General features: G+C 69.9%; 58 protein-coding genes, 5 tRNA genes and 1 riboswitch (2 of these 64 cut by a window edge). Of the genes, 30 read left to right on the forward strand and 33 right to left on the reverse strand.

All coding sequences use genetic code 11. The features are described from left to right. Positions 1–112, forward strand: the 3' end of a protein-coding gene (locus ABD108_RS14190; protein WP_343930603.1) for a phosphotriesterase family protein. It extends 863 nt beyond the left edge of the window; the window shows 112 of its 975 coding nt (coding positions 864–975); its start codon lies off the left edge, out of view; its stop codon occupies positions 110–112. Positions 113–118: 6 nt separating this feature from the next. Here ABD108_RS14190 and ABD108_RS14195 read toward each other — a convergent pair whose 3' ends face one another. Continuing rightward, on the reverse strand, positions 119–928 hold the full coding sequence (locus tag ABD108_RS14195; RefSeq protein WP_343930604.1) for an alpha/beta hydrolase: 810 nt from the start codon (positions 926–928) through the stop codon (positions 119–121). Between the two features lie 169 nt (positions 929–1,097). Between ABD108_RS14195 and ABD108_RS14200 the strand changes: the two genes are divergently transcribed. Genes ABD108_RS14200 through ABD108_RS14215 form a run of 4 tightly spaced genes read left to right on the forward strand, consistent with a single transcriptional unit; the run spans position 1,098 to position 8,078 of the window. Then, the gene (locus tag ABD108_RS14200) at positions 1,098–2,489 is read left to right on the forward strand and encodes an MFS transporter (RefSeq protein ID WP_305110788.1); all 1,392 of its coding nucleotides are present in this window, start codon (positions 1,098–1,100) and stop codon (positions 2,487–2,489) included. A gap of 52 nt (positions 2,490–2,541) precedes the next feature. Beyond that, positions 2,542–3,159: a TetR/AcrR family transcriptional regulator gene (locus tag ABD108_RS14205; RefSeq protein WP_255585817.1), complete on the forward strand. Its 618-nt coding sequence runs from the start codon at positions 2,542–2,544 to the stop codon at positions 3,157–3,159. 27 nt (positions 3,160–3,186) lie between these two features. Continuing rightward, complete coding sequence (locus ABD108_RS14210; RefSeq protein ID WP_220659093.1) at positions 3,187–4,911, forward strand: AMP-binding protein; 1,725 nt, start codon at positions 3,187–3,189, stop codon at positions 4,909–4,911. Further along, positions 4,908–8,078, forward strand: coding sequence for an acetyl-CoA carboxylase family protein (locus ABD108_RS14215; protein ID WP_343930605.1), 3,171 nt, complete (start codon positions 4,908–4,910; stop codon positions 8,076–8,078). The genes ABD108_RS14210 and ABD108_RS14215 overlap by 4 nt, the downstream gene beginning before the upstream one ends. 24 nt (positions 8,079–8,102) lie before the next feature. Here the strand turns inward: ABD108_RS14215 and ABD108_RS14220 are convergent, their stop codons facing one another. The 3 genes from ABD108_RS14220 to ABD108_RS14230 form a co-directional block, all read right to left on the reverse strand. Then, on the reverse strand, positions 8,103–8,537 hold the full coding sequence (locus ABD108_RS14220; RefSeq protein ID WP_343930606.1) for a DUF6069 family protein: 435 nt from the start codon (positions 8,535–8,537) through the stop codon (positions 8,103–8,105). A 77-nt stretch (positions 8,538–8,614) separates the two neighbouring features. After that, on the reverse strand, positions 8,615–9,256 hold the full coding sequence (locus ABD108_RS14225) for a response regulator (protein WP_220659090.1): 642 nt from the start codon (positions 9,254–9,256) through the stop codon (positions 8,615–8,617). After that, positions 9,253–10,374 (reverse strand): sensor histidine kinase, encoded by a 1,122-nt coding sequence (locus ABD108_RS14230; protein WP_220659089.1) that lies wholly within the window; start codon positions 10,372–10,374, stop codon positions 9,253–9,255. The genes ABD108_RS14225 and ABD108_RS14230 overlap by 4 nt, the downstream gene beginning before the upstream one ends. Positions 10,375–10,481: 107 nt before the next feature. Between ABD108_RS14230 and ABD108_RS14235 the strand changes: the two genes are divergently transcribed. Then, entirely contained in the window at positions 10,482–11,039 is a 558-nt protein-coding gene (locus ABD108_RS14235; RefSeq protein WP_220659088.1) for a hypothetical protein, read from the forward strand. Between the two features lie 3 nt (positions 11,040–11,042). Here the strand turns inward: ABD108_RS14235 and ABD108_RS14240 are convergent, their stop codons facing one another. The 3 genes from ABD108_RS14240 to ppgK all read right to left on the reverse strand — a co-directional run bounded on the left by ABD108_RS14240 (position 11,043) and on the right by ppgK (position 14,014). Continuing rightward, on the reverse strand, positions 11,043–11,495 hold the full coding sequence (locus ABD108_RS14240) for a DUF6226 family protein (protein WP_220659087.1): 453 nt from the start codon (positions 11,493–11,495) through the stop codon (positions 11,043–11,045). A gap of 90 nt (positions 11,496–11,585) precedes the next feature. Next, positions 11,586–13,040 carry an RNA polymerase sigma factor gene (locus ABD108_RS14245; RefSeq protein WP_305110782.1) on the reverse strand — a complete coding sequence of 485 codons (1,455 nt, stop codon included), beginning with the start codon at positions 13,038–13,040 and terminating at the stop codon, positions 11,586–11,588. Between the two features lie 230 nt (positions 13,041–13,270). After that, positions 13,271–14,014, reverse strand: coding sequence for a polyphosphate--glucose phosphotransferase (ppgK, locus tag ABD108_RS14250; RefSeq protein WP_220659085.1), 744 nt, complete (start codon positions 14,012–14,014; stop codon positions 13,271–13,273). A gap of 89 nt (positions 14,015–14,103) precedes the next feature. On the opposite strand from ppgK, the gene ABD108_RS14255 reads away from it, so the two are divergent. Continuing rightward, complete coding sequence (locus ABD108_RS14255) at positions 14,104–14,967, forward strand: inositol monophosphatase family protein (RefSeq protein WP_343930607.1); 864 nt, start codon at positions 14,104–14,106, stop codon at positions 14,965–14,967. A gap of 24 nt (positions 14,968–14,991) precedes the next feature. Here ABD108_RS14255 and cei read toward each other — a convergent pair whose 3' ends face one another. Further along, positions 14,992–15,699: an envelope integrity protein Cei gene (gene cei, locus ABD108_RS14260; protein ID WP_343930608.1), complete on the reverse strand. Its 708-nt coding sequence runs from the start codon at positions 15,697–15,699 to the stop codon at positions 14,992–14,994. Positions 15,700–15,930: 231 nt separating this feature from the next. Between cei and ABD108_RS14265 the strand changes: the two genes are divergently transcribed. Next, on the forward strand, positions 15,931–16,230 hold the full coding sequence (locus tag ABD108_RS14265; protein ID WP_013126518.1) for a DUF4193 domain-containing protein: 300 nt from the start codon (positions 15,931–15,933) through the stop codon (positions 16,228–16,230). A 51-nt stretch (positions 16,231–16,281) separates the two neighbouring features. Here the strand turns inward: ABD108_RS14265 and ABD108_RS14270 are convergent, their stop codons facing one another. Beyond that, positions 16,282–16,755, reverse strand: coding sequence for a DUF3093 domain-containing protein (locus ABD108_RS14270; RefSeq protein ID WP_220659082.1), 474 nt, complete (start codon positions 16,753–16,755; stop codon positions 16,282–16,284). 42 nt (positions 16,756–16,797) lie between these two features. Between ABD108_RS14270 and dut the strand changes: the two genes are divergently transcribed. Together dut and ABD108_RS14280 are read left to right on the forward strand one after the other, a co-directional pair. After that, positions 16,798–17,253 (forward strand): dUTP diphosphatase, encoded by a 456-nt coding sequence (gene dut, locus ABD108_RS14275; RefSeq protein ID WP_220659081.1) that lies wholly within the window; start codon positions 16,798–16,800, stop codon positions 17,251–17,253. A 58-nt stretch (positions 17,254–17,311) separates the two neighbouring features. Further along, entirely contained in the window at positions 17,312–18,133 is an 822-nt protein-coding gene (locus ABD108_RS14280; RefSeq protein ID WP_220659080.1) for a DUF3710 domain-containing protein, read from the forward strand. Here ABD108_RS14280 and ABD108_RS14285 read toward each other — a convergent pair. Continuing rightward, on the reverse strand, positions 18,117–18,824 hold the full coding sequence (locus ABD108_RS14285; protein WP_220659079.1) for an alpha/beta fold hydrolase: 708 nt from the start codon (positions 18,822–18,824) through the stop codon (positions 18,117–18,119). The two genes, ABD108_RS14280 and ABD108_RS14285, sit on opposite strands and share 17 nt — an antisense overlap. 28 nt (positions 18,825–18,852) lie before the next feature. Between ABD108_RS14285 and ABD108_RS14290 the strand changes: the two genes are divergently transcribed. The 3 genes from ABD108_RS14290 (at position 18,853) to dxs (ending at position 22,813) form a co-directional block, all read left to right on the forward strand. Then, a complete protein-coding gene (locus ABD108_RS14290) occupies positions 18,853–19,569 on the forward strand; it encodes a DUF3159 domain-containing protein (protein WP_220659078.1) in 717 nt (238 codons plus the stop codon). Beyond that, a complete protein-coding gene (locus tag ABD108_RS14295; protein ID WP_343930609.1) occupies positions 19,553–20,734 on the forward strand; it encodes a class I SAM-dependent RNA methyltransferase in 1,182 nt (393 codons plus the stop codon). Before ABD108_RS14290 ends, ABD108_RS14295 begins: the two co-directional genes overlap by 17 nt. Before the next feature lie 63 nt (positions 20,735–20,797). Next, positions 20,798–22,813, forward strand: a complete 2,016-nt coding sequence (dxs, locus tag ABD108_RS14300; RefSeq protein WP_343930611.1) for a 1-deoxy-D-xylulose-5-phosphate synthase — start codon at positions 20,798–20,800, stop codon at positions 22,811–22,813. A 29-nt stretch (positions 22,814–22,842) separates the two neighbouring features. On the opposite strand, the gene ABD108_RS14305 is transcribed toward dxs, so the two are convergent. Then, a complete protein-coding gene (locus tag ABD108_RS14305; RefSeq protein ID WP_343930612.1) occupies positions 22,843–24,057 on the reverse strand; it encodes an HRDC domain-containing protein in 1,215 nt (404 codons plus the stop codon). Positions 24,058–24,066: 9 nt separating this feature from the next. After that, positions 24,067–24,687: a DUF3000 domain-containing protein gene (locus ABD108_RS14310; protein ID WP_220659075.1), complete on the reverse strand. Its 621-nt coding sequence runs from the start codon at positions 24,685–24,687 to the stop codon at positions 24,067–24,069. A gap of 96 nt (positions 24,688–24,783) precedes the next feature. Between ABD108_RS14310 and hemE the strand changes: the two genes are divergently transcribed. From hemE to hemQ, 3 genes are read left to right on the forward strand one after another with little or no spacing between them, the layout of a single operon-like run. After that, positions 24,784–25,857 (forward strand): uroporphyrinogen decarboxylase, encoded by a 1,074-nt coding sequence (gene hemE, locus ABD108_RS14315; RefSeq protein WP_305110775.1) that lies wholly within the window; start codon positions 24,784–24,786, stop codon positions 25,855–25,857. Further along, complete coding sequence (gene hemG / locus ABD108_RS14320; RefSeq protein ID WP_305110774.1) at positions 25,854–27,119, forward strand: protoporphyrinogen oxidase; 1,266 nt, start codon at positions 25,854–25,856, stop codon at positions 27,117–27,119. The genes hemE and hemG overlap by 4 nt, the downstream gene beginning before the upstream one ends. Positions 27,120–27,162: 43 nt before the next feature. Beyond that, complete coding sequence (gene hemQ, locus ABD108_RS14325; protein WP_220659072.1) at positions 27,163–27,864, forward strand: hydrogen peroxide-dependent heme synthase; 702 nt, start codon at positions 27,163–27,165, stop codon at positions 27,862–27,864. Between the two features lie 15 nt (positions 27,865–27,879). On the opposite strand, the gene msrB is transcribed toward hemQ, so the two are convergent. The 4 genes from msrB to ABD108_RS14345 are packed head-to-tail and all read right to left on the reverse strand — an operon-like array spanning position 27,880 to position 31,907. Further along, positions 27,880–28,338 carry a peptide-methionine (R)-S-oxide reductase MsrB gene (gene msrB, locus ABD108_RS14330; protein WP_220659071.1) on the reverse strand — a complete coding sequence of 153 codons (459 nt, stop codon included), beginning with the start codon at positions 28,336–28,338 and terminating at the stop codon, positions 27,880–27,882. A 9-nt stretch (positions 28,339–28,347) separates the two neighbouring features. Then, the gene (locus ABD108_RS14335) at positions 28,348–29,658 is read right to left on the reverse strand and encodes a glycosyltransferase family 87 protein (protein WP_343930613.1); all 1,311 of its coding nucleotides are present in this window, start codon (positions 29,656–29,658) and stop codon (positions 28,348–28,350) included. A 26-nt stretch (positions 29,659–29,684) separates the two neighbouring features. Further along, positions 29,685–31,247, reverse strand: coding sequence for an alpha/beta hydrolase (locus tag ABD108_RS14340; protein WP_343930614.1), 1,563 nt, complete (start codon positions 31,245–31,247; stop codon positions 29,685–29,687). Positions 31,248–31,283: 36 nt separating this feature from the next. After that, on the reverse strand, positions 31,284–31,907 hold the full coding sequence (locus ABD108_RS14345) for a dihydrofolate reductase family protein (RefSeq protein WP_343930615.1): 624 nt from the start codon (positions 31,905–31,907) through the stop codon (positions 31,284–31,286). Positions 31,908–31,963: 56 nt separating this feature from the next. Here ABD108_RS14345 and zapE point away from each other — a divergent pair, with 56 nt between their 5' ends. After that, positions 31,964–32,989 carry a cell division protein ZapE gene (gene zapE / locus ABD108_RS14350; protein WP_343930616.1) on the forward strand — a complete coding sequence of 342 codons (1,026 nt, stop codon included), beginning with the start codon at positions 31,964–31,966 and terminating at the stop codon, positions 32,987–32,989. Between the two features lie 155 nt (positions 32,990–33,144). On the opposite strand, the gene ABD108_RS14355 is transcribed toward zapE, so the two are convergent. From ABD108_RS14355 to ABD108_RS14365, 3 genes are read right to left on the reverse strand one after another with little or no spacing between them, the layout of a single operon-like run. Then, positions 33,145–33,459, reverse strand: coding sequence for a metal-sensitive transcriptional regulator (locus ABD108_RS14355; protein WP_304941254.1), 315 nt, complete (start codon positions 33,457–33,459; stop codon positions 33,145–33,147). Between the two features lie 11 nt (positions 33,460–33,470). After that, positions 33,471–35,720, reverse strand: coding sequence for a heavy metal translocating P-type ATPase (locus tag ABD108_RS14360; protein WP_343930617.1), 2,250 nt, complete (start codon positions 35,718–35,720; stop codon positions 33,471–33,473). Then, complete coding sequence (locus ABD108_RS14365; protein WP_220659066.1) at positions 35,710–35,868, reverse strand: hypothetical protein; 159 nt, start codon at positions 35,866–35,868, stop codon at positions 35,710–35,712. The genes ABD108_RS14360 and ABD108_RS14365 overlap by 11 nt, the downstream gene beginning before the upstream one ends. A gap of 207 nt (positions 35,869–36,075) precedes the next feature. Between ABD108_RS14365 and ABD108_RS14370 the strand changes: the two genes are divergently transcribed. The 3 genes from ABD108_RS14370 to ABD108_RS14380 are packed head-to-tail and all read left to right on the forward strand — an operon-like array spanning position 36,076 to position 37,350. Further along, positions 36,076–36,645: a hypothetical protein gene (locus ABD108_RS14370; protein WP_343930618.1), complete on the forward strand. Its 570-nt coding sequence runs from the start codon at positions 36,076–36,078 to the stop codon at positions 36,643–36,645. Positions 36,646–36,650: 5 nt separating this feature from the next. Beyond that, a complete protein-coding gene (locus ABD108_RS14375; RefSeq protein ID WP_343930619.1) occupies positions 36,651–36,824 on the forward strand; it encodes a hypothetical protein in 174 nt (57 codons plus the stop codon). A gap of 7 nt (positions 36,825–36,831) precedes the next feature. After that, positions 36,832–37,350 (forward strand): CGNR zinc finger domain-containing protein, encoded by a 519-nt coding sequence (locus ABD108_RS14380; RefSeq protein WP_343930620.1) that lies wholly within the window; start codon positions 36,832–36,834, stop codon positions 37,348–37,350. On the opposite strand, the gene ABD108_RS14385 is transcribed toward ABD108_RS14380, so the two are convergent. Both ABD108_RS14385 and ABD108_RS14390 read right to left on the reverse strand, forming a co-directional pair. Beyond that, on the reverse strand, positions 37,347–38,930 hold the full coding sequence (locus ABD108_RS14385; protein WP_343930621.1) for an acyl-CoA carboxylase subunit beta: 1,584 nt from the start codon (positions 38,928–38,930) through the stop codon (positions 37,347–37,349). The two genes, ABD108_RS14380 and ABD108_RS14385, sit on opposite strands and share 4 nt — an antisense overlap. A gap of 52 nt (positions 38,931–38,982) precedes the next feature. Then, a complete protein-coding gene (locus ABD108_RS14390; protein ID WP_343930622.1) occupies positions 38,983–40,497 on the reverse strand; it encodes an MFS transporter in 1,515 nt (504 codons plus the stop codon). A 30-nt stretch (positions 40,498–40,527) separates the two neighbouring features. Here ABD108_RS14390 and ABD108_RS14395 point away from each other — a divergent pair, with 30 nt between their 5' ends. Further along, on the forward strand, positions 40,528–40,830 hold the full coding sequence (locus ABD108_RS14395; protein ID WP_255585885.1) for a winged helix-turn-helix transcriptional regulator: 303 nt from the start codon (positions 40,528–40,530) through the stop codon (positions 40,828–40,830). On the opposite strand, the gene ABD108_RS14400 is transcribed toward ABD108_RS14395, so the two are convergent. The 9 genes from ABD108_RS14400 to ABD108_RS14440 all read right to left on the reverse strand — a co-directional run bounded on the left by ABD108_RS14400 (position 40,827) and on the right by ABD108_RS14440 (position 45,080). After that, positions 40,827–41,693, reverse strand: a complete 867-nt coding sequence (locus tag ABD108_RS14400; protein ID WP_343930623.1) for a PHP domain-containing protein — start codon at positions 41,691–41,693, stop codon at positions 40,827–40,829. The two genes, ABD108_RS14395 and ABD108_RS14400, sit on opposite strands and share 4 nt — an antisense overlap. A 9-nt stretch (positions 41,694–41,702) precedes the next feature. Next, positions 41,703–42,536, reverse strand: coding sequence for a bifunctional 5,10-methylenetetrahydrofolate dehydrogenase/5,10-methenyltetrahydrofolate cyclohydrolase (locus tag ABD108_RS14405; protein ID WP_425579790.1), 834 nt, complete (start codon positions 42,534–42,536; stop codon positions 41,703–41,705). A 34-nt stretch (positions 42,537–42,570) separates the two neighbouring features. Next, positions 42,571–42,654: riboswitch (ZMP/ZTP riboswitch) on the reverse strand. 4 nt (positions 42,655–42,658) lie between these two features. Then, positions 42,659–43,150 carry a GNAT family N-acetyltransferase gene (locus ABD108_RS14410; RefSeq protein ID WP_220659059.1) on the reverse strand — a complete coding sequence of 164 codons (492 nt, stop codon included), beginning with the start codon at positions 43,148–43,150 and terminating at the stop codon, positions 42,659–42,661. A 36-nt stretch (positions 43,151–43,186) separates the two neighbouring features. Further along, positions 43,187–44,053 carry a membrane protein insertase YidC gene (gene yidC, locus ABD108_RS14415; protein WP_343930625.1) on the reverse strand — a complete coding sequence of 289 codons (867 nt, stop codon included), beginning with the start codon at positions 44,051–44,053 and terminating at the stop codon, positions 43,187–43,189. Between the two features lie 83 nt (positions 44,054–44,136). Continuing rightward, entirely contained in the window at positions 44,137–44,454 is a 318-nt protein-coding gene (locus ABD108_RS14420) for a hypothetical protein (RefSeq protein WP_343930626.1), read from the reverse strand. Between the two features lie 55 nt (positions 44,455–44,509). After that, positions 44,510–44,584, reverse strand: a tRNA-Gly gene (locus tag ABD108_RS14425). A 207-nt stretch (positions 44,585–44,791) separates the two neighbouring features. Continuing rightward, a tRNA-Val gene (locus tag ABD108_RS14430) sits at positions 44,792–44,866 on the reverse strand. 50 nt (positions 44,867–44,916) lie between these two features. Further along, a tRNA-Cys gene (locus tag ABD108_RS14435) sits at positions 44,917–44,990 on the reverse strand. Between the two features lie 17 nt (positions 44,991–45,007). Next, a tRNA-Gly gene (locus ABD108_RS14440) sits at positions 45,008–45,080 on the reverse strand. 259 nt (positions 45,081–45,339) lie between these two features. On the opposite strand from ABD108_RS14440, the gene ABD108_RS14445 reads away from it, so the two are divergent. Beyond that, a tRNA-Val gene (locus ABD108_RS14445) sits at positions 45,340–45,411 on the forward strand. A gap of 54 nt (positions 45,412–45,465) precedes the next feature. Here the strand turns inward: ABD108_RS14445 and ABD108_RS14450 are convergent. Further along, on the reverse strand, positions 45,466–46,467 hold the full coding sequence (locus ABD108_RS14450; RefSeq protein WP_343930627.1) for a DUF418 domain-containing protein: 1,002 nt from the start codon (positions 46,465–46,467) through the stop codon (positions 45,466–45,468). Positions 46,468–46,820: 353 nt separating this feature from the next. Between ABD108_RS14450 and ABD108_RS14455 the strand changes: the two genes are divergently transcribed. Together ABD108_RS14455 and ABD108_RS14460 are read left to right on the forward strand one after the other, a co-directional pair. After that, on the forward strand, positions 46,821–47,258 hold the full coding sequence (locus tag ABD108_RS14455; RefSeq protein WP_220659055.1) for a VOC family protein: 438 nt from the start codon (positions 46,821–46,823) through the stop codon (positions 47,256–47,258). A 118-nt stretch (positions 47,259–47,376) separates the two neighbouring features. Next, a complete protein-coding gene (locus tag ABD108_RS14460) occupies positions 47,377–48,129 on the forward strand; it encodes a transglutaminase-like domain-containing protein (RefSeq protein ID WP_343930628.1) in 753 nt (250 codons plus the stop codon). A gap of 20 nt (positions 48,130–48,149) precedes the next feature. On the opposite strand, the gene ABD108_RS14465 is transcribed toward ABD108_RS14460, so the two are convergent. Beyond that, entirely contained in the window at positions 48,150–49,067 is a 918-nt protein-coding gene (locus ABD108_RS14465; protein ID WP_343930629.1) for an alpha/beta fold hydrolase, read from the reverse strand. Between the two features lie 38 nt (positions 49,068–49,105). Beyond that, entirely contained in the window at positions 49,106–50,050 is a 945-nt protein-coding gene (locus ABD108_RS14470; RefSeq protein ID WP_343930630.1) for an MFS transporter, read from the reverse strand. Positions 50,051–50,472: 422 nt separating this feature from the next. Here ABD108_RS14470 and ABD108_RS14475 point away from each other — a divergent pair, with 422 nt between their 5' ends. The 6 genes from ABD108_RS14475 to pgsA form a co-directional block, all read left to right on the forward strand. Beyond that, the gene (locus ABD108_RS14475) at positions 50,473–51,180 is read left to right on the forward strand and encodes a hypothetical protein (RefSeq protein WP_343930631.1); all 708 of its coding nucleotides are present in this window, start codon (positions 50,473–50,475) and stop codon (positions 51,178–51,180) included. A 16-nt stretch (positions 51,181–51,196) separates the two neighbouring features. Further along, a complete protein-coding gene (locus ABD108_RS14480; protein ID WP_343930632.1) occupies positions 51,197–51,631 on the forward strand; it encodes a TIGR02611 family protein in 435 nt (144 codons plus the stop codon). Beyond that, positions 51,631–52,185: a (2Fe-2S)-binding protein gene (locus ABD108_RS14485; protein WP_343930633.1), complete on the forward strand. Its 555-nt coding sequence runs from the start codon at positions 51,631–51,633 to the stop codon at positions 52,183–52,185. The genes ABD108_RS14480 and ABD108_RS14485 overlap by 1 nt, the downstream gene beginning before the upstream one ends. Before the next feature lie 109 nt (positions 52,186–52,294). Beyond that, positions 52,295–54,283, forward strand: a complete 1,989-nt coding sequence (thrS, locus tag ABD108_RS14490; protein ID WP_343930652.1) for a threonine--tRNA ligase — start codon at positions 52,295–52,297, stop codon at positions 54,281–54,283. 29 nt (positions 54,284–54,312) lie between these two features. Then, complete coding sequence (locus tag ABD108_RS14495; protein ID WP_220659048.1) at positions 54,313–54,861, forward strand: HIT family protein; 549 nt, start codon at positions 54,313–54,315, stop codon at positions 54,859–54,861. Beyond that, positions 54,861–55,103, forward strand: the 5' end (the start) of a protein-coding gene (pgsA, locus tag ABD108_RS14500) for a phosphatidylinositol phosphate synthase (protein WP_343930634.1). It continues 417 nt past the right edge of the window; 243 of the gene's 660 nt are visible here — the first part of the coding sequence; it begins with the start codon at positions 54,861–54,863; the stop codon falls past the right edge of the window. The genes ABD108_RS14495 and pgsA overlap by 1 nt, the downstream gene beginning before the upstream one ends.

Genomic DNA, 55,103 nt, shown 5'->3' on the forward strand with positions numbered 1-55,103 from the left:
CACGCACATCTTCGACGATGTCTTCCCGTACGTCCTCGAGCGCGGCGTCACCCGGGAGCAGATCGACACCATGCTGGTGGACGTCCCGCGGCGCGTGCTGGCGGGGGAGTAGCCGGCTTCAGATCCGCTCGCGGAGGAAGGCGATCGCGTCGTCGATCGTGCGGTCCTTGTCGAGTTCGTTGAAGATCTCGTGGCGCGCACCGGGGTAGGTGCGCTCCGCGTGGTCGGTGGGACGGATCTCCGCCCAGCCCGCGGCCGAGTCCTCGTACCGCACGATCGGATCGTCGGTCCCATGCAGCCACAGCGCGGGCACGGGGAGGGGACCACCAGCAGAGATCGCGCGCAGAGCGCGGTCCATCGCCGCCACCGTGGGCTTCTTGAACGGACCGTGCCACACCAGCGGGTCCGCGGAGTACGCGCGGCCCACCTCCGGGTCGCGGGAGAGGGCTTCGGGATCGAGCGGGACATCGGGGATCTCGTCGAGCGCCAGCATCGACGAGACGAGAGCGGCCGGGCCGATCAGCGGACCCGACAGGACCACCGCGCGCAGGCCGCTGCCGAACCGCTGGGCGTACCGCGCCGCGATCAGGCCGCCCATGGAGTGCCCGATCAGCGTGACTGGGAGCGACGGATGTTCGTGGCGCGCCAGTTCTTCCGCCAGGTGCACGTCGTCGACCACGGCGTCGAAATCCTCGATGAGAACACGCTCGCCCGCGGAGCGACCGTGCCCGATGTGGTCGACGGCGTAGAGCACGGCACCGTCGGCCGTGAGCCGCGAGGCGAGGTGGTCGTAGCGGCGGGAGTGCTCGCCGTAGCCGTGCGTGAGCAGCACCACGTACCGCGGATCGCCGGGCGGTGACCAGCGGTGGCCGACGATCGGGCCGCCGTGCCCGGGCAGTGTGAAGTCGGCATCGGGTTCGGTCGTCATGCGGCGAGGGTAACGGCGCGTGCGCCGTCGCGGGGGCGATTTGGTCGTTTGCAAACCTTCTGACCTGCGTAAGCGTTTGCTTAGCAAATTCGCGGAATCGGTTGACACGAACGTCAACGTCAATCATTCTGTGTGTCGGGGGTCACATTCTCTTACATCCGGGAGTCTCATGTCAGACACGTCATCGACCGCGCTCGACGAGCGCGACCGTCGCCGATCGCATCGCAAGCTGCTGACCGCGGGCCTGGTGGGCAGTTCCATCGAGTGGTACGACTTCTTCGTCTACGGCACCGCCGCGGCGCTCGTCTTCCCGAAGGTCTTCTTCCCGAACGCCTCGCCCCTCGTCGCGACGCTCGCGGCGTTCAGTACGTTCTCGATCGGCTTCATCGCGCGCCCGCTCGGCGGCATCCTCGCCGGCCACTACGGGGACAAGCTGGGCCGCAAGCCCATGGTGCTGCTGTGCCTGATCGCGATGGGCGTGGCCACGTTCCTGATCGGCTGCCTGCCCTCGGCGAACGTGGCGGGCATGGCCACCGTGGCCCCGGTCCTGCTGATCACGCTCCGCTTCGTGCAGGGCCTCGCCTGCGGCGGTCAGTGGGGCGGAATCGTCCTGCTGCTCACCGAATCCGCGGGCCCCAAACGCCGTGGCTTCGCCGGGACCTTCGGGCAGATGGGCGTGCCGCTCGGTCTGGTGCTGGGCAACCTGATGATGATCGTGGTCAGCTACGCGATGCCCAACGACGCCTTCCTCAGCTGGGGCTGGCGAATCCCGTTCTGGGCCAGCGCCGCCCTCATCCCTGTGGTCCTGTACATCCACCTCAAGGTGGAGGACTCGCCCGAGTTCCGGCAGCTCAAGGCCGAGGTCGAGGCCAAGCGGGGCGATCAGGCCCAGGTGGCCGCCGCTCCGCTGTCCGAGGCCGTGCGCAAGCACTGGCGCAAGATCCTGCTGGGCGCGGGCCTGCTCGCCGGCACCAACTCCGCGTTCTACGTCTCCATCGCCGGATTTCTCAGCTACGGAACGCAGAAGCCGGCCGAAGGCGGCCTCGGCATGGACCGCAACACCGTACTCACCTCGATCCTGGTTACGTCCATCGTGATGCCCCTGGTGATCATGTGGGCCGGTGCCAACTCCGATCGGGTGGGGCGCCGGCCGCTGATCCTGCTGGGAGGTGGCGTGCTGATCCTCTGGGCCTTCCCGTTCTTCCTACTGGCCAATACCGCGTCCGGCACCATGCTGGTGATCGCCATGCTGATCTCCAGCGCCGGGCAGGCCCTCACGTACGGACCGCTCGCCGCGTTCATGGCCGAGCTCTTCGAGCCCCGGGTCCGGTACTCCGGCGCCTCGCTGGCGTACCAACTCGCCGCCGTCGCGGTCTCCGGTGTGGCGCCGCTCCTGATGACCTGGATCATCGCGGAGACGGGCTCCACCTGGGGAGTCTCGCTCTACCTCGCCGCGATGGGCCTGGTCACCCTCCTGAGCGCCTGGTTCCTCCCGGAGACCAATCCGGCCGCCGTGCGCGAAGACCCCACCGCGGTCCCCGGCGTACCGGCCACGGTATGACCGACCGCCGGCGTCCTTGAAGCCGAGCCCGGAGCCGAGCAGACTCGTGAGCGTGACGATCAGCGAATCGCAGGAGCGGGCCCGGGCCTCGCGCAAGGACGCCGGCGGAACCCGCCGCGCGGAACTGCTGCAGGCGGCGGCGGAGTGCTTCGACGATCTGGGCTACTCCGCCACCACCGTCGAACTCATCGCCGCACGCGCCCAGACCTCCCGGCCCACCTTCTACGCCTACTTCCGGTCCAAGGACGAGATCCTGCTCGCGGTCCTGGACCGGGTGGGCGCCGAACTGGAGGCCACCCAGTTCCTGGACGGCATGGACACCATGGAACCCCGCGAGGTGATCGCGGCCACGATGCGCGCCTACGCCGATGCCGTCTTCGCCAACGGCGGGCTCGTGGCACTCTTCGATGCGATGGCAGCGGTCCGCGAGGATGTCGCGGAGCTCTGGGACCGCCTCATGCGGCGGACGCACCGGCGGTACACCAATTACCTGGCCTCGCTGGACCCGGCCGCGGTCGATCTCTGCATCGAACCCGCGGCCCTGGTGCAGATCCTCAACGACACCATCCACCACGGCGCCAAACGCGTGGCCCGCGGCAACGCGGCCGAGCGCGAGCGCTTCATCGCGGACCAGATCCGCATCACCGAACGACTGGTCGGCTTCACGTAGGTCGACCCGACCGAACAGGAGTCCGCCATGACGGGTACCGCCGTCGACCTCGCCACCGCACTCGACGCCGCCGCGGAGGAGGTCCGCGCGCTGCGCGAGCGGAACTGGCCGCCGCAGGTGCCGCGCACCGTCGAGTATCCGGCCGGTACGCCCGCGGTGGTCGAACACCTCCGGCACTGGGCGCGGCATCGCCCCGACACCGTCGCCATCTCCTTCTACGGGCGCGACGTGACCTATGCCGAGTACGACGAACTCTCCGACCGCTTCGCCGGATTCCTTCTCGCGCAGGGTGTCCGACCCGCAGATGGTGTGGGCGTGTACCTCGGGAACTGTCCGCAGTTCGCGATCGCCATGCTCGGCATCCTCAAGATCGGGGCCGTGCACGTCCCCGTCAACCCGCTGCTCAAGGGGCACGAACTGCGCCACGAGCTCGAGGACGCCGGAGTCGCAGTGGTGCTGGCCCAGACCGACCTGCTCGACCTCGTCGAATCCGTCCGCGCGGATACGGGAGTGCGCACCGTGCTCGCCACCGCGCTGGGCGACATGATCGCCGATCCGGGGGAGCTGCCCGTGCCCTTCCCGACGGCGCCGGACTCCCGTAGCGATTGGCACCGCGTGCTCACCGCAGATCGGGCGCCCGAGCGTCCCTCCGACCCCGACGCGCTCGCCGCCCTCAACTACACCGGCGGCACCACCGGCCTCCCCAAGGGCTGTGAACACACCCAGCGGCACATGGCCTACACCGCGGCCACCGCCACCCTCGGCGGTGGCGCGAAGGTGGGCTCGGCGGAGTCGGTCGGGCTCAACTTCCTGCCCGTGTTCTGGATCGCTGGAGAGGATTTCGGCATTCTCAAGCCGCTCGTCAACGGCCAGACGGTGGTCCTCATGACCCGATGGGACCCGGCCTGTGCCGCGATGCTCATCGCACGACATGCGATCACCGACACCGTGGCCACCGTGGACAACTACGTCGAGCTGATGGACCTGCCCGGCATCGACGGGGCGGACCTGGCGAGCATCCGTCATCCGCTCGCGGTCTCCTTCGTGCTCAAGCTGACTCCCGAGGTCCGCCGCCGCTGGCGCGATCTCACCGGCGGTACGCTCCGCGAGGCCTCGTACGGGATGACCGAGACGCACACCGCCGACACCTTCACCCTCGGCTTCCAGGACGGCGACCGGGACCTCACCGCCGACCCGGTGTTCTGCGGGCTCCCGGTGCCCGGCACCGACATCCTCATCGTGGACGGCGCGGGCGCTCCGGTCCCGGTGGGCGAGACCGGCGAGATCGTGGTGCGGAGCGAGTCGATCCTGCTCGGATACCACCGGCGGCCCGATGCGACCGCCGAGACCATCCGCCACGGCTGGCTGCACACCGGCGACGTGGGCAAGCTGGACGAATGGGGCGCGGTGCACTACCTCGCCCGTACCAAGGAGATGATCAAGGTGAACGGCATGTCGGTGTTCCCCTCCGAGGTGGAGGCGCTGCTGAAGCGGCACCCCGCCGTATCGGCGGTCTCGGTGGTGCCGCGACCCGATCCGCGGCGCGGGCAGATCCCGCTCGCCTTCGTGGTGGCGGGCGGGCCGGTGGACACCGTCGAACTCGCCGACTGGTCGCGCGAGAACATGGCGGCGTACAAGGTGCCGGACTTCGTTCTCGTCGACGCCCTTCCGATGACCGCCACCGGGAAGGTGCGCAAGGGCGAACTGTTCGAACGCGCCGCGCGCTTCGCGGCCGAAGGGGAGTCGAAGTGAAACTGCTCATCGCCAACCGCGGCGAGATCGCGCTGCGCATCATCCGTACCGCGCGCGAACTGGGGATACCGACCGTCGCCGTGTACGCCGCGGACGACGCCGACACCCCGCACGTCGCGGCGGCCGACACCGCCGTCGCGCTCGCCGGCAACGGCCCCTCGGCCTACCTGGACCAGGCGGCGGTCCTCGCCGCCGCAGCGGAATCCGGCGCCGACACCGTGCACCCCGGCTACGGGTTCCTCGCCGAGAACGCCGACTTCGCCGCCGCCTGCGCCGCCGCCGGACTGGTCTTCGTCGGCCCGGAACCGGCGGTCTTGCGGACCTTCGGCGACAAGGCCGCCGCACGCGAGGCCGCCGTCGACGCCGGAGTCCCGGTGCCCGGAGCCACCACGGGAGGCGCCGACCTGGAGACGGTCCGGGCCTTCGCCGCCGCCCACCCCGGTGGCGTGATGATCAAGGCACTGGCCGGCGGTGGCGGACGGGGCATGCGCGCGGTTCCCGCGGGCGGCGACCTCGCCGCCGCCTATCGCGCCTGCGTGTCCGAGGCCGAACTCGGCTTCGGCGACGGTCGGGTGTTCGCCGAGGAACTCCGCACGGGCGCCCGGCACATCGAGGTTCAGGTGGTGGGGGACGGCACCGCAGCCATCGCCGTGGGCGACCGCGACTGCAGTGTGCAGCGCCGCAACCAGAAACTCATCGAGTTGGCTCCGGCACCCGCTCTCACGCAGGACCGGCGCGCCGAGATCCACGCGGCGGCGGCCCGCCTGTGCGCCGCCGTCGGATACCGCGGACTGGCCACCGTCGAATTCCTGGTGGACGACCACGGCGCGCTGTTCCTGGAGGTGAACCCGCGGATCCAGGTGGAGCACACCGTGACCGAGGAGGTGACCGGCATCGATCTGGTGGCCGTCCAGCTCCAGCTCGCCGAGGGCGCGCCGCTCGATGCGCTCGGGCTGCCCGACGGCGTGCGGTGCAGCGACGGTGCGCTGACCGGGACGCCCGCCGCCGCCACGGGCGCCGCCGTCCAGGTCCGGGTGAACCTGGAGACCCCGCTCGCCGACGGCACCGTGCTCCCCACCGCGGGCGTCCTCGACGGATACACCCCGCCGACCGGCCCGGGCGTCCGGGTCGACGGCTACGGCCGCCCCGGGCTCGCGATCTCGGCGCGGTACGACTCCCTGCTCGCGAAGGTCATCGTCCGCGCCGCCACCACCGCCCGCGCCCTCGCGAAGGCCGAAGCGGCGCTGGGGGAGTTCGTGATCGACGGCCCCGGCACCAACATCGCTCTGCTGCGCGCCGTCCTCACCGACCCCGAGTTCCGATCGGGTCCGGTGGACACCGGCTACCTCGGGCGCCGCCTCGGCGACCTCGTGCCCGAGGCCCCGTCGCCCGCGCCCACGCCGGCCGGAAACGATGCGCTCGGCGGCGACGTGCTGACCGCCACGCTGACCGGCACCGTCGTGGCCGTGCCCGAACCCGGTCGGACGGCGGAGCCCGGTACGCCACTGGTCGTGCTGGAGGCAATGAAGATGGAGCACGAGCAGGCCCTCGACGGACCGGTCGTCGTCGACGAGGTGCTGGTGCGCCCCGGCCAGACGGTGGCCGCGGGTACGCCGTTGCTCACCTACACCGCCGCCGGCGTGGACACCGGCGGCGGATCCGGCAGCGCGGCCGAAGATCTCGATCGCACCCGCACCGATCTGGACGAGGTCGCGGAACGGCACACCGTCACGCGGGACGCCGGCCGCCCCGGCGCAGTGGCCAAGCGGCACCGGATCGGCCGGCGGACGGCCCGGGAGAACATCGCCGACCTCGTGGACGAGGGCTCCTTCACCGAGTACGGCGCACTGGTCCTGCCCGCGCAGCGCGCCCGCAGGTCCGAGGAGGACCTGATCGCCACCGGTCCGGCGGACGGATTGGTCGGCGGGCTGGCCACCGTCGGCGGGCGGGAGACGATGGTCATCTCCTACGACTACACCGTGATGGCGGGGACGCAGGGCTGGCGTAACCACGCGAAGACCGATCGCCTGCTCGAGATCGCGCGGCGCCGAAGGGTGCCCGTGATCCTGTTCGCCGAGGGCGGCGGAGGGCGCCCCGGCGACACCGACTTCGACATCGTCGCCGGACTCGACGTCCCCACCTTCCGCTCCATGGGCGCGCTCCGCGGCGAGGTGCCGTTGATCGGCATCGTCTCCGGCCGGTGCTTCGCGGGCAATGCGGCGCTCGCGGGGATCTGCGATGTGCTGATCGCGACGCCGGACGCCAACATCGGCATGGGCGGGCCGGCGATGATCTCGGGCGGCGGGCTCGGTGACTTCCCGCCCGAGGCCATCGGTCCGATCGACGTGCAGCGGCGCACCGGGGTGGTCCACGTGGCCGCTGACGACGAACAACACGCCGTCGCGGTGGCCCGGCGGTGCCTCGGCTACTTCTCCGGGCCCGCCGACGACTGGACCGCCCCCGACCCGCGCCGCGCTCGGCACGCCGTGCCCGAGAACCGGCTTCGCGCCTACGACGTGCGCGAGGCGATCGCGGCGGTCGTGGACGAGGGCTCGATCACCGAGCTGCGCCGCGACTACGGGGTCGGTGTGGTCACGGCGCTGGTGCGGGTGGAGGGGAACCCCTTCGCGCTCATCGCCAACAGCACCCGGCATCTCGGCGGCGCGATCGACGCCGAGGCCGCCGACAAACTGGCCGACTTCCTGGAGTTGGCGCAGGCGCATGGCCTACCAGTGGTATCGCTGTGCGATACACCCGGTTTCATGGTGGGGCCCGAGGCGGAGGAGCAGGCCACGGTCCGGCGGTTCTCCCGGTTGTTCGTGGTGGGCGCGCGGCTCACCGTGCCCGTCGGGGCCGTCGTGCTGCGCAAGGGCTACGGCCTCGGCGCGATGGCGATGACCGGTGGGTCCTTCCACGCGCCCCAGTTCACGGTGGCGTGGCCCACCGGCGAGATCGGCGGGATGGGACTCGAGGGCGCAGTGCGGCTGGGATTCAGTAAGGAGCTCGCCGCCGCGCCCGACGAGGCCGCGCGCGCCGAGCTGTTCGATCAGCTGCTGTCCCTGGCGTACCAGCGCGGGCGGGCCCTGCACGCCGCCACCACCTTCGAACTCGACGACGTGATCGACCCCGCCGACACCCGGGCATGGATCCGCACCCTCGCCCGCTGAGCGAGGGCGCGGATCCGCGCACCGTCAACGGATGCGGCGGTACAGGCCCTCCAGTGCGGCAACCAGGACCACCGCGATCACCACGTGCATCAGCGAGAGGGTGACTGTGGACGGACCGTCGAAATCGGCGGACAGCGTCCCGGCGATGGTGCCGAGCGCCGCGGCGGCGCCGATCACCTCGGCCACCCGCAGGACTGGTGCCCACAGCAGGGACAACAGAACGGCGGCGGTCATGCCGACGGCGAGGGGCGCCACCGTCATCAGGATCACGCCGCCCGGTGCGACCGAGGCGCGCACGCCCTCGGGGTCGGTCATGGTGAAGTCGCCACCGGCGGCGAGACCGACGAGCCACAGCACCAGATTGGCGAGGAGGGATGCCGCGACCGCGCCGACGACGACCGTCGTGCGGGTGAGTCGAAGAGTGGGCGCGGCGGACGTGGTGGGGGAGTGAACGGTCATGAGGGGCTCCTCGGAGTCGAATTTCTGGAACGACTCCATTGCACAACCGTAACCATTGTTGAGGTCAAGGGGTGCGCTCAGAGCGCGTCGAGGCCCGCCTGCGAGGCGATCACGGCCGCCTGCACCCGCGACTGCACACCGAGCTTCATGAGCACCCGCGAGACATGGGTCTTCACCGTCGCCTCGCCGATCTCCAGGCGCCGCGCGATCTGATGATTCGACAGTCCCGCGCCGAGGCCGGCGAGCACATCGCGCTCGCGATCGGTGAGCACCGACAGGTCGGTCTGCGCCGGGGCGGACGCCGACGGCAGCGACGTGATCACGGTGCGCGTGACCTTCGGGTCCAGGACCGCGTCGCCCTCGGCCACCGCCTGCACCCCGCGGATCAATTCGTCGCCGCCCGCGGACTTGAGCAGGAATCCGCTCGCGCCCGCGGCGAGTGCACCCAGCACGTAATCGTCGAGGTCGAAGGTCGTGAGAACGAGGACCGCCGAATCCGTTTCCGCCACCACCTGCGCGGTCGCGGCGATCCCGTCGACCCGCGGCATCCGCACGTCCATGATCACCACGTCCGGGCGCAGCGCCTTCGCCTGCCGCAGGGCGGCGGCACCGTCGGCCGCCTCACCGATCACCTGGACCTCTCCGGAGGATTCGAGCAACAGCCGCAGGCCGGCCCGGATGGCGGCGTGATCGTCGGCCAGGACCACGGTGACCGTCACGGCGCCGACACCCGCATCGGAATCCGCGCCCGCACCACCCAATCCCGTCCTTGCGGACCGGCCGAGGCCACACCGCCGATCGACTCGGCGCGGAAGGCCATGTTCTGCAGGCCGTTCCCGGCACCGGTGGCCACACCGGCGGGCAGGGGATTACTGGCGGTCACGATGAGTTCGGCTCCGTCGATGGTCAGGGTGATGTCGAGCGGGGCGCCCGGCGCGTGCTTGGTGGCATTGGCGATGACCTCGCCCAGAATGCGGGTCGTGGTGGCCTCCACCGCGATCGGCAATTCCGCATCGCCCGGCCCGCGCAGCGTCACCGTGCCGCCGGCGGCCTCGGCGATGTCGATCAGCGGATCGAGCGAGGCGAGGGTGGTGCGCACCGCCGCATCGTCGGGCGAGGTGAGCAGGTTGATCGTGGACCGCATCTCCTCGAGCGCGGCCAGGCTCCCCGCCCGGATCGTCTGCAGCACAGCGGCATCACCGGGGGAGCGCTGCGCCGCATCGGCCAGGATCGCGACCGCCGACAGGTGACCGGCCACCGTGTCGTGCAGCTCGCGAGCCAGCCTCCGGCGTTCCTCGGCGAGCGCCGCGGCGCGCCGGGATTCGCTCTCGGCGCGTTCGAGATGGGCGAGCCTGCGATAAGCGCGGACGGCCCGGGCGTAGCCGATCGGCGACCACGTGACGGCCAGCATCACCAGGGTGGCGTACACCCCGCCCTTGACGCCCCCGTGCACCGTGGCGACGACGGCCGCCACCACCGTGAGCAGCAGCGACACCCAGGCCACCACATCGGCCAGCCGCCGGCTGCCCAGCGCGGTGGCCAGGTAGATGACATCGGAGAAGGCGATCCACAGCGCGACCGACGGTCCGAAGGGCAGGTCCCACGCGATCAGCGCGAGCATCAGACCGAAGCCGAGTGCGGGGCGATCGCGGGCCAGCACCTGGATGGCGAACGCGGCGCAGAGCAGCCCGAACTTCACCTGCCACGGGTACATGTCCTCGTTGGCCGAGTTCAGCGACCAGCCGCCCGCGATCCACAGCAGGACCCCGACCACCAGCACACCGAGGGCCGAGACGCCGGCGAACTCCGACGTCCGCGGGATCCTGTCGGCGGCCATGCCTTCATTGCAGCACATGTGCCGCTCCGCGGGGTCCCCCGAACGACGGATGCACGAATCCTCCATAGGTGGACGACATCGGCGCCCCGATGCGTCACCCTGGAATCATGAGCGAGTTGAACAATCCCGTCCTCTGGACGATCGCCGCGTGCGAGATCGGCTTCTGGGTGCTCGTACTCGGCGGCCTCGCGCTGCGCTACATCGCCCGGGCGAAGAAGGCCGGCGGCATCGTGCTCGCGCTGGTCCCGGTGCTCGACGTGGTCCTCATCATCGCCGTCGCCATCGACCTCTACCGCGGGGGCGAGGTGGGCCTGGGGCACCGGCTCGCCGGAATCTACCTGGGCTGCACCATCATGTTCGGGCACCGGATGATCGCCTGGGCCGATGCGAAGTTCGCGCACCGCTTCGCCGGCGGCCCCGAACCGTACAAGGTGCCCAAGTACGGACCCGAGCGCACCCGCAAGGAGTGGTCCGACTTCTACCGCTGGCTCGGAGCCGTGGCCATCGCCGCCGCCGTCACCGGACTGCTCAGCGTGACCGTGGCCGACGACACCCAGCGCGAGCAACTCTTCAGCGTCTTCGGCGGGCTCGGCGTGGTCACCGTGATCTGGCTGCTCACCGGGCCGCTCTGGGTGTCCGGCCGCAGCGAACCCGCCAACCGCTGAGCGCTACCGTCGCGGCCAGTGCGCGGCGACGCGAAGAATCTCGAACTCGAGCATCTCCGCGCCGTACTCCCAGGTCTCATCGCAGGCATCGCACGAACAGCGCGGGTAGTGCACCTCGTGGTCGGGGCCGAACCGGGCACCGGCCGAGGGGTAATCAGTGAGCAGCACCACGACCCGGTCGCCCACCACCGGGCCGATCGCCACGTGCCGGACCGTCGCGTTGCGGTAGTCACTCCCGGGGCCGAGATCGGTGACGGTCACATCGTAGGTCCGCACCAGGTGGTCGATCAGCGCGTTCGCGATCGTGTGCAACGGGGCGAAGCGGCCGAGGTTGCTCTCGCGCGAGTAGCTCTCGGGCGGCGGCCCGTCGTCGAAGTTCCACCGGTCGCCGTAGGGGATCGGCACACCGGCATCGTCGACGAACGACGGCGCGGTGATCTGCGGGCGGATGTACACCGGGGCGACCGTACGCGCGGTACGCCGCACCCGCCAACGAAAAACGCTCCCCTCCGCGCGGCGGAGGGGAGCGTTCGTTCTTCCGAAGAGCTAGTCCAGGTAGTCCCGGAGCACCTGCGAGCGCGACGGATGCCGCAGCTTGCTCATCGTCTTCGACTCGATCTGGCGGATGCGCTCGCGCGTGACGCCGTAGACCTGGCCGATCTCGTCGAGCGTGCGCGGCTGACCGTCGGTGAGGCCGAACCGCAGGCGGACCACGCCCGCCTCACGCTCGGACAGGGTGTCCAGCACCGACTGCAGCTGATCCTGCAGCAGGGTGAACGACACCGCGTCCACGGCCACCACGGCCTCGGAGTCCTCGATGAAGTCGCCGAGCTGGCTGTCGCCCTCGTCGCCGATGGTCTGGTCCAGCGAGATCGGCTCACGCGCGTACTGCTGGATCTCCAGCACCTTCTCCGGCGTGATGTCCATCTCCTTGGCCAGCTCCTCCGGCGTGGGCTCGCGGCCCAGGTCCTGGAGCAGCTCGCGCTGGATGCGGCCGAGCTTGTTGATGACCTCCACCATGTGCACCGGGATGCGGATGGTGCGGGCCTGATCGGCCATGGCGCGGGTGATCGCCTGACGGATCCACCAGGTGGCGTACGTGGAGAACTTGTAGCCCTTGGTGTAGTCGAACTTCTCGACCGCGCGGATCAGGCCGAGGTTGCCCTCCTGGATCAGGTCCAGGAAGGCCATGCCGCGGCCGGTGTAGCGCTTGGCCAGCGAGACCACGAGGCGGAGGTTGGCCTCCAGCAGGTGGTTCTTGGCGCGGTTGCCGTCGCGGGCGATCCAGTTCATATCGCGCCGGATGCCGATGGCGGGCTTCTCGCCGCGCTCCACCCAGCGGTTGATCATCTGCTCGGCGAACAGGCCGGCCTCGATCCGCTTGGCGAGCTCGACCTCCTCCTCCGCGTTGAGCAGCGCGACCTTGCCGATCTGCTTGAGGTAGGCGCGCACCGAGTCGGCCGAGGCGGTGAGCTCGGCGTCCTTGCGGGCCTGCCGCAGGGCCTCGGACTCCTCCTCGTCCCACACGAAGTCGCCGGAGGCCTTGTCCTGCTCGGACGGCTCCTCGTCCTCCGCGTCCGCCGGGGCGGGCTTGGTGACGGCGCTCTTCGCCTTGGAATCGGCCGACTCGTCCGGGGTGTCGTCCGCGTCGATCGCGACGTCCTCGTCGGAGAGCTCGGTGGGATCGGGATCGCCGTCGAGCTCGACCTCTTCTTCGTCGATCGCGCCGTCCTCGGGATTGGCCGCCGAAGCGTCCTTCTTGCCCGCGGCCTTCTTCGCCGTGCGCTTCGCCGGTGCCTTCTTGGCCGGTGCCTTCTTGGCCGCGGCCTTGGCGGGAGCCTTCTTGGCGGCGGCCTTCTTGGCCGGTGCCTTCTTCGCTGCCGCCTTCTTCGCGGGTGCCTTCTTGGCGGTGGTCTTCTTGGCGGGGGTCGCCGCCGAGGTGGCCGAACCGTCCGCGCCGTCTTCCGACTGCGCGCTGGAGCTGGTCTGCGTCGCTGCCACTTACGCCCTTTCCTGCTGTCCGTTCGTCCACCGGTGAACGCTCATCGGGCGCAGCGAAACCGCCGTTCCCGACGGTGCGGGCGAGGTGGCGGCTGAGGCGTCCGGGGAGCGACGAGGTCCGGCTTGTGGTCCGGCGTGTCGATGCCGGGAGCTCCATTGTAACGATTCAGTGGAGACGCCCGCGATCACCTGCGCCTCACGGCCCGAAATCACCGCAAACCGGGCACGCGCTACGACGGTTGCGCCGCCATCGCCGCACCGACGATGCCCGCGGTGTTCAGCAGCGCGGCGGGCACCACCGGCGATGCCACATCGAGCATCGGGATCCACTTCTCGGCCTTCCGGCTGATCCCGCCACCGACCACGATCAGATCGGGCCACAGCAACTTCTCGTACTCCCGGAAGACCCGCGAGACCTGCTCGGCCCACTTCTCGTACGACCAGCCCTTGGCGTCCTTCACGGAGCTCGCAGCGCGGTGCTCGGCCTCCTTGCCGTCCACCTCCAGGTGCCCGAACTCCGTGTTCGGCACCAGCGTCCCCTTGTGCAGCAGCGCCGAACCGATCCCGGTGCCCAGGGTGAGGAGCAGCACCACGCCCTCCACATCGCGCCCTGCGCCGTAGCGATCCTCGGCCAGACCGGCCGCGTCGGCGTCGTTAAGCACCGTCACATCGAGGCCCAGCTTCGCCGTGAACAGCGCATCGGCATCGGTCCCGATCCAGCCCGCATCGATGTTCGCGGCGGACCGCACCACGCCGCCCGTGACCACCGCGGGCACCGTGACGCCGACGGGGCCCTTCCACTCGAAGTTGTCGATCACCTGCTGCACGGCCTCCGCGCACGCCTCCGGAGTCGAGGGTTGCGGGGTGAGCACCTTGAAGCGCTCACCGACCAGTTCGCCGGTGTCGAGGTCGACGACGCCGCCCTTGATCCCGCTGCCGCCGATGTCGACGCCGAACCCGTGATTGACAGTCATGCTCTGCTCCCGCTGTGCCGGCCCGCGCCGGGTCGAATACCAGTCCGGGGTCGCCCCCGCGCTGTCAAACTACCGTGGATTGTGGTTCGGTGGAGGACGTGGAACACGACCGGCAGCAGTTGTCCGAGATCGCCGTCACCGTTGCCCGCGAGGCCGCCCAGCGGGTCGCCGCGCGCCGCGCGGAAGTATTCGGGGCCAACGCTTTCGATGCCAGTCCCGAGGACGCGGTCACCACCAAATCGACCCCCACCGACCCGGTCACCGTGGTGGACACCGAGACAGAGCGGTTCGTGCGGGAGCGGCTGGCGCAGCTGCGCCCCGACGATGCGGTGCTCGGCGAGGAGTTCGGCGGCGCGGCGGGAGAGCCCGGCGCCGTGCGGTGGATCGTGGACCCGATCGACGGCACCGTCAACTTCCTGTACGGGATACCGGCCTACGCCGTCTCGCTCGGTGCGCAGGTCGACGGAGTGTCCGTGGCAGGGGCCGTCGCCGACGTGGTGCACGGCACCGTCTACGCGGCGTCGCTCGGCGGGGGAGCCCGGGAGATCCTCGCCGGCGGGACGCAGCGCGTCCTGCGCGCGAACCCGATCACCGATCCCGCACTCGCGCTCGTCGCCACCGGCTTCGGCTACGCCCGTGAGCGGCGCGAGCGGCAGGGACAGGTGCTCGCCCGGCTGCTCCCGCAGGTCCGCGACGTGCGACGGATCGGATCGGCGGCACTGGATCTGTGCATGGTGGCCGCGGGCCGCGCCGACGCCCACTACGAACACGGACTGAGCCCCTGGGACTGGGCCGCGGGCTCCCTGATCGCCGCCGAGGCCGGTGCCACCGTGATCGTCCCCGCACCCGACTCGCGCAGCGAGGAGGGCGCTCTCACCGTGGCGGTGGCTCCCGGGATCGCCGACGAGTTCATCGAGATCCTGCGCGCCGCGGGCGGTCTCGACGCCCTCTGACGGGCCCGCTCAGTTGCAGGCGTTTCAGTTGCAGGCGTTGCGGTGCACCGCCGCCACCAGCGCCGGATTCGCGCCGCCGTCGGTGGCTCCCGCCGGTGCCGCGCGCAGGATGCGCAGCACCTCCTGCGCGTCGGTGCTGGGCTCCAGGTCGGTGAAGAACGTGCCGAGCGACAGGTCGACGGTGGCATCGCGCCGGCCGTCGTTGATCAGCTCGGCGCACGGCGCGATCACCCACGCCGCCGCGGCGGCGGCCCGTCCGGAATCGCCGAAGCGCAGCTGCGCCTGGCACTCCATCTGCGAGTACATCGTGTCGTTGCCGTAGGCGCCGGTGGGCGGCGCGCCGAAGCCGTAATCGGCCAGCTTGTTGAGCGTGGTCTCGGCCCGGCCCGACTGCCCCGAAGCGTTGAGCACCCGCACCACGCTCGCGGCCAGCGGTGCCGGCCGCACCGTGATCATGTCGTCCGGCGAGACCACGTCGAAGCGGGCCGGTGCGGCGGGCGCGGGGGACGAAGGACGGGGCTTCCCGGACGCGGCGGCCGACAGCGGCGTCGGCGCGGGGCACGACACCGGCGCGGCCGCGGTCTCCCCGGACGACATGGCGCGCGCCCAGGTCGCGATGGCCACCACGGCCAGGACCGCGATCACGATGAGGAGCGGCAGCGCGCTCCGACGCCGGAACGGCTCGCCCTTGCGGTCGAATCGGCGGCCGGCGCCGGTGAGCTGGGAAACCACGGCCCCGACTGTACGTGAGCGGGCCCGCCGGAGCCGGGAGGCGAGGCCGGGAATCAATCCACGGGGCGGCGCGTTACAGGGCGCGAGTGGTGAATATGGCGTTGCGGACGCAAAATACGTGACACGTGAATTTCGTTGCGCTATAGTCTGGGCCGCTCGGTGCGGGACAACGGGCCCGTCCACCCGGTAACCCCGAGGTGGCGGGCCGAGCAAGGATGGGGATTACAAGGTATGGCAACTGATTACGATGCGCCACGTCGCTCCGAGGCTGATGAGATCTCGGAGGATTCGCTCGAAGAACTGAAGGCGCGCCGCAACGAGGCACAGTCGGGCACCGTGGATGTGGACGAGGGCGAGACCGCCGAATCGTTCGAACTCCCCGGCGCAGACCTCTCGGGCGAGGAGCTCAGTGTTCGCGTCGTGCCGAAGCAGGCCGACGAGTTCACGTGTACGAGCTGTTTCCTCGTGTACCACCGCAGCCGCCTGGCCGATCCGAACGGCAGCGAGCTGATCTGCATCGACTGCGCCTGATCGCGCAGTCACCCGCGGCGACCCGCTCCAGAGGGCTCGGGGACGAGCCCCTCAGTCGAGCGTGGTCGCGGCGGGAATGCACGCGAGCAGCTGGTCCGGATGCCGCGTGGACACCAGCCAGTACGGTGTCGGATCGTCCGGATCGTCCAGCACCACGGCCACCAGCGTCTTGATCCAGCCCCGGTGATAGACGAACGCCGCAGGGTCGAGCTGCCGGCCCAACGCCTTGCTCTTCGCCTCCGGCGGCACCGCCGCCGCACGGGAGACCAGCTCCAGCGGTAGATGCGCATTGCCCGCCCACAGCTCACCGTCGCGCACCCCGACCGAGGCGCGGCCCATCGACCACAGCAGCGCGCCCGCGATGAGGAAGACCACCGGGAACAGTGCGTAGGCCCACGTGGCCCCCCGCGCCGCCAGGTCGATCTCGTAACAGATCAACGCCGAGATTCCGGCTCCGATCAGCCACCAGTACCACGGCACACTCAGCCGTTCGAAGTACCGGGTGCTCGTGTCTGGGGTGTTCACCGTTGGATCCTGCGCCACACCCGCCAGCGTAGTCTGCAAGCCATGGTGAGCCAGATACCCCTACTTCGGCTGGACGAGGGCCTACCCCTTCCCAAGCGCGCGCACCCCGGTGACGCGGGCGTCGACCTGTACTCCACGGTGTCCGTGCGGATCGAACCCGGCACCCGGGCGATGATCCCCACGGGCATCGCGCTCGCCCTGCCGTACGGCACCGTCGGACTGATCCACCCCCGATCCGGACTCGCCGCGAAACACGGCCTCACCGTGGTCAACACCCCGGGCACCGTGGACGCCGGATACCGCGGCGAGATCAAGGTGTGCCTGCTCAACACCGACCGCGAAACCGCGGTCGAGATCGCCCGCGGCGACCGCATCGCCCAGCTCCTGGTCCAGCAGGTCGAGCTCCCGGACTTCGTCGAGGTCTCCTTCCTCGACGAGACCGTCCGCGGTACCGGCGGCTACGGCTCCTCGGGCGGGCACTCCAGCCTCGACCGCTAGCTTCCCGCCTTCTACGCTGAAGGCATCGTCGTCCCTCGAAACCAAGGAGCACCGCCCCATGGCCCTCGGCCGCCGCAAGTCCGGCAAGCAGCGCAGCGACGCCAACGTCGACCCGTACGCCTCCATCGGGCAGCCGGAGCACCACGCGATCCCCGAGCCGGTGACCGACGAGACCCAGGTCCTCGGCTCCGGTGAGGGTCCCTACGATCTCGCGCAGCTCGAGAGCATCGAGGGTCTCGAGGACGGCCGCCTCGACCTGGGTTCGCTGGTGCTGGCCATGCCGCCCGAGGCGCAGCTGCAGGTGGAGATGAGCCCCGAGGGACAGCCCGTGGGCGTGCACCTCGACACCCCGGTCGGCCGCATCACCCCCGGCGTCTTCGCCGCCCCGAAGAAGGGCGGACAGTGGCGCGAGGTGGTCACCGAGCTGGGGGACTCGCTGCGCGAGAACGGCGCCCAGGTCACCATCGAGGACGGCCACTGGGGCCGTGAGGTGGTCGGAGTCCAGCCCGACGGCGTGCTCCGCTTCATCGGCATCGACGGTCCGCGGTGGATGATCCGATTCGTCGTGGCCGCGCCCGCGGAGGCCGCCGAACAGGCGGCGCAGCTCGCCCGCGCGATGCTGGCCGAGACCGTGGTGCGGCGCGGTACCGAGCCCCGTCCGGCGCGCGATCACCTCGAGATCGAGCTGCCCTCCGAGCTCGTCGCTCAGCTGCAGCAGGCGATGGCGCAGCAGGCCCAGCAGCAGCAGGACGCCGCGGCGTCGATCGCCGAGCAGGTGGCCCAGCGGGCCGCCGCCAACGGCCCCGCCGCGCTGCGTCAGGGCAACCAGGACCGCCTCACCCGCGGGTCGGCGCTCTCACGCCTCAAGCACCAGGACTGATACCGGTCAGCCGGCGGACACCGGCCCGGCCCAGCACGGCCGGGTCGGGTCCGAGTTCGGCCAGCTCCACCACCTCGACCGCGGCACCGTCGATGGCGGCGCCCCACGCCCGCGCCACCGCGACCGGATGGATCAGGTCGCCCTCGGCGCCCACCACCACGGTCGGCGCGCGCAGACCGCGCAGTTCCGCCTCCGTCGGCGCCCGGTAGCCGGCCGCTTCCCGGAGCGCGGGCGCCAGGAAATCTCCGTGCGCCGCCCACGACCGGGTGAGCTCGCGCGCCAGCCAGGCCGGGCTGCCGGACTGCATCCGCGCGATCGCCTCCGCGGCTCCGCGCTCGTCGACCGTCTCCGCGGTGACCCGCGCCGACACCGCGGCGGGGGTGTCGGCCCCGGCCGGGCCGGACCACGGTGGCAGCGTCAACACCAGCGTCACATCCGCGTCGGGACGGTCCAGGGCCCAGCGCGCGGCCGCCGCCGACCCGAGCGACACCCCGCACACCACGACCGGACCGTCGGCGGCAGCGGCGTCGAGCGCGGCCCGGTACCCGTCCACCACCGACGGTGGCTCCGCATCGACGGCGACCGTGCGCGCGCACAGCGCGGCGACCGGCGCGAACGCCCGCAGCACGAAATCGGCGTCGGACCCCGAGCCCGGCAACAACACGGCGGTGGCACGCGCGAAAGACGGCATGCGATGAGCATGCCAGTACGCTGGCCGGGTGACGGATGGTGCTGGACGGGACGGCGGAGAACCCGCGATCGAGGCGAACGCGACCCCCGATGGAGCGGCCGCCGCGCCCGAGGCCGCCGAGCCCTCGATTCGGGACCAGGTGCTCGATCAGATGGGCGGCTGGCAGGGCCTGGTGTACTCGGCGCTGCCCGTGGCCGCCTTCGTCCCCGCGAACGCCGTGTGGGGCCTCAAGGGCGGCGTGATCGCCGCGCTCGCCGTGGCCGCGGTCGTGATGGTGATCCGGCTCGCCACCCGCACCTCGATCCAGCCCGCGATCTCCGGTTTCTTCGGGGTGGCGGTGTGCGTGGCGATCGCCCTGCTGGTGGGCGGCAGCGGCAGGGGCTACTACCTGTACGGGATCGTGATGCAGGCCGTCTTCGCGGTGGTCTTCGCCGTCTCGATCGTGGTCCGCTGGCCCCTCGTGGGCGTGCTGTGGCACCTGTTCGACGAGCGTTCCAAGCAGGCGGTCGACGGCGGCCACGACTGGCGCGCCGATCGTCGCCAGTACCGCGGCTTCGTGTGGCTCACGGTGCTGTGGATCGCGATGTTCACCGTGCGCTTCGTGGTGCAGCTCGTCCTGTATCTCAACGACGACGTGAACTGGCTCGGCGTCGCCCGCATCGCCATGGGGTGGCCGATGTTCGCCCTCGGGCTGCTCGTGACCTTCGTCGTGGCGCGGAAACTCACCCATGCTGACTCCGAATGACGTCGTCGAGCTGAGCCCGCAGTCGCCCGGCCACGGCGGCATCGCGGTCGCCCGGCACGACGGGCAGGCGGTCTTCGTGCGCGGCGCGCTCCCCGGGGAGACCGTTCGCGCCCGGATCACCGAGGTGAAGAAGTCCTACGCCCGAGCGAGCACCGTCGAGGTCCTCACGGCGTCGGCGCACCGCGTGCCCGAGAGCTGTCCGGCGGCCGCCGCGGGTGCCGGCTGCTGCGACCTCACCATCGCCACACCGGAGTACCAGCGCACCTGGAAGACCGAGGTCCTCGCCGACCTCCTGGTCCGGTTCGGCCGGTTCGCCCCCGGTGAGCTCGCGCCCACCGTCGGCGAGATCACTCCCGGCCTCACCACCGGCTGGCGCCACCGCGCCCGGCTGCACGCCGCCGCCGACGGCACCCTCGGCTGGCGCGGCGCACGCAGCCACGACCTCGTCGACGCCTCCGGCTGCGCCCAGCTCCCCACCGGCCTCACCGAGGGGCTGCGCGCCACGCCCGACGACGAGGTGGCCGTCGTGCTCGACGACGACGGTGCGCGGCACGCGGTGGCGGGCGGCACCGTGCTCGACGGCACCGGCATGGCCGACTACCGGATCGGCGGGACGGCGTGGCGCCTGCCCGCCGGCTCCTTCTGGCAGGCGCACCGCGACGCCGCCGCCCACTACAGCGCGCTGGTCGACCGCTGGACCGCCGACCTGCTCGCCGACGGCACCGTCGACGCGGGCGCGCGTGCATGGGACCTGTACGGCGGCGCCGGTGTCTTCGCGGCCGTGCTCGCCGAGCGAGGACTCACGGTGGACGTGGTCGAGACCGCCCGCGAGGCGATCGCCGCCGGCCGCGACGCGCTCGACGGTTCCCGGGTCCGCTTCCATCGCGGCGACGTCGCGCGGACCGTCGGCCGGCTGCGGGCACCCGGGCTCGTGGTGCTCGATCCGCCGCGCTCGGGTGCGGGCAAGGCCGTGATCGCGGCCATCGCCACCGCCGCCCCGCGGGCCGTGATCCACGTGGGCTGCGACCCGGCCGCCTTCGCCCGTGACCTGGCGCTCTTCCGGGACGCCGGGTACGCGGTGCGCGAGGCCGTCGCCGTCGATGCCTTTCCCGGCACCCACCATCTGGAGTGCCTCGCGGTGCTCACCACCGGCAGTGCGCCGTAAACTGGCCGGAGCGTTCGTTTGCGGTGTAAACACGAGGGATATCGGAAGGAGCGGCACGGCGGTATGAATCTGCTCAGCACCATCGAGTCCCCGCAGGACCTGCGTCGGTTGGACCAGGCGCAGCTGTCCCAGTTGGCGTCGGAGATCCGTGCCTTCCTCGTTGAGAAGGTCGCCGCCACGGGCGGCCACCTCGGCCCCAACCTCGGCGTGGTCGAGCTCACGCTCGCGATCCATCGCGTCTTCTCCTCGCCGGTGGACCCGGTGATCTTCGACACGGGCCACCAGGCCTACGTGCACAAGATCGTGACCGGCCGCCGCGACGAATTCGACACGCTGCGCCAGGCCGGCGGACTGTCCGGCTACCCGTGCCGCAGCGAGTCCGAGCACGACTGGGTCGAGTCCTCGCACGCCTCGGCGTCGCTGAGCTACGCCGACGGTCTGGCGAAGGCCTTCGAGCTCAAGGGCGAGCAGCGCACCGTGGTCGCGGTGGTCGGCGACGGCGCCCTCACCGGCGGCATGTGCTGGGAGGCGCTCAACAACATCGCCGCATCCGACCGGCCCGTGGTGGTGGTGGTCAACGACAACGGCCGCTCGTACGCGCCCACCATCGGTGGTCTCGCGACCCACCTGTCGGGCCTGCGCACCCAGCCCGAGTACGAGAAGCTGCTGGGCGAAGCGCGCCAGCGGCTGCGCAGCACGCCCGTGGTCGGCGAGCCGCTGTACTCCGTGCTGCACGGCATGAAGGCCGGCATCAAGGACATGCTCAGCCCGCAGGCACTGTTCGCGGACCTCGGCCTGAAGTACCTCGGCCCGATCGACGGGCACGACGAGGCGGCCGTCGAGGAGGCGCTGCGCCGCGCCCGCGACTTCGGCGGTCCCGTGGTGGTGCACGTGATCACCCGCAAGGGCAACGGTTATGAGCACGCCGAGAACGACGAGGCCGATCAGATGCACGGCATCGGCGTGATCGACCCCGTCACCGGTCTGCCCGTGGGCGGTGGCGGCGGCGCTGACTGGACCTCGGTCTTCTCCGAGGAACTCATCAGCCAGGGGGAGCGCCGTCCCGACGTGGTCGCGATCACCGGCGCGATGGCCGAGCCGACGGGCGTGGCCGATTTCGGCCGCAAGTTCCCCGAGCGGATGTACGACGTTGGCATCGCCGAGCAGCACGCGCTCACCTCGGCCGCCGGTCTCGCACTCGGCGGCATCCACCCCGTGGTCGCGCTGTACTCGACCTTCCTCAATCGCGCCTTCGACCAGTTGCTGATGGACGTCGCGCTGCTCAAGCAGGGCGTCACGGTGGTCCTCGACCGCTCCGGGGTCACCGGCCCCGATGGCGCCAGCCACCACGGCATGTGGGACCTGTCGCTCGCGGCCATCGTTCCCGGCCTGCGCGCGGCGGTCCCGCGCGATGCCACCCGGCTCCGGGAGGAGTTCGCCGAGGCGCTCGACGTCGACGACGCACCCACGCTGATCCGGTACGGCAAGGGCGCGGTGCCCGCCGATCTCGACGCCGTGCGCCGCCTGGACGACGGGGTCGACGTGTTGGTCGGCGACGGCGCCGCCGACGTGCTGATCGTGGCCGTGGGCGCCTTCGCGCACACCGCGGTCGACGTGGCCGCCCGCCTGCGCGATCAGGGCATCGCGGCCACCGTCGTCGATCCCCGCTGGGTGCTGCCCGTCCCGGGTTCGATCGTGGACCTGGCCCGCGCCCACCAGCTGGTGGTGACCCTGGAGGACAGCGGCGTGGCCGGCGGTATCGGTGCCGCGGTGACCGCCGCGCTGCAGCGTGCCGAGGTCGATGTGCCCACCCGGGTGCTGGGCATCGAACAGCGCTTCCTCGACCACGGCTCGCGCGGTGAGCTCCTCAAGGAGCTGGGGCTGACCCCGTCGGAGATCGCGTTCCGCATCACCGGGTGGGTCACGGCGTGCACGCCCACGGCGGTCCCGCAGGCCAGCGCGTCGAAGAACACCGCGTCGAAGAACTCGGCTTCCGCGACTGCGGCGGACAGCGCGGCGTCGGAGAATGCGGCGTCGTCGAACGCCGAGGTGCCGGTGGCCGGGCGGGCCCGCGGCTAGCGGTCAGTCGAGCTGACCGCGGTTCGCGGTCAGTCGAGCGCAGCGGCGACCGCGGCCACGGTCAGCTCGCGCTGCCATGTGCGCGCGCCCGAGGCGGCCAGCGCCGTATCGATCTCGGCGGTGCCGTGCGCCTTGTCGTCCCAACACAGCTGACGCACAGCGTCGGTCGGGAGCAGATTCTCCACGGGCACCTCGACCTGCTCGGAGATCTCGGCGAGCGCGGCCCGCACGCGGGCCAGCCGCTCGGCGGCCTCCGGGTTCGACTTCGCCCAGCGGTTGTTCGCGGGCACCCCGGTGCGGGGACCGTGCAGCGGGGGGAGCTGCGCATCGGACAGCGCGTTGGCGCGGTTGATCGCCCCGACCCAGCGCTTGGCGGTGCGCCGCATCCGCGGGCCGCCGAACACCGGCAGCGCGGTGAGCTCGGATTCCGTGGTGGGGTTCTTGGAGGCCGCGTTGATGATCGCCGCATCCGGCAGGGTGCGTCCCGGCGCCACGTTGCGCTGTTCGGCCATCTCGTCGCGCGCCAGCCAGAGCTCGCGTGCCCGTCCGAGTTGGCGTCGGGTGCGCAGCGTGCTCAGACCGGACAGTCGCCGCCACGGGTCCGGCTTCGGTGCGGGATCGGGGCGGGTGCGGGCGTACTCGAACTCCTCGAGCGCCCATTCGAGCTTCCCCGCGGCGTCCAGGCGCTCGTACGCCTCATCGCGCAGGTCCACGAGCAGCTCCACGTCGAGGGCCGCGTAGTTGAGCCAATCGTGGGGGAGCGGGCGGGTGCTCCAGTCGGCGGCGCCGTGCCCCTTGGCCAAGGCGTAGCCCGTGAACTCGGAAGTCATCGCCGCCAGGTTCACCCGCGGTTCGCCCAGGAGCCGCCCGGCCAGCTCGGTATCGAACAGGGCATCGCAGAGGAAACCGTCGTCGCGCAGGCACGGGAGGTCCTGATCGGCGGCGTGCAGCACCCACTCGACGTTCCGCAGCGCGTCGATCACCGGTGCCAGCCCCTCGGGCTCGTGGATCGGATCGAGCAGGAAGAGCCCGGAGCCGGTGCGCTTGATCTGGATCAGGTAGGCGCGGGAGGAGTACGTGAACCCGGACGCCCGCTCGGTGTCGAGTGCCACGGGGCCGGTTCCACGGCGCAGCGCGGCGGCGCATTCCGCGAACTCCTCGACCGTGGTGAGCGGTTCGGGAACGCCCTCGGCGGGCTCGGTGAGCGGGATTCCGGGGACCGGTTCCTGAGCGGCCTTCGCCACGGGCGGACCCTAGACCGAGCCGAGCCTGGTGATGCCGGCCGGCGGGAGGCCGGCGGCCATCTCCAGGACCGAGCAGAAGGCCTCGACGTGGCCCGCGAGATCGGGTGCGAGCGGCGTCCAGGACGCACGGAGTTCCAGCTGGTGCGCGCGGGGCGGACCCGCGATGTCGCCGTACCGCACCGACGAGGTGGCGGTCACGGTGCCGCCGAGGGCGGTCACCTCCTGCCCGCGTTCGGCGAGTGCGTCGGTCAGCCAGCTCCACGCCACCTCGGGCAGCAGCGGATCGGAGGCGAGCGTCTCGTCGACATCGGACTGCACGTACGCGACGAGGCGCATCAGGCCGTTCCAGGCCTCGTGACCGTGGGGATCGTAGAGCAGGATCAGGCGGCCGAAGGTCTCGCCGTCGGAATGCTCGGGGACCACGTCGGACTCGGGGGAGCGCACCTCGGCGCCGAGCGCGTAGCTGTACGGCGCCAGCCGCTGCGGCGGACGGATACTGCCGATCTCGATCTCGGGCCGAACCGCGGCGGTGTGCATCGAATCGACGGCCTCCCGGAAGGGGGCCGGATCGGCACTGCGTTGTCCGGCGCCGATCTCGGCGCCGTTCTCTCCCGCTCCTGGTTGACTCACAAATCGTGACGGTAGCCGCTCACCCGCGACCCGGGCGGGAGGCGCGCCGCAGGCGCAGGGCACCGGCGGCGCGCGGGCGTGACATGATCGATGGCGATGAGTGAGAATCTCGCGCCGGCGGTGGACGCCGGCCCCTCGTATCCGCTGCTCGCCGCCGCGGCCGGAGAGCGCCCGTCGCGGCGTCCGGTGTGGTTCATGCGGCAGGCAGGCCGGTCTCTGCCCGAGTACCGGAAGGTGCGTGAGGGTGTCGGCATGTTGCAGTCGTGCTTCATGCCGGATCTGGTCACCGAGATCACGCTGCAACCGGTGCGCCGCCATCACACCGATGCCGCGATCCTTTTCTCGGACATCGTGGTTCCGCTCAAGGCGGCTGGAATCGACCTGGACATCGTGAGCGGCATCGGTCCAGTGATCGAACAGCCCGTCCGGGACGCCGCAGCAGTGGCCGCGATGCCCTCGCTCGGCGCGGAACAGGTCGAGCCCGTCGCGGAGGCGGTGCGCAGCCTGCGTGCCGAGCTGCCGGCCGGAGTGGCGCTGATCGGCTTCGCCGGGGCCCCGTTCACGTTGGCCTCGTACCTCGTGGAGGGCGGCCCGAGCCGCAACCACGAGCGCACCAAGGCGTTGATGTACACCGATCCCACCACCTGGCACGCGCTCCTGGGCGCGCTCGCCGATATCGCGATCACCTTCCTGCGGGTGCAGGCCGACGCCGGGGTGCAGGCCTTCCAGCTGTTCGACTCGTGGGCCGGCGCGCTGTCGCTGGCGGACTACCGCGAGTACGTGCTGCCGCATTCCGCCCGGGTCTTCGCCGCCCTGCGCGAGACGAACGCCGCGCTCCCCGGCTTCCACTTCGGGGTGGGAACGGGCGAGCTGCTGGGGGCGATGGGCGAAGCCGGCGCCGACGTCGTCGGCGTCGACTGGCGCGTCCCGCTCGACGAGGCCGCGCGCCGCGTCGGCCCCGGCAAGGCACTGCAGGGCAACCTGGATCCGGCCACGCTCGCCGCGTCCTGGGAGACCGTCGACGCCCAGGTGCGCAGGGTCTGCGCGGAGGCCGATGCGGCCCTCGCCGCGGGCGCCACCGGCCACGTCTTCAACCTCGGTCACGGCGTGCTGCCGTCGACCGATCCCGAGGTTCTCACGCGCGTCGTCGAATTGGTGCACTCCCTATGAGCAATGTGGCCGTCGTCGGGGCGGGAATCTCAGGACTGGTCGCAGCCCTCCGCCTGGAGCAGGCCGGGGCGCGCGTCACGGTGTTCGAATCCGGGAACCGGGTGGGCGGGAAGCTGCGCTCGGAGACGGTCGGCGATGTCCGTCTCGACGTGGGCGCGGAGGCCTTCGTCCAGCGCCGCCCCGAGGTGCTCGATCTGGCCGCGGAACTCGGCCTCGCCGGCGAGGTGGTCACGCCCGCCGGACGCCGTCCGGCCCTGTACTCCGACGGAGCGCTCCGCGGCCACTTCGGTCGCACCCTGATGGGCCTTCCGAGCGATGCCGACGAGGTGCGGCTGCCGATGAGCTGGCGGCGAGGTGTCGACGTCTCGATCGGCGACCTGGTGCGCTCGCGCCTGGGTGACGAGGTGGTCGAGCGCAGCGTCGACCCGATGGTCGCCGGCGTCTTCGCCGCGCACGCCGACGACGTCTCGGTGCGGGCCGCGCTGCCCGCCCTGGCGGAACGGCTCGACGCGGGCGCGGACTCCCTGGGCACCGCGGTCCGCGATGCGCTCGGCGAACCGAACGATGCACCGATCTTCGGCACTTTCCGCGGCGGCTACCAGCAACTGCTGGACGCGCTGTCCGAGCGCCTCGGCGACCGGATCATGCTGGGCGCACCGGTGCCCGAGGTGCGCCCGCAATGGAACCTGCGCGGGTCGATGTTCGATGCGGTGGTGCTCGCCGTTCCCGCGCCGCAGGTGGGTCGCCTGGTGTCCGGGTACTACCCGGAGCTCGGTGCCGCGGTCGCCCAGATCCCCGCCGCGAGTTCGGCACTGGTCACGCTGCGCCTACCCGACGACACTCCGCTGCCCGATCTGTCGGGCGTGCTGGTGGCCAGCCGCGAACAGGTGAGTGCGAAGGCGATCACGCTGTCGGGCCGCAAGTGGGACCACATCCCCGACGGTGCCGTGCGGCTGTCCTACGGCAGGCTCGGCGTGAGCCGGATCGTCGACGATCTCGACGGTGGGCTCATCGCCGCGGCGCGGGACGATCTGGCGACCGTGCTGGGCGTCACCGCGGAACCGACGGCGGTCCACGTGCAGCGGTGGTATGAGGGCATCCCGGTGTACCTGCCCGGGCACCGCGACATCCTGGCCGCGATCGAGGCGGCTACGCCCGCCGGAATGGTGCTCGCCGGCGCCTACTTCGACGGTGTCGGCGTGCCCGCCTGCATCGCCCGCGCCGAAGCGGCTGTCAAGCGCGTCCTCGAGCATCTGTCCTAGCCCACGCGGCGCTCGGAGCGAGCCGCGTGGCAGGATGGGTGACGTGGCCAAACTGGATTACGCAGAGCTGAATTCGACCGTCCGCTACCTGATGTTCTCGGTCTTCTCGATCAGTCCGGGCGAGCTGGGCGACGAGGCCGCGCGCGATGCGGCGGCCACCGAGGCGGAGGCCTTCTTCGAGCGCATCCAGCAGGGCGATCTCGTGGTGCGCGGCGTGTACAACGTGGCCGGCATGCGGGCCGATGCCGACTTCATGATCTGGTGGCACGCGGAGAAGCTCGAGGATCTGCAGGCCGCCTACAACGACTTCCGGCGCACCACCGCGCTCGGCCGCGCCAGCGACCCCGTGTGGTCCTCGACCGCGCTGCATCGCCCCGCGGAGTTCAACAAGAGCCATATCCCGGCGTTCCTCGCGGGTGAGGAGCCGGGCGCGAACATCTGCGTGTACCCGTTCGTGCGCAGCCTCGAGTGGTACCTGCTGCCCGACGAGGAGCGGCGCAAGATGCTGGCCGATCACGGCCGAGCGGCGCGGGGCTACCCCGATGTCCGCGCGAACACGGTCCCCGCGTTCGCGCTGGGCGACTACGAATGGTTGTTGGCCTTCGAGGCGCCGGAGATGTACCGCATCGTCGACCTCATGCGCGACCTGCGGGCCACCGACGCCCGCCGCCATACCCGCGAGGAGACGCCGTTCTTCTCCGGACCGCGCGTGCAGGTGCGCGATCTCATCAACGCCCTGCCCTGAGGGGCGGCGCCCGGCTCAGGCGTCGCTGTCGGCGGTCCCCGAGTCGGGTTCGAGTCGCATGCTGATCGAGTTGATGCAGTAGCGCAGGTCCGTGGGGGTGCCGTAACCCTCGCCCTCGAAGACGTGACCCAGGTGGCTGCCGCAGTTGGCGCACAGCACCTCGACCCGGCGCATCCCGAGCGAGGTGTCCTCCCGCTCGATGATCGCGTCTCCGGCGAGCGGGCTGAAGAACGACGGCCACCCGCAGTGCGAGTCGAACTTCGCGTCCGAGCGGAAGAGTTCCGCATTGCAGGCACGGCAGCGGTACACGCCCGTGGTCTTGGTGTCGGTGTACTCGCCCGTGAACGGTGCCTCGGTGCCGGCCTGGCGCAGCACCCGGTACTCGGGTGCGGTCAGGCGCTTGCGCCATTCGGAATCGGTGAGTTCCAGCTTGGGGCGGGGAGTCGAATCGGAAGTCTCCGAGGAGGTGCTCATCCCTCCACGCTAACCGCGTGCGCCGTCGGGTGCCACCGGTCCGTCACCGTCGGGCTCCGCCTGCGGCGCAACGGCTACGGGCTCGATGCGTTCGTGCCGGCCGGGCTCCTCGTCCGGCGGCAGCGGACGGTCGATGCCGTACTCCAGCCGGCCCTCGGCGCGGGCGTCGAGGTAGCGGTAGACCAGCACGCAGAACGTGACCACGATGAGCAGGGTCCAGCCGAGCGTGCACTTGAGATAGGCCAGGCTGCGGCCCAGCGCCAGCCATTTCCCGGACAGCCAGAAGTCGTAACTGAGGAAGCCGTAGACGGCGAGCCACGCCGGCCAGTTGGCCACCACCGAACTGCGGTAGACGATCGTCATCAGCATCGGGAACAGCAGCATCGAGTAGTAGCCCTGGCCGAGCGAGCCGACCAGCCACTGGGTGGTCATGAGCACACCGGCGGAGGTGGACCACCACAGCAACTCGTTGCTGGTGCGGTAGTAGCGGTACAGCAGGTAGAGCGAGACGATCGCCATGATCACCACGGCGGCCTTGAGCAGGAAAGTGAGCCACGGGGGCAATCCGAAGTACTGCGCATTGCCGCTGATCGAGCTGTTGTAGTAGTCGCGAGCGACATTGAGGTACGGCATCGTGCGGGTGACGAACTCCCACGGATCGGCGGACAGTGCCATGCCTGCGGCCATCAGCACGATCGGAACTCCGATAGCGGTGATCAGCGCCTTCCACTGCCGGTTCACGATGATCAGGAGCAGGAACACCCCGAGGAGGGGTTTCACCGCGAAGGACAGGCCCAGCGGGATGCCCGCCCACAGGTCCTTGCGCTTGAGCAGCAGTGCCATGGCGACGACCTCGGCCAGCAGCACGAACAGGTTGAAGTTCGTGAATACCAGGGTGTTCGTGACGGCCTCGGTCATGACGGCGAAGAACAGGACGGCGGGCGCGACGGCCGAGTTCAGGCCGTAGCCGAACATCCGCAGCATCACGTACAGCGCCACCAGCAGCGCGATCGTGCTCAGCGCCACGAAGATGTTCCGCGCGGTCTCCGGGTCGAAGTAGCCGAAGGGCGCCATCAGCAGCGTGCCCGACGGCGGGTAGAGGTAGTGCGGATCGACGGTGTCGTAGTTCTCCACGTACACCGGCTCGTGCCGCAGGAATCGCACGGCGGCCGTGTACACCGTGGTGAAGTCGTCGGTCTTGGCGCGGTTGGGCACCAGCACGATGAGTCGTTGCAGCAGCGTCAGGATGGCGAGCGGCCACAGGATCCACTTGATGACGAGGACGGGGTCGGACTTCATCCGGGCGAGAGCTACTGGCACGGGTAGACCGTACCGAACCGGCGGGCTCAGGCGGGGCAGGCCCGGGTGCTCGGCGCCTCGAGTCGGTCCAGGTAGGCGACGAGCGCGTTCTGGACGCAGGCCGACCGGACCACGGCACCGTCGCCGATACCGCCCCAGGTGACGGCGGCGGGTTGGGCGCCCGCCACCGTGAGCTGTCCGTTGAGCGTCTCCAGCGCGTCGCGGGAGGTGAGCGGGTCGGCGGCCGCGGTGGCCACCAGGGACCGCACCGACAGCGGCGTCAGGGCCGGCGGCTCCGGCATCGAGGGCCAGGACGTGCAGTCGGCGAGGGTCAGCGCGGACGCGGCGCCCAGCCGGTACTGCGGGCCCCACTTCTCGGCGTTGGCCTTGGCCTGGTCGGGTGAGGCCTTCTGCACGGCGTCGGAGCAGCGGCCCACGAACTGGCCGTCACTGCCGAGGGCCTCGTCCGCGGTGCGCAGGATGGCGCGCAGTGGTGCGGGGTCGCCGGTGCGGGCGGCCTGGAGAGCGGGTGCGAGGGCGGCGATGCGGGCGTCACGGTCGCCGGCGCCGATGCCGAGGGTGGTGATCACCGCGCGCCGGACATCGGTGTCGGTGAACGGCGCCAACCGGCCCGCGGCGGCGCGGTCGACGACATCGCGGATCGCCCCGGCGGGGTCCGGTCCCAGGGCGCATGCCGGCCCGCACTGGCTCGCCAGCGCCTGCAGCGTGGCGCTGGTGCCCTTCGCGGCGTCCTCGGCCCGCGCGGCCTCGGGCGCGGAGTACCGGACGGGGGAGTCGAGGGCCAAGCGCGCCACCTGCTTCGGATGCTTCGCGGCGTACGCCAGTGCCGTGGTCGAACCGTCGCCGACGGCGAGCAGCGCCAGCGCGGGGACCCGCCACGCGCTGCGCAAAGCCTCCAGATCGTCGGCGGCGCCCGCGGCCGTGTACTCGGTGAGCGTCGCGGGGTAGGCGTCGCCGCAGAGGGTCGCGGCCTCCGTCGACGCCCGGCTGATCGCGGCCACGCGCTCGTCGAGAGGGTCGGCGGGACCACCTCCGGAGCGGAAGACGGATCGCTGTTCCGCGGTCCGGCAGGTCAGTGGGGCAGATCCGCCGAGACCGCGGCGGTCGATCGCGACCACCGGGCGGGTGGCGAGCAGCGGCGCTTCGCCCGCGGCGAGCGTGGTGAGCGCCCGTTGGCTGGTGAACTCGGTGCCGCCGACCATCACCAATGGGGGTGCGGTCGCGGGGGTACCGGGCACCACGGCGCGGGTCAGCGCGACGCGCAGGGGCGCCTGCGATTGGCCCAGCGCCACGGTGAGCGAGCCGCACTGCAAGGTCGCGTTGCCGGCGGCGGGTGCGTTGTAGCGGGCGGCGAGCTGGTCGGTGCAGTCCTGCCAGGAGATCGGATCGTTCTGGGGCGCGCGCCACTGCGGGGCCGCATCCACCGGGTTGGCCGAGCTCGACGGTGCGCCGCCCCCGCCGCCGGACCCGAAGTCCGTGACGTATCCGGGCGATGGTGCGGGCGACGGTGCGCATCCCGCGACCGCCACGGCGACCGCGACGAGGGCGGCGCCGACGGTGAGCGGTCGCACGGTACGCGGCTGAGGCATGGTCTTCACCCTAGCGACGTTCGCCGCGTGCCCGGGTCAGCGCAGCCAGCGTGTGTAGAGGAAGCCCTCGTCGTCGGCGAGCGCGTGCGCGGGCTTCCAGCGGTCGGTGGCGAGATCGGGGCCGGAGACGATCCGGCCGCCGTGACCGCCGACCACGCGGGGTGCGACGGTGAGGCACAGCTCGTCGACGAGGTCCTGGGCGAGCAGCGCACCCAGAACCCCGGGCCCGCCCTCGGCCAGCACGCGGCGCAGGCCGCGGCGCTGCAGGTCCGCGAGGACCTCGCGGAGATCGACCGAATCGCCGTGTCCGGAGTAGACGATCGGTTCCGGGCCGCCGTCCGGGTAGAGGCGTGGAGTCCGTTCCAGTTCGCCGCGGGTGATCACGGCGAGCGCGGGATGGCGTGGGGTTCCGTAGTCCTCGTCGCGCACCGTCGCCGCGCCCACCAGGACCACATCGGCGGCGGCGCGGAGCGCTTGGAAGACGCGGCGATCCCCCGGACCGCCGAGCGATCCCGACCGTCCGCCGGCCGTGGCGGCACCGTCGAGCGAGGTGATCATGTTGGCGCGCACGTACGGCCGGTCGCCGTCGTCGGGGTGGCGGTACAGCGCGGCGAGCGCCTCGGGATCCTCGGGAAGCGGGGGCGGCAGCAGCGCGGTCACCACATCGACGGTAGCCGAGGTGACCGGGCGAGTGACCTGCGGATAAAGTTCACCGCATGACGTTGCATCTCGTGGATCGCACACCGACGGTGACGCCGGAGCAGATGGTCGAGCAGCTGGTGCCGCCGGAGATGTTCAGCGAGGTCAGCTTCGACAGCTACATCCCGGATCCCTACGAGCCGAGTCAGGCTGCGGCGGTGCAGAGCGCCCGCGACTTCGTCGCCGACGTGAACAAGCTGACCAAGCAGCGGAACAAGAAGGGCCTGTTCGGCCGCAAGAGCACCCCGCCGCACGGTGTGGGCCTCTACCTCGACGGCGGATTCGGCGTGGGCAAGACCCACCTGTTGGCCTCGATCTTCCACAGCGTGCCCGCGCCCAAGGCCTTCGGCACCTTCGTCGAGTACACCCACCTCGTGGGCGCGCTCGGCTTCAACCAGTGCGTCGAGTACCTGTCGAACCACAGCGTGCTCTGCATCGACGAGTTCGAACTCGACGATCCCGGCGACACGATGGTCATGTCGCGGCTGCTCACCGAGCTCGCTTCGCGGGGTGTGTCGATCGTCGCCACGTCCAACACGCTGCCGGGACAGCTCGGTGAGGGGCGCTTCGCGGCGCAGGACTTCATGCGCGAGATCAGCAAGCTGAGCGCGGTCTTCCAGTCGGTGCGGGTCGATGGGCCCGACTACCGGCACCGCGACCTGCCGCCCGCGCCCGATCCGCTGTCGGACGAGGAGCTCGTCGCGATCGCCGAGGCCGATCCGACCGCCACCCTGGACACCTTCGATGCGCTGTCCGAGCACCTGTCGAAGCTGCACCCGTCGAAGTACAAGCAGCTGGTGGAGGGCATTTCCAAGGTGTGCATCAGCGGCGTGCACCCGGCCGACAACCAGACGGTGGCGCTGCGCATCGTGGTGCTCGCCGACCGCCTGTACGACGCGGGGATCCCGGTGCTCGTCTCGGGCGCGAAGCTCGACGAGATCTTCACTCCGGAGATGGTGGCCGGCGGCTACCGCAAGAAGTATCTGCGCGCCACGTCGCGCCTGCTGGCGCTGTCGCGTTTCGCCTCGGCCGACGCGAGCTAGCGCGCAGAAAGCGGAAACCCGCCCGGGGTCTTGTGGGCCGGGCGGGTGTCCAAGGGTGAGGGTGTCGGTGAAGTGAGACGCAGCTCACATCGCTGACGAGAAGTTACTGTACGGTATGTCGCGGATTCCGGGAAGCGGATTGTCGACGATGCCGATCAGGAGCGCGAGAACCGCGCGATCGCGGCCGACGCCTCCTTGATCTTCGCGGCGGTCTCCGCCTCGTCGCCCGAGCGGGCGGCGTCCACCACGCAGTGGCTCAGGTGGTCTTCCAGCAGTCCCAGGCCCACGGCCTGCAGGGCCTTGGTCATGGCGGAGACCTGCGTGAGGATGTCGATGCAGTACTTCTCCTCTTCGACCATCCGCTGCAGGCCGCGGGCCTGCCCCTCGATACGTCGAAGCCGCTTGAGGTACTCGTCCTTGTCGGACATGTAGCCGTGCGCGTGGTCGTGACCGGTTTCCGTGGTCGTCATGGTTCCAGTATTCACTTCTGCGGCCGGAAGCCGCGTAGCCGGAGGCTGTTGCTCACCACGAACACCGACGACAGGGCCATCGCCGCGCCGGCGAGCATCGGGGTGAGCAGGGCCGCCGCCGCGAGTGGCAGGGCCGCCAGGTTGTAGGCGAAGGCCCAGAACAGGTTGGTCTTGATCGTGGACAGCGTGCGACGGGAGAGCCGGATAGCGTCCACCACGGTGCGCAGGTCGCCGCTCACCAGGGTGAGGTCCGCGGCCTCGATGGCGGCATCGGTGCCGGTGCCCATGGCGATGCCGAGATCGGACTGCGCGAGCGCCGCGGCATCGTTGACGCCGTCGCCCACCATGGCCACCGAGCGTCCCTCGCCCTGCAGACGCCGGACCGCGTCCACCTTCTGCTCGGGCAGGACCTCGGCGATCACCTCGTCGATGCCCACCTGGTCGGCGATGAACCGCGCCGCGGGCTCGTTGTCGCCCGTGAGCATGATCGGCCGCAGGCCCAGCCGCTTGAGCCGGGCGACCGCGTCGGCGGAGGTCGGCTTGATCTCATCGGACACCACTAGCACGCCACGGGCGGCACCGTCCCACCCCACGGCGATCGCGGTCTGACCGCGCCGCTGGGCCTCGTCGAACTCGGCGCGCAGGGCGTCGGGCAGGGGCATGGCCCAGTCCTCGAGGAGGACGGGGCGTCCGGCGACGACGGCGCGATCGTCCACCATGCCCTGGACGCCGAGGCCGGGCACGTTCACGAACTGCTCGACGCCGGCGAGCGTGCCGCGGTGCTGTGCGGCCTGCGCGATGGCGCGGGCGATCGGGTGCTCGGAGGCGGCCTCCAGTGCTCCTGCCATGGCGAGCACATCGGTTTCGGTCTCGTCTGCGGCGGCGTGCACGGCCTGCAGCTTCATCACGCCCGTGGTCACGGTGCCGGTCTTGTCGAGCACCACGGTGTCCACCGTGCGGGTGGACTCCAAGGCCTCGGGACCCTTGATCAGGATGCCGAGCTGAGCGCCGCGTCCGGTGCCCACGAGCAGGGCGGTCGGGGTGGCCAGGCCGAGGGCGCAGGGGCACGCGATGATCAGCACGGACACCGCCGCGGTGAGCGCCATCGACGCGGATTGTCCGGTGCCGAGCCAGAATCCGAGCGCGCCGACGGCGATCGCGATCACGATCGGCACGAAGACGCCGGAGATCCGGTCGGCCAGCCGCTGCGCCTTGGCCTTGCCGGCCTGTGCGTCTTCGACGAGGCGGCTCATCTGTGCGAGCTGGGTGTCGGCACCGACGCGTGTCGCGCGGATCACCAGGCGCCCACCGGCGTTCACCGTCGCACCCGTGACCGTATCGCCGGGGCGCACCTCGACGGGCACGGATTCGCCGGTGAGCAGCGAGGCGTCGATCGCGGACTGTCCCGCGACCACGGTGCCGTCGGTCGCGATCTTCTCGCCGGGGCGGACCACGAACTCGTCACCGACGGCGAGTTCGCCGATCGGGATCTGCGTCTCGACACCGTCTCGGAGCACGGTGGCGTCTTTGGCGCCCAGCTCCAGCAGGGCACGCAGGGCGGCGCCCGCCTGTCGCTTGCTCTTCGCCTCGAAGTAGCGGCCGGCCAGGATGAATGTGGTGACGCCCGCCGCGGCCTCGAGGTAGATGTTGGCGGTACCGTCCATCCGCTCGATGGTGAAGCTGAACGGGTGGGTCATGCCCGTCACGCCGGCGGCGCCCCAGAACAGCGCGTAGATCGACCAGCCGAAGGCGGCGAGCGTGCCGATCGACACCAGCGTGTCCATCGTGGCGGTGCCGTGCTTGAGGTTGGTCCACGCGGCGCGGTGGAAGGGGAGGGCGCCCCACACCACGACGGGCGCGGCGAGCGTCAGCGAGAGCCACTGCCAGTAGTCGAATTGCAGCGCGGGGATCATCGCCATCGCGATCACCGGGACGGTGAGCGCGACGCTGATGAGGAGGCGCTGGCGCAGCGCGTCGGCGGGTTCGTGGGTGCGGCCCGACGGTTCGCCGTCGGCGCCCTCGCCCGCGGGGGCGGGTACGTGGGCGGCGTATCCGGCCTGCTGCACGGCGTCGATCAGTGCCGCGGTATCGGTGCCAGCGGGGGCGGTCACGTGCGCCTTCTCCGTCGCGAAGTTGACGGTGGCGGTGACGCCGTCGAGCTTGTTCAGCTTGCGCTCGATGCGGTTGGCGCAGGAGGCGCACGTCATGCCCTCGATCTCGAGGTCCACCGAGGTGGTGGGCGCGTGGGTCTCAGTGGCCATCGTGGCCCCCTTCGCTGATCGACGGTGCGGTGGCGTGCGGGCCGGGCTGTTCGGCCGTGGGGCCGACGGCGGAGCCCACGGCGAACGCGGCGGCGAAGACCACCGCCAGGCCGGCTGCGTAGGTTCCGATCTTGACCATGGGATTCATGGCTTCTCCCGTCCTCGACACTCCATCAACATACTATACCCCCCTAGGGTATGCAAGACGGTGCCTGACCAGCGGTTCGGGGAGCCGGCCAAGCGTGAAACGCGGGCTCGCGCGAGTCTGATCATGAGGAAGCGCATCGTCGGCGATTCTATACCCCCTAGGGGTAGAAAGTAAGCGTCGCGTACGACTGTGTGGTCCCATGGGGAGGTGATGGTGGGCACGGCGATCGGGGTGATCGCGGGGATGTGGTGGGTGCTCGGTCCGGGGCGGGAGGGAGTGAGCGCGCCGGCCTGGGGCGTCTGCGTCGCCGTGGTCGCGTTGCTGGGCGCCGCCTCGCTGGTCCTGGCCCGACGGTCCGCGCCGCGGGCGTCGGGGGCGCCGTCCGGCCGGGGATTCGTGCGCAACCCGCGCTATTGGGCCGCGGTGGCCGTCGAGGTGGTTCTGGTCGTCGTGGGGAACCGGGTTGCGGTCGTGTCCGGTCGCCGGGATCTGTCGCTGAGCATCGTCCTCATCGCCGTCGGGGTGCATTTCCTTCCGTTCATGTGGCCACTCTTCGGTCGCTGGAGCGCTGCCTTCGGAGCCCTGGGTTTCGTGCTCACGGCGTGCGGCGTCGGCGTGGCGGCCGCGCGCATCGGTGGGGCTCCGGAGTGGGTGTTCGGCGTGGTCGGCGGAATCGTCCCGGCGCTCGCGTTCACTGCGATACCGCTGGTGGTCATGGGTTTTGGCCGGTCTCGACGTGTAATGGTTGAAACGTCTGATGAACCGGTCGCACGCTGATCGTCATGAACGAGAACGAGACGCAGCTGCATGCCTGGCAGACCGAATCGCACCACCCGACCAGCGAGGGGATCGTGCTTTACCAGCGGTGCGTATGCGGCGCGCGACGGATCGCGACGGTGGGCGAGAGCACCGCGGTGCCCGTGTCGTACCCGGAGACCACCGTCCAGGCGGGATGATCGTCTCGTGCAGTTCGACCACGACAACATGACCGGTGTGCGGCTCACCGTCGACCTGGTGAACCTGCGGGCCGACGGTGCGTGGTCCGAGGCCGCGGTCGCCGCGGTCCTGCAGGACCACGAGATCCGCCGGATCGAACTGGACGACGACGTGGTCCGCGATCTGGGCGTGTGGACCGACCAACTGCGGGCCCCGTTCCTCACCGCCGCGGTGGAGGATCGCTGCGCTGCGGTGAACCGCTTGCTGTCGACGGGGACGGTGGGCATCTACCTCACCGCGCACGACGGACTGCGCCCCCATCTGCATTTCACTCCCGAGACCGAATCGCTCCTCGGGCGGGTCCGGGCGGTCACCGCGGGTGGGCTCGCGATCTTCACCACGGAGGCCGAGGGCGCGCGACTGGGCGCCTGCGCCCGCGAGGGATGCGCGAAGGTGTTCGCCGACACCAGCCGTGGTGGGCGGCAGTCGTACTGCTCGTCGCGGTGCGCCAACACCGATGCCGTTCGGCGGCACCGGCGTTCCTAGATGGGGGAGATGGACCGTCGCTTCTGCGGAACCCGCGGCTGCCGCCGCCGCACCCGGCCCAGCGCCTCCGCGAGCATCGGGCGTGTCGCGGACGGGAGCACCACATCGTCGATGCCGAAGCCGTCCGCGGCGAGCAGCGGGTCGACGTTCGCCTGGAACAGGGTGATGAGGTCGTCGCGGGCCTTCGCCGGGTCGGGTGCGGACTCGTACTGCGTGCGGAAGGCGAGGTCGACCGCGCTCTCGATGGGGATCGCGCAGATCTCCGCGGTGGGCCAGGCCAGCGAGAGGTCGGCCTCGATGCTGCGACCGCCGCCCATCGCGATGTAGGCCGCGCCGTAGGCCTTTCGCGTCACGATCACGAATCGCGGCACGGTGGCCGCCGCGAGTTCGTAGCCGAGGCGTGCACTGCGCCGGACGAGATTCGTCTCCTCGGCACCCGCTCCCACCAGGAAGCCGGGCAGGTCGATGAGGATCAGCAGCGGCAGACCGAAGGTGTCGCACACCGCGATGAAGTGTGCGGCCTTCTCGCACGCGTTCGCGTCGAGCGCGCCGGCGTGGAAACGCGGCTGATTCGCGACCACACCCACGGGGCGGCCGTCGATCCGGGCGAAGGCGGTCACGATGTTCGGCGCGTGCAGCCGCTTGAGCTCGAAGACGGTGTCCGCGTCCGCGATCGCCTCGATCACGTCGACCACGTCGTAGGCCTGCCGCATCGACGACGGGACGAGCGTATCGATCGCCTCGGCGGTGTCGCCGGGTTCGTGCGGGCCGGCGGAGAGCACCGGCTCGGCGGTCGCGGAAGCCGGCAGGTAGCTGAGGAAGGCGCGGATCGCGTCGACCGCCTCCTGTTCGGTGTCGGTGACCACGTCCACCACGCCGCGCTGCGCCTGCAGATCGGCGCCGCCGATCTCGTCGTTCGTGAGGTTCTCGCCGGTCGCGGCCTGCACCAGGGGCGCCGACGAGATGCCGATGGTGCCCATCCCGCGGACGATGGTGACGAAATCGCAACACGCCGAGATGTTCGCCGGCGCACCGAAACCCGGACCCATCATGGCGGCGACGAGCGGCACGTGTCCGGACAGATCGGCCAGGCGCAACAGCAGCCGCGAGCCCGGCGCGGCGAGGCGGGAATCAAGGGCCTCCTGCATCCGGTGTCCGCCGCCGTCCATGAGCATGATCAGCGGGATCTCGTCGAGCAGGGCGCGTTCGGCGCACCGATCCAGCTTCGCCATGCCGGTGGCGCCGTTGCTGCCGCCGAGCACCGTGAAGTCGAAGGCCGCGATCGCCGCTGGGCGGCCGTCGATGTAGCCGATGCCCGTCACCACCCCGTCGCCGGGGGCGACGAGGGGAGCCGCGCCCTGCTGCGCCGGGCCCGGTCCGGCCAGCGCGCCGAACTCGTGAAATCCGCCGTTCGCGAGCAGCGCCACCCGTTCGCGGGCAGTCATCTTGCCTCGCGCGTGCTGCTTTGCCACCTTGTCGGCGCGCGCCTCGTCGGTGACGGCCCGGTACGCCTCGCGTACCCGGCTGTTGAGCGCCTCCTCCGGGCTGGTGGTCGACGGTGCCTGCGTGTTCTCGGTCACGATCGGAAGCTAGCAGCCCGTCCGATTGGGTGGACACTTGGGCACGAACTGTCTATCCAAGAGCGGGACTAGGACGATTCCGGAGGCCTGCAGCGATGAGGCACGCCGTCGCGGCGGCAGCCATTGCCAACGGGAAGCCACGATGCTGTGACAGCGACGCGACCGTACCGAACACGGCAATGCCGCCGCCGGCTCCGAGGGCGAATGCCACCTCCTGCACAGCACCGACCTGAGCCACCTGGTCGGGATTCGCCGAAGCGAAGAGCGCCGAGGTGCCGAGCGTGCCGACGATACCGAAGCCGAGGCCGACGAGCGCCAGCCCGGCGATCATCGTGCCCGGGAGGAAGGCCACGGTCAGCAGGCCCACGGCTTGGAGAATCAACGCGGCGCGCAGCGCTGTCGAAGGCGGGAGCCGGTGTGCGACAGCGGGGGCGCATAGTCCTCCCGCGGTCGTTGCCACAGCCTGGGGAAGCAGGACGATCCCGGTCGCGAGCGGCCCTCGGCCGCCCGCCTGCAAGTAGATGCTCAGGAGGTAGACGGCGGCGGCACCCGCCCCCGACGAGATCAGCATCGAAACCGTCGCAACGGAGAAGCGGCGTCGTGCGAACATCGACACGTCGATCATGGGGTCCGTCAGGCGGCGTTGCCGCCGAACGAACCAGATCAGCAACGCCGACGCGGCTATTGCCGTTGCGCTACTCGCAATGGGTGCGGCGGCGAGATGGTGGACCGAGTAGACCGCGAGCCCGAGACCGCCCGCCGACGTGACGATGCTCGCTGGATCCCACGTCACCGGTCCGGCCGAGCGGGTCTCGGGCACCATCGCCAGGGTCAGCAGAAGCCCGACCGCCGCACATGGGACCGATATCCAGAACACCGAGCGCCATCCCGCAATCTCCGTCGCAGTGCCGCCCACGATAGGACCGATCGCCGCGGCCGCGCCGAACACTGCCACCCACCACCCGTTGGCCACGGTGCGCGCGTTCCCGTCGAACACGGCGCCGATCGTTGAGACGACGCCCGCCACGACCATCGCCCCAGCGACCCCCAGAGCGCTGCGACTGAGGAGGAGCACCGCACCCGTCGATGCCGTCGCCGCGGCTGCGCTGGCAGCGCCGAACAACACCAAGCCCGCAACCAGCAGGCGCCGGCGACCGAGGGCGTCGCCGGCCCGCGCCGCACTCACGATGCCGATCGCCAGGCACAGCGGATAGATATCGGCGATCCAGGTCCGCAAGGTTGCCGATAGGGCGAGGTCGTCCGCGAGGCGCGGGAGGGCGGTATTGATCATGCCCACCGCGAGGCTCGTCGTCAGGATCCCAGTCAGTAGTGGTACCAGGATTCGCCAATCGGGCCGAGTCTTGCTGGGGGTAGCAGTCGGACAGTTCACGTTTCGAGGGTGCAGGAGCAATTCGCGGGAAACAAGAACGCACAACGGAGTCACTCGGTGACAAAGGGGATAGCGCGCAGGTCGAACCATGCACGCCTGTGCGGTGGCATAGTCACAGTCGTGGAAGCACCGAGTAGCGGCCGTGCGCGTACCCGCAAACTGGTGGAGAACTCCCATCCGGTGTGCGCGGCCGAGATCACCGTGGCCGTGCTCGGCGGGGCATGGAAGCCGACAATTCTGTCCGAACTGGATCGGCGCGGGGTACTCCGCTTCAACGAGTTGGCACGAATTCTTCCGAGCCCCACACCGCGGGTCCTGGCTCGGCAGCTCCGCGAGCTGGAACAGGACGGCCTCGTTGACCGAGAGGTGTATCCGGAGGTACCGCCTCGCGTCGAGTACCGCCTCACCGACGCGGGCCGAGGGGCGCTGCCCGTCCTTGAGTCTATGACGGCGTGGGGGCGTCGGTTCTCCGAGTCGTACCCATCGTCACCCGATGGCGAGGACCGTTAGCCGGAGCCGTTCCGTCGCCACGGAAGGTCGGGTGTTTCGCCGGGGACGTACCCTGAGTCTCGAGCGAGATCCACCGCTTCCACAAAGTGAGCAGCGAGATGCCTCGGTTCGTGGGCGTCGCTGCCGAACGTCACCTGTTGCCCGCCCTCCTCCGCCCACCACTGCGTGAGCCACGGACGCATGATTCCGGTGTTGATCTCCAGCACGAGGTCGGTTTGCGCGATCGCGCGGAGGGTCTGGCGGAAGTGGTTCTCGAACCTGCTCGGTTGGAACTCGCCCGCCCGTCGCGTGGGCCAGGTCCGTACTGCATAGTCGAGGTGACAGAAGACCTCGAACAGGTCCGCGGCCTCTAGCATCCGGTGTGCCTCGTCGAGGTACGCGAGGATCACCTCGTCCGCCGGCCACATCGAATACACCGTGTTGGGTTCGAACCTGTCGCCTCCGACGGGCAGCGTGTGCAGTGATCCGTTGATCCGGTCGAATCGTGATGTGAGGGCCCGAATGCGGTCCGGATGCACGTGAGGTTGTCCGACCTCGACGCCCGTCAGGATCCGGACCGTCGGGAACTCGGCGCGGCAGCGTTTGATCGCGGCCGAATAGCCGTCCACATCGAACTCTGGCACTGCGACATAGCCCTCGTCAGTGAGCAGCCTGCGCTGATGCTCCAGGAGATCGTCGGTGGTGGACCGCCAATTGATGTCGAGGTCGAGGTGCTCCGTGAACACCATGCCGGGAAGCCCGATTTCGAGTGCCCGCACACAGGTCGCGGCCATTCGCCCGGCCGCGCCGGACGACGGGCCGCCCGTGTCCCACGACCACTCACTGTGGACGTGGCCGTCGACAGGGAGAGGGCCACGCGTCATGCCGCGACACTAGCGCGGGTGCGTTGCCCGTTCCGCAGCGTCGACGGTCTGCGCCAGGAGCACCGCTATGGTCATCGGGCCGACGCCGCCGGGAACTGGGGTGATCATCGCCGCGTGGCGGGACGCCCCCACGAAATCCACGTCACCGACGTTGCCCGGGTTGTAACCGGCGTCGATCACCACGGCGCCGTGCGCGATCCACTCGCCGCGGATCAACTCGGGCCGCCCGACGGCGGCGATCACGATGTCGGCAGCTGCGACGTGCCGTGCGAGATCACGCGTTTTCGAATGGCACACGGTGACGGTGGCATCGCGCTGCAACAGGAGCGCGGCCATCGGTTTGCCGAGGATGGGGCTGCGTCCGACGACCACCGCGTGTGAACCAGAGGGGTTCACCTCGTAGTGGTCCAGCAGGCGAAGGATGCCCGCGGGCGTGCAGGATTCGAATCCGGCCTCTCCGAACGCCATGGCGGAGAAGGATGCCGAGGTGACCCCGTCGACGTCCTTCGTCGGCGTGATGGCGTCGAACGCCGCCCGTTCGTCGATGTGTTGGCCGACGGGGTGCTGGAGCAGGATGCCGTGCACCTCCGGATCGCCGGAGAGGGCGTTGAGCACATCGACCAGTTCGGCGGTGGTCGTCTCGCGAGCGAGCTCGACGTGTCGGGTGTCCAGGCCGAGCTGGGCGCTCCGTCGTTCTTTCATCCGGACGTAGGTCGCCGAGGCTGGGTCGTCGCCCACGAGCACGGTTGCGAGCGTAGGACGGACACCGTTGGCGGTGAACAGCTCCTGTGCGCGGCGCGCGGTGTCGGCGTTGGTGGTTCGGGCGAGCAGATCGCCACGCATGACTACGGGGGATGCGGACACGGTGCCTCCTGGGTCGGTGTGCCCAGGCGCACGGCGTAGCGGTCGCGGATCGGTCCCCGGTGGTGCTCCACCTTGCGCGCCAGTCGCGATCCAGCTCCAGGCTACGGCACCATGCGCTCGAAGACCGTGTTCATCGCTGCGAATCCGCGACGGGTGAAGTAGTCCTGCGCAGTCGCATTGAAGGCCCACGAATCGAGTCGGAGCCACGAGGCTCCCGATGCGCTGGCGAGCGACTCGCAGCCTGCGAGCAGAGCGGACGCCACACCGGACCGCCGGGCGTGCGTTGCGACCGCCAGCTGGTGGATGTAGATGTTCGTCATTGCGCGGCGGAACGGTGTGGCGATTCTCCGTTGTTGCTCGCAGAGGATGAAGCCGAGCACCTCGCTTGCACGGACCGCTACAAGCAGGTGGTGCTGCGGCTGGTCGATCGCGGCAGCCATGAAGGCCTCGATCTGGTCTGGGGCCGGAGCTACGAACAGATCGGGGCGCGCGGTGAAGTGCAGATCCTGGACCTCGACGCCGAGGGCCGCGACCGCTCCGAGGTCGGTGGCGGCCGCCGCTCGGACGATCAGGTCGGGTGCACCGTCGGACATGGTGCGCATCCTGCCACGCGGCGGAACCGCCCTCGGTCATCGACCGGCTGCCGTGACCGCCGTCCGTGCCTTCTCTCGCTCCAGCAAGAAGTGGACGAGGTGCTGCTGGGCGTAGGTCCACGCGTTGTTCGCGACCCAATACAACAGGATCGCGATCGGCAGGACGGGCCCGGCGACGACACTGCCCAGCGGCATCACCCACAGCATCAGCGTCCGCATGAGGTCCGCCTGCAGTGCGCCGGCGGCGTCGGCGGTCTGGTGCCGTAGCGAGAATCGCGCGTTGATGTGGGTGACGATGCAGGCGATCGCCATCAGCGGTATCGCCACCGCCGCGATCATGGTGACGCTGGGCATCCCGCCGAACTGCGCGAAGGAGGCGAGCACGCTGTCGGAGTTCGACATCGAAGCGGAGATGGGTGCACCGAAAAGCCTGGCGCTGAGGAAGGACTGGACATCGTGCGCGGAGAAGACGTAGTTGGCGGTGGTCGCGTTCTGCTCGGGCGTGAGGCCGAGTTGCCCGAGTCCGGTTCCGGTGCGATTGAACGACCGGAGCACGTGATACAGACCGAAGAAGACCGGGACCTGCACGAGGGCGGGCAGGCAGCCGAGGAGTGGGCGAACACCGTTCTCGCGCTGAAGCCGCTGCGTCTCGACGGCCAGTTTTCGGGCGTCCTTACCGTGCTTGGTGCGCAGCTTCTCCAACTCGGGCCGCAACTTCTGCACCCGGCGATCGGTGCGTGCAGCCACGATTGCGGGCCACAGGAGGAGCGCGCGCACGGTGAAGACGAGGAAGGCCACGGACAGAGCCCAGGCGAAACCGTTGTCGGCGCCGAGCGCGGCACCGAGGACGCGATGCCACAGCCAGAGGACGGCGGAAATGGGGTAGTAGACGAAATCGAGCATGGGAGAGCACCTCGCAGGCGTGAAAGCGCGCGCGTGACCGCGACGCGCGTGAGTGATGGGACGCGTGCGGCGTGTGGTGAGAGCTACGCCGCGAAAGCGGCGATGCCCGGTGCTCGGGGCCGACGGGGCCGCCCGGCCCCGTTCGGCATGAAGCTGCGGCGGTATGCGCCGCGGAGCCGGTGATCCGGCGCTCGTCCGGTCTTCGGGCCCGACGGTGCGCGGTGGTCCCGATCGGCTGCGGCGTGGCAGACCGCTGCGACAGCGATCGCGAGGGCGATGCCGACGAGTGCCGCGGCACCGTCGGCCACCGTGATGCTGGCGACGAACATGGCGACGACCGCCATCCACGGTGCGAAGGACTGTCCCCGGCGGGGCAGTCGCGCAAGGACGTCGATGATCACGTGACCAGGCTACAGAAATGGCTGAAGCCCCGGCCGCATACGCGACCGGGGCTCCTGGAGCGGATGACGGGATTCGAACCCGCGACCCTCACCTTGGCAAGGTGATGCGCTACCACTGCGCTACATCCGCCTGCTGTTGAGGCTCGTCATAACTTACACGAGCCGGAGATCGCGCTTCGAAGGGGGTGGGGGATAGCGGGATTGGGCACGCCGCCGCTGGTCACGGGAGTCGGAGACGAGCAGCCGTGGAGTGTCGGCCGCGGCAGCGCGCGGCGATCGATGGTCGGTGCCGATGCCCCCGAATGCAAAAAGACCCGCTGTCTCCAGCGGGTCTTCATGGTGCGCGATACTGGGATTGAACCAGTGACCTCTTCCGTGTCAGGGAAGCGCTCTCCCACTGAGCTAATCGCGCGTAACAAGAAGTGGTGCTCAGCCGCTCCGTTGCGGAGTGGCTGAGCGTGTTGGAGGCGGCGACGGGAATCGAACCCGTGTGCACGGCTTTGCAGGCCGTTGCCTCACCACTCGGCCACACCGCCACGGTAAGCCCACTTCGAGCGGATGACGGGATTCGAACCCGCGACCCTCACCTTGGCAAGGTGATGCGCTACCAACTGCGCTACATCCGCAATCACAGCCGGACCGGCCCTTTCGGCGCCTTTCCGGTGCGAGAGAGAACAGTACGTGAACATCGAGCGCTTGCCAAATCGCCTGGTCACCCTGTGTTCGCGTCGCAATCGGTGAGGTGGTGAAGCATCGTCCTGCCTCGTCGACTTACCTGGCTGAGGATAGCCGCAGGTAAGCGCCCCGATTACCCTTCCGCTCAGACGTCGTGTTAATGTTCTCTCTCGTTCGGCTGAGCGGTAACACGAAGCCGAGCGAAGCTTCGGTCCTATGGCTCAGTGGGAGAGCGTCCCCTTCACACGGGGAAGGTCGCTGGTTCGATCCCAGCTAGGACCACCGAAAAACCGCCTGGTGACAGGCGGTTTTCTTCGTTCTCGGGTGGCTTCGAATTCAGCGTGACCGGACGCGTCGCGCGCCACTGATGATGAGGTCGTAGGCCCGGTGCCACAGGATCTCCGCCGGCCCGCGATCGAACGTGCGCAGCCACAACCAGGAGAACGCGATCAGGATCGCCGAGATCGCCAGCCACGCCCCCACGGCCGCCGCGGGATAGTTCAGGCGCGCGAAGAAGTCGCGGTCGAACACAAGGTACTGCCCTAGGACACCGAGGATGTTCTGCAGGAGGTAGCACGTCAGAGCCATGCGTCCGACCAGGGACATCATGGTGCCGGTCCGCCCGAAGCCTCCGCGCCGGACGCCGTACTCGGTGACCAGGGCGAGCAGACCGAAGGACACACCGGCTGCGAACAAGTAACGGCCCCACGAGCTGTACTCGGGGAACAGCACGCTCACTGTGAAATCCGCAGGCAGCGCAACCCCGAATCCCACGGCCATCAGCCAGTACCGAAGTCGCCGGCCGCCGGCCTCGAAGACGCCGTGGCGGTACACGGCTCCGCCGAGGAGGAACAACGCCACCGCCATCACGACGAGGGTGGGGAACTCGGCGTTGATCATGAAGGCCTGCGGAAGGTTCTGCAGGTTGTACAGCGTCAGGTCCCACCAGCCGATGTCGGTCGAGCCCTCGGGGAGCTGCGGGCCGGGTGGGGGCGGCGGCATACCGCCGTTGTCCTGGAGGGTGAGGTAGACGAGATAGCCGATGTGGACGGCGAGGAAGAGCGTCGCCAGCCAGAGTTGAATACGGTCACTGAACAGCACGAGGAACGCGACGATGAAGGCGACCACTGCGTACGCGCGCAAGACATCGAACTGGACCACGAAGATGTAGTTGACGAGACCGTCGAGGAACAGAAGTGCACACCGTACGGGGTAGGTGCCCGGCCATTGGCGGCCGTGCCGCTGCGCCGACCGCTGTTGGATCACCACGCCGATCCCGAACATGATCGTCAGCAGGCCGAGGAACTTTCCGTTGGGAATCCATGACAGGAAGGCCACCACGCCGCCTTGATCTGGCGGAACCTGTGATGCCGCAGCGGCACCGCTTCCGGGCGCAGTGAAGATCCAGATGTTCGTAGCGAGTGTGCCCAGAATCGCGATGCCCCGCAGCACATCGAGCGTCGGCAGGCGTGTCCCCGTTGCCGCGTCAGTCGTACGGACGGTGTCGGATTGCTGTACGTGTGCGCCCGCCATGCCTCGAGTCTCTTCGCGAGCCAAGGTGCCTGGAAGACGGCGACTGTCCGCACTCTCTGCCCGAGTGGATGGACGTGGGCGTCGATCGGCGGGGGCGCTCGTCTGACAACTGCGCGGAGGCCGGGACAGTGCGACGCGGGCTCCGTAGCGTAGCCCGCATGATGATCAAACTCGAGAACGTCGGAATCGCGGTGCGAGACATCGAGGCGACGATCGCCTTCTTCACGGATCTGGGTCTGTCGGTGGTCGGAAGACAGACCGTGAGCGGCGAATGGGCAGACACCGCCGTGGGACTGGACGGAAATCACGCCAAGGTCGCCGTGCTCCGAACTCCCGATGGGCACGGGATGATCGAGCTGTTCGAGTACATCCACCCGGACGCGATCGAGACGACTCCCACGCTGCCCAACGAGATCGGCATGCACCGAATCGCGTTCTCAGTCGACGACATCGACGAGGCCCTCGCGATCGCCGCGCGGCACGGATGCCATCCGCTCCGCGGAGTCGCGACGTACGAGGACGTCTACAAGCTCACGTACCTGCGCGGCCCCAGCGACATCCTGGTGATGCTGGCGCAGGAATTGAAGAAGGGCTGATGGTGCGCCATCGAAGTCGCGGAGTTCTGACTCCGCCGTCGGCGATGGTTGCTCTGAGGTGGTAATCGACTACGCGGCGCCCACGAAGCTGACTGACCTGCGGTCGGTCCATCGAGCCATGCTCGCGAACGTCGAGCAGGACCCGGTCGAGCTGTGTCGGCCGGTTGCCTCGCTGATTGTTCAACCCTCCGATGTGCGCGCCTCCGGTACCTCGCTAGACCGGCTCTCGGAAAAGGACATCCGACGAGCAAGCGAGATCGTTGCGCGACTCCGCGAAATGGATCCGGCGCCATTGACGGTGCCACGTGAACCGGACAAACGCGTAGTCGGCACGTGCCGTCACTTCGCGGTCCTCGCATGCAGCATCCTCCGGCGATGCGCGATCCCGGCCCGAGTGCGATGCGGATTCGCCACATACTTCGTACCGAATCGCGCAGTGGACCACTGGATCGTCGAATATCTCGTCGATGATCGTTGGATACGGATCGATCCCGAAATACTCGGGGGTTCCGTGCTTGATCGGCCTGATGATCTTCGCCCCGGAGAGTTCCTGTCAGGGGCGGAGGCATGGCTCGCCTATCGGAACAACAGGGTCGATGCGATGGAGTTCGGTGTTTACGGCACGGAGAACTGGGGGCCCGCTGAGATTCGGGGGAACCTCGTGAAAGACCTCGCCGCGCTCAACAGGGTGGAAATGCTGCCGTGGGACGAGTGGGGGCGGATGACCGAGGCCTATGACGGACGCACTGGTCCCGATTACGATGCTCTTCTCGATCAGGTTGCGGCCGTGTGTTCGGGAGACGACCTTTCGCAGATTTCCACGGTGTACGGACATCCCGATCTGACAGTTCCGGACGAATTGATCGTATGACTTGGCCGAGGGCGCGACGGTCAGGTCGGGTGATTCGCCCGTTCGACGCTCGGACCCAGGTGCTTGTCGGCGGCTTTGGAGACGATCGTGTTGAACACGGATGCCATCTCGACGTTGCCCGCGTGACCGGTGTCGAGCTCGATGAGGTGTTCCAAATGGCCGGTGTCGTCGAGCGTCTTCGCGATCGCCCGCCCCATCCACGGCGGCGTCAGCTTATCGACTCGTCCGATGGTGACCGTGGTCGGCGAGGCGACGCTCCGAACCGCGGCCGCGCCCAGATCGAGATCGATGAGGGCAGCCGCGGCGCCGGCGCGGGTCACCGGGTCGCAGCGCCGGACGATATCGGCCACGAACGCCGCCTGGGCCCTCGTCGCCGTCCGCGGGTTCATCGTGCGCTGTCGAACCGCCTCTCGGACGACGGGGCCGCGCGGGATGCGGATCGGTGTGCCCAGCACCAGTTTTCCGAGAGCGACCGGCGCCGGGACCACGCCGTTGAGGAGAGGGAAGATGCGCGTGCCCCGCGCCAATCCTCCCGTCGTGGTGTTGGCGAGGACGGTGGCTGCACTGGTCCGTGCCGCCTGCTCGGGGTGTCTGTGCCACCAGGCCATGAGGGTGATGCCGCCCATGCTGTGTCCGACGGTGACGGCACGGCCGCCTCCCATCACGTGGTCGATCACCGCCGCGAAATCGTCCGCGAGCACGTCCGCGGTCAGGGGAGTGCGCCCTCGTGAGCTGTGGCCGTGGCCGCGCTGGTCGTAGGCGATCACGCGATAGGACGACGCGAGGGCGTCGATCTGGGGCTTCCAGTACTCGATACGGCAGGCCCAACCGTGGGAGAGCACGATCGTCGGGGCATCGGATGCGCCGAAGGTCTGCACTCGCAGGCGCGCACCGTCTTCTGTCGTGACCTGCGTGGTCTCGGCGATGTGAACCGTCATTCTCGCACGCTACGACATGATAGAGATTCTTGCTACTTCTATCGCGAACTTGGTTGAATGTTCGGTCCGGCCCGGTGATCGCGCGCGAGACGCATCGCGCCGAACGCCACCACTGCCGCGCTCGTGATCCCGCATCCTGCAATGGCGGCGGGGAGTGAAACCAGATCGGCACCGGCGCCGATGACAGGTGGCCCGCCCAGGTAGGCGAGATATCCCACACAGCTCACGGCTGCCGTCGCCGCGGGCGCCGCGCTGGGGGAACGCGCGGCGGCGAGCCCGATCGCGAGCGGAAACACCGGTCCCACGGCCAGGCCGACCGCGACCACGCCGAGGTACGCGCCCACCCATCCGTCGTAGAGGGAAGCGGTCGCCGTGCCAGTCCCGATCGCGATCGCGGCCGTGGCGAGGAGGCGGGACGCTCCGATGCGGTGCAGCAACCTGTCTCCGAGCGAGCGGGACACGAACATCGCCACGCTGAAAGCGACCACCACGGTGGAGCCCACCTCGACACCGGCTCCGCGTTCCCGGCCGATCAGCAGCGCGGACCAATCGGTGAGCATGCCCTCGACGAGCAATGCCGCGACGGCGATCGCGGCGATCGGAGCGCCGATCGTGGTCATCAACGACCAAGGGGCGGAGGGTATCGCTGATCCTCGGGGGTGGTCCGCTCGGTCGAGCTGCAGCGCGGCCCCGGTGGCGAGGAGTGCGAGGCCGAACCCGACCGCGAGGAAGTGAACCCGGAGCGGGACACCGACGCTCGTGGCGATCGCTCCGCCTGATGCGCCGCAGAGCACTCCGAGGCTGTAGCCGCCGTGCAGACGGGAGAGAACCCGTCTATTACTTCTGGTCTCGAATTCCACGCCGGCGGTGTTCATGGCCACGTCGAGAATGCCGGACGCAGATCCCAATGCGGCGAGAACGCACGCGAGCGATGTCGCCCCCTGCGCAGCGGCGATGAGCGGAAGTCCGGCCGCGAACGCCACGGCGGCTCCGAGAGAGCTCCGTCGACTACCTAACGCCGCGACCAATCGCGGAGCGGCCAATAGTCCCGGCACCGATCCGGCCGCCACGCCGAAGAGAACCAAACCAAGTGTGCTGTCCGACATCGACAGCGCACCTTGCACTTCAGGAATTCGGGGCGCCCAGCTCGCGAGTACCGCGCCGTTGACGAAGAACACCACCCACAAGCCGAGGAGTGGTCGGCGGACACGGACGAACGTGGTGAGGGATTGGAACGACATGCGGCCTCGCGGCCGCCCTGACGGAGACTGTGGGCGCTCCCCGGACGGAACAGGGGGCGCAGCACCGAGGTGCTCTACTCAGCCAATCACAGCCGCGGGGCGACGTCGAACCGCGCACCGACCGCCTGGTCGTTCACCGATCCGGTTGCGCTACCGTGAAGATCATGTTCACGGCAGCAGAACGTCAGGACGTCGCCAATCGGCTGATCGCCGCGGCGCAGCAGTCGGACGACTTCGTCGCCGGCGCAGTGGTGGGCCCCGCCGCGGTCGGCGCACTCGACGACGTCACCGGAATCGATCTGCGCTTCGCGGCTTCCAGCGAGAAGAACATCGACGACATCCGGGGCTTCCTGACCCGCGCGATGTACCGCGACTTCGGCGCCGTGCATCACACCGCCGACGCCGGAGCGGTGGTCTACCTCTTGCCGAACCTGCTCACCGCCCGGATCGGCGTGGTCCCCGCCGAACTCTTCGGGCCTCGGCCCGGCGAGCCCTTCCAACAACTCTTCGGCACCGCCGGTGCGGCTCCGACCGCGGGCACCGTGGACCTGATCGGACCCACCTGGCTCGCGGCCCTGCGCACCCGGGCCGCGCTGCGCCGCGGAGACGGACCGGCCGCCGCGGCCCAGCTGGATCTCCTCCGCGACGCGCTCGTGGCGCTCGCCGGCGCGCGGACCGCCGCACCCGACGGTTACCTCCCGCGCGAGGAGCGCGACGCCATCCGGGCGACCTTCCCGTCCTCGCACAACTATGTGGAGGTGGAACGCGCATTCGGAGTCGCGGTTCAGATCCTCGACCACGAGCTTCAGGCCGCAGCGCCCACGGTGGGCGACGCCGTGGCGCTGCCGCTGCTCGAAGAGATCGCGAACTGATCGGTACGCTGGGAGGATGCCTGACCACGACACCGAGAGCGGCTCACCCCTGAGCCGACTGCACACGTGGCGCGAACGCGTGAAGTCCAACCGCCAGGGGCGGCTCGCGTGGCGGATCGCCGTCGGCGTGATCGGTGGGGCCGTGCTCATCGCGGGCATCATCGCCATTCCCTACCCCGGGCCCGGCTGGCTCATCGTGTTCGCGGGCCTCGGCATCCTGTCCACCGAATTCGAGTGGGCGCACCGCCTCCTCCGCTTCGCGCGTGCCCGGTACGACCGCTTCGCGGACTGGCTGGGCAAGCAGAACATTCTGGTCAAGGGCCTGTTCGGGCTCGGCACCTGCGCCATCGTCCTGCTCACGCTCTGGTTGCTCGGCGCACTCGTCATGGCCGGCGGCTGGGTGGGCATCGACTGGTCGTGGTTGCAGAGCCCCATCTTCGGCGACGACTGATGACGGAGGCGGACCCGGCCGCCGCCATCGACGAGCTGCAGCGGTCCATGCGCGCACCCGAGCGCCGCGTCGCCGGAATCCTCTACTGGTACGCCCTGTCCGGGGCGCTCGCGCGCCTCGCTCTGATCGAGGGACTCGATGCCGACCGCGCCCGGGTCACCGTCGGGCCGGGCGGCTGGCCCCAGGTCGACGGTGCGCCCCCGACCCCCGATCCACTGCCCGCACTCGGGCGGCACTTCCGGTCGACCATCTCCGCCGTGGCCGCCGCATCGGGGGCGCCCACGCGGGCGCTATGGGCCATCGGGACGGACTCGGTGGCCTCGGTGGCCCTCGCGGCACCGGACCCCGCCGCGCTCGCCGCTGCGGTGCTCGCAGAATGCGGTCCCGAGGCGCCGCCCGCCCGTTTCGAGGCCGCACCGGGCCGCGGCACCGTGGTTCGACGGGGCTCGTGCTGCCTGCTCTACCTGTGCCCCGGAAACGAGAAATGCCTGAGCTGCCCGCGGCAGACGCCCGAGGAACGCCACGGTCGATTAGCGGTGGCGGACGACCGATAGGATCGGTGTACCGACAACCCGCGTGCGGCCAGGTATGCCGCCCGCATGAAATAGGAGCACCGTGAGCACCACCTTCGTCGTCCCCGCCGGTATCGCCGCCGGGGCCGCCATGCGCGAGCTGGATCTTCCCAACAAGGGCCCTGAGGCCATCGTGGTGGTGAAGACGACCGACGGCACTCTCAGGGACCTCAGTTGGGTCCCGGAGACCGACACCGAGGTCGAGGCCGTGGCGGCGAACACCGAGGACGGCCGCAACGTGATCCGGCATTCCGCGGCGCACGTGCTGGCGCAGGCTGTGCAGGACGGATTCCCCGGCACGAAGCTGGGCATCGGGCCGTTCATCAAGGACGGCTTCTACTACGACTTCGATGTGGCCGAGCCCTTCACTCCCGAGGATCTGAAGAACCTCGAGAAGAAGATGAAGCAGATCATCAAGGCGGGGCAGAAGTTCAGCCGCCGCGTGTACGAGAGCAAGGACGAGGCCCGCGCCGAGCTGGCCGGCGAGCCCTACAAGCTCGAGCTCATCGACGATAAGGGCGCGGCCGAGGACGCCGAGGTGATGGAGGTCGGCGGCGCCGAGCTCACCGCCTACGACAACCTCAATCCCCGCACGGGCGAGCGGATCTGGGGCGATCTGTGCCGCGGCCCGCACGTGCCCACCACCAAGTACATCCCGGCCGTGAAGCTCACCCGCAGCTCGGCCGCGTACTGGCGCGGCGATCAGAACAATGCCGACCTGCAGCGCATCTACGGCACCGCGTGGGAGTCGCCCGAGGCGCAGGACGAGTACCTCGAACTGCTCGCCGAGGCCGAGAAGCGCGACCACCGCAAGCTCGGATCCGAGCTCGACCTGTTCAGCTTCCCCGACGAGCTGGGCTCCGGCCTGCCGGTGTTCCACCCCAAGGGCGGCATCATCAAGCGCGAGATGGAGGACTACGTCCGCGCCAAGCACATCGAGCACGGCTTCGAGTACGTCGGCACCCCGCACATCTCCAAGGAGAACCTGTTCCACACCTCGGGACATCTGCCGTACTACGCGGACACGATGTTCCCTCCGCTCCACGTGGATGAGGAGCGCAACGCCGAGGGCGAGATCACCAAGCAGGGGCAGGACTACTACCTCAAGGCCATGAACTGCCCCATGCACAACCTGATCTACCGGTCGCGCGGCAGGTCGTACCGCGAGCTGCCGCTCCGACTGTTCGAGTTCGGCCACGTCTATCGCTACGAGAAGTCCGGCGTCATCCAGGGGCTGACTCGTGTGCGCGGGTTCGCTCAGGACGATTCGCACAGCTACGTGACCCCGGAACAGGCGAAGGGGGAGATCAAGCACCTCCTCGACTTCATCCTGGGCCTGCTGCGCGACTTCGGCCTCAATGACTTCTACCTCGAGCTGTCCACGCGCGGCGATTCCGACAAGTTCATCGGGTCCGACGAACAGTGGGCCGTCGCGACCGGCATCCTCGAAGAGGTCTGCCTCGAGTCCGGCCTGCAGCTCGTACCGGACCCGGGCGGCGCGGCGTTCTACGGCCCGAAGGTGTCCGTCCAGGCCAAGGACGCCATCGGCCGGACCTGGCAGATGTCGACGATCCAGTACGACTTCAATCAGCCGGCCGGATTCAATCTCGAGTACACCGCCGCTGATGGCACCAAGCAGCAGCCGGTGATGATCCACTCGGCGAAGTTCGGGTCGATCGAGCGCTTCTTCGGTGTGCTCACCGAGCACTACGCCGGCGCCTTCCCGGGCTGGCTGGCGCCGGAACAGGTCGTGGGCATCCCCGTCGCCGACCAGTTCGGCGACCACCTGGAGTCCGTGATCCGCAAGCTGCGCGCCGAGGGCATCCGCGCCCACGTCGACCACAGCGACGACCGGATGCAGAAGAAGATCCGCAACCACACCACGCAGAAGGTTCCGTTCATGCTGCTCGCCGGCGAGCGCGATCAGGAGGCCGGCGCGGTGAGCTTCCGGTTCCGCGACGGCACCCAGGTGAACGAGGTGCCCGTCGACGATGCCGTGCAGCGCATCGTCGAATGGGTGCGCGCGCGCCGCAACGAATCGCCGACCGCCGAGCTGCTCGGCACCGTCGTGACGCCCTGACGGAACGATCGAGACGGGAGGGGAGCGAGATGGTGGACGAATCCGGCGACGCACACCGCGATTTCGGCGTGGGCGACGGCGACGAGAGCATCGAACGGCTCTGGACGCCGTACCGGATGCGCTACCTCGTCGACACCCCTCCCGTTCCCGAGGGCAGCACCGCCTTCCTCGAGATCCCCAAGCTGGCCGACGAGGACGGCCTCATCGTGGCCCGCGGCGAGCACTGCTACGTGGTGCTCAACCTGTTCCCGTACAACCCGGGGCACTGCATGGTGGTGCCCTACCGCCAGGTGGCCGATCTCGAAGACCTCACCGACGACGAGGCCTCCGAGATGATGCGGCTCACCCAGAAGACGATCCGCGTGATCAAGCGGATCTCCCGGCCCGCGGCCTTCAACGTGGGCCTGAATCTGGGGCGCGCGGGTGGCGGTTCCATCGCCGAGCACCTGCACCAGCACATCGTGCCCCGTTGGCCCGGCGATGCGAACTACATCACGGTGCTCTCGGGCACTAAGGTGATGCCGCAGCTTCTGGGACAGACCCGGGCGCTCATGGCGAAGGCCTGGGAGGAGGTCTAGTGTCCTCGATCTTCAGTCGCGAGGCGGTGTCCAAGGTCACCCATCCGATCGGTAAGACGCTGATCAAGACGGGCCTGACCCCCGACGCGGTCACGCTGTTCGGCACCGTCTGCTCGGTGACCGCGGCGTTGTGGCTCTTCCCCACCGATCACCTGTTCGCGGGAACCCTGGTGATCTGGTTCTTCGTCATGTTCGACATGCTCGACGGTGCCATGGCCCGCGCCCGCGGTGGCGGCACCCGG

It is taken from the genome of Tsukamurella strandjordii (genome assembly GCF_039525985.1).
In the GTDB taxonomy this organism is placed as follows: domain Bacteria; phylum Actinomycetota; class Actinomycetes; order Mycobacteriales; family Mycobacteriaceae; genus Tsukamurella; species Tsukamurella strandjordii.

Excerpts from the sequence above, each read along its gene's own strand:
- ABD108_RS14195 (WP_343930604.1), bottom strand. The coding sequence starts at position 928 with ATGACGACCGAACCCGATGCCGACTTCACACTGCCCGGGCACGGCGGC.
- ABD108_RS14200 (WP_305110788.1), top strand. The coding sequence starts at position 1,098 with ATGTCAGACACGTCATCGACCGCGCTCGACGAGCGCGACCGTCGCCGA.
- ABD108_RS14210 (WP_220659093.1), top strand. The coding sequence starts at position 3,187 with ATGACGGGTACCGCCGTCGACCTCGCCACCGCACTCGACGCCGCCGCG.
- ABD108_RS14220 (WP_343930606.1), bottom strand. The coding sequence starts at position 8,537 with ATGACCGTTCACTCCCCCACCACGTCCGCCGCGCCCACTCTTCGACTC.
- ABD108_RS14230 (WP_220659089.1), bottom strand. The coding sequence starts at position 10,374 with ATGGCCGCCGACAGGATCCCGCGGACGTCGGAGTTCGCCGGCGTCTCG.
- ABD108_RS14235 (WP_220659088.1), top strand. The coding sequence starts at position 10,482 with ATGAGCGAGTTGAACAATCCCGTCCTCTGGACGATCGCCGCGTGCGAG.
- ppgK (WP_220659085.1), bottom strand. The coding sequence starts at position 14,014 with ATGACTGTCAATCACGGGTTCGGCGTCGACATCGGCGGCAGCGGGATC.
- ABD108_RS14265 (WP_013126518.1), top strand. The coding sequence starts at position 15,931 with ATGGCAACTGATTACGATGCGCCACGTCGCTCCGAGGCTGATGAGATC.
- dut (WP_220659081.1), top strand. The coding sequence starts at position 16,798 with ATGGTGAGCCAGATACCCCTACTTCGGCTGGACGAGGGCCTACCCCTT.
- ABD108_RS14280 (WP_220659080.1), top strand. The coding sequence starts at position 17,312 with ATGGCCCTCGGCCGCCGCAAGTCCGGCAAGCAGCGCAGCGACGCCAAC.
- ABD108_RS14285 (WP_220659079.1), bottom strand. The coding sequence starts at position 18,824 with ATGCCGTCTTTCGCGCGTGCCACCGCCGTGTTGTTGCCGGGCTCGGGG.
- ABD108_RS14295 (WP_343930609.1), top strand. The coding sequence starts at position 19,553 with ATGCTGACTCCGAATGACGTCGTCGAGCTGAGCCCGCAGTCGCCCGGC.
- dxs (WP_343930611.1), top strand. The coding sequence starts at position 20,798 with ATGAATCTGCTCAGCACCATCGAGTCCCCGCAGGACCTGCGTCGGTTG.
- hemE (WP_305110775.1), top strand. The coding sequence starts at position 24,784 with ATGAGTGAGAATCTCGCGCCGGCGGTGGACGCCGGCCCCTCGTATCCG.
- hemG (WP_305110774.1), top strand. The coding sequence starts at position 25,854 with ATGAGCAATGTGGCCGTCGTCGGGGCGGGAATCTCAGGACTGGTCGCA.
- msrB (WP_220659071.1), bottom strand. The coding sequence starts at position 28,338 with ATGAGCACCTCCTCGGAGACTTCCGATTCGACTCCCCGCCCCAAGCTG.
- ABD108_RS14340 (WP_343930614.1), bottom strand. The coding sequence starts at position 31,247 with ATGCCTCAGCCGCGTACCGTGCGACCGCTCACCGTCGGCGCCGCCCTC.
- zapE (WP_343930616.1), top strand. The coding sequence starts at position 31,964 with ATGACGTTGCATCTCGTGGATCGCACACCGACGGTGACGCCGGAGCAG.
- ABD108_RS14355 (WP_304941254.1), bottom strand. The coding sequence starts at position 33,459 with ATGACGACCACGGAAACCGGTCACGACCACGCGCACGGCTACATGTCC.
- ABD108_RS14360 (WP_343930617.1), bottom strand. The coding sequence starts at position 35,720 with ATGGCCACTGAGACCCACGCGCCCACCACCTCGGTGGACCTCGAGATC.
- ABD108_RS14365 (WP_220659066.1), bottom strand. The coding sequence starts at position 35,868 with ATGAATCCCATGGTCAAGATCGGAACCTACGCAGCCGGCCTGGCGGTG.
- ABD108_RS14375 (WP_343930619.1), top strand. The coding sequence starts at position 36,651 with ATGAACGAGAACGAGACGCAGCTGCATGCCTGGCAGACCGAATCGCAC.
- ABD108_RS14390 (WP_343930622.1), bottom strand. The coding sequence starts at position 40,497 with ATGGGAGTTCTCCACCAGTTTGCGGGTACGCGCACGGCCGCTACTCGG.
- ABD108_RS14400 (WP_343930623.1), bottom strand. The coding sequence starts at position 41,693 with ATGACGCGTGGCCCTCTCCCTGTCGACGGCCACGTCCACAGTGAGTGG.
- ABD108_RS14405 (WP_425579790.1), bottom strand. The coding sequence starts at position 42,536 with ATGCGTGGCGATCTGCTCGCCCGAACCACCAACGCCGACACCGCGCGC.
- ABD108_RS14410 (WP_220659059.1), bottom strand. The coding sequence starts at position 43,150 with ATGTCCGACGGTGCACCCGACCTGATCGTCCGAGCGGCGGCCGCCACC.
- yidC (WP_343930625.1), bottom strand. The coding sequence starts at position 44,053 with ATGCTCGATTTCGTCTACTACCCCATTTCCGCCGTCCTCTGGCTGTGG.
- ABD108_RS14455 (WP_220659055.1), top strand. The coding sequence starts at position 46,821 with ATGATGATCAAACTCGAGAACGTCGGAATCGCGGTGCGAGACATCGAG.
- ABD108_RS14460 (WP_343930628.1), top strand. The coding sequence starts at position 47,377 with ATGCTCGCGAACGTCGAGCAGGACCCGGTCGAGCTGTGTCGGCCGGTT.
- ABD108_RS14465 (WP_343930629.1), bottom strand. The coding sequence starts at position 49,067 with ATGACGGTTCACATCGCCGAGACCACGCAGGTCACGACAGAAGACGGT.
- ABD108_RS14475 (WP_343930631.1), top strand. The coding sequence starts at position 50,473 with ATGTTCACGGCAGCAGAACGTCAGGACGTCGCCAATCGGCTGATCGCC.
- ABD108_RS14480 (WP_343930632.1), top strand. The coding sequence starts at position 51,197 with ATGCCTGACCACGACACCGAGAGCGGCTCACCCCTGAGCCGACTGCAC.
- ABD108_RS14485 (WP_343930633.1), top strand. The coding sequence starts at position 51,631 with ATGACGGAGGCGGACCCGGCCGCCGCCATCGACGAGCTGCAGCGGTCC.
- thrS (WP_343930652.1), top strand. The coding sequence starts at position 52,295 with ATGCGCGAGCTGGATCTTCCCAACAAGGGCCCTGAGGCCATCGTGGTG.
- ABD108_RS14495 (WP_220659048.1), top strand. The coding sequence starts at position 54,313 with ATGGTGGACGAATCCGGCGACGCACACCGCGATTTCGGCGTGGGCGAC.